The organism is Nocardia ignorata NBRC 108230 (assembly GCF_001612905.1).
GTDB lineage: Bacteria > Actinomycetota > Actinomycetes > Mycobacteriales > Mycobacteriaceae > Nocardia > Nocardia ignorata.
The window spans coordinates 1-47,692 of the sequence record NZ_BDBI01000049.1; the positions used below are offsets into that span (position 1 = coordinate 1).

46 protein-coding genes are annotated in these 47,692 nt (G+C 68.5%); 16 read left to right on the forward strand and 30 right to left on the reverse strand.

What is annotated here, in order from left to right; all coding sequences use genetic code 11:
* Positions 1-78: 78 nt before the first annotated feature.
* A complete protein-coding gene (locus tag NI2_RS31010) occupies positions 79-1,200 on the reverse strand; it encodes an FAD-dependent monooxygenase (RefSeq protein ID WP_067498430.1) in 1,122 nt (373 codons plus the stop codon).
* 159 nt (positions 1,201-1,359) lie between these two features.
* Here NI2_RS31010 and NI2_RS31015 point away from each other — a divergent pair, with 159 nt between their 5' ends.
* Complete coding sequence (locus tag NI2_RS31015) at positions 1,360-1,926, forward strand: TetR/AcrR family transcriptional regulator (RefSeq protein ID WP_067498433.1); 567 nt, start codon at positions 1,360-1,362, stop codon at positions 1,924-1,926.
* Positions 1,927-1,943: 17 nt separating this feature from the next.
* Here NI2_RS31015 and NI2_RS31020 read toward each other — a convergent pair whose 3' ends face one another.
* Positions 1,944-2,366: a MerR family transcriptional regulator gene (locus NI2_RS31020; protein WP_067498442.1), complete on the reverse strand. Its 423-nt coding sequence runs from the start codon at positions 2,364-2,366 to the stop codon at positions 1,944-1,946.
* 46 nt (positions 2,367-2,412) lie between these two features.
* On the opposite strand from NI2_RS31020, the gene NI2_RS31025 reads away from it, so the two are divergent.
* Positions 2,413-3,465: an MBL fold metallo-hydrolase gene (locus NI2_RS31025; RefSeq protein WP_084477031.1), complete on the forward strand. Its 1,053-nt coding sequence runs from the start codon at positions 2,413-2,415 to the stop codon at positions 3,463-3,465.
* Here the strand turns inward: NI2_RS31025 and NI2_RS31030 are convergent.
* From NI2_RS31030 to NI2_RS31045, 4 genes are read right to left on the reverse strand one after another with little or no spacing between them, the layout of a single operon-like run.
* On the reverse strand, positions 3,418-4,848 hold the full coding sequence (locus tag NI2_RS31030; protein WP_067498445.1) for a GntP family permease: 1,431 nt from the start codon (positions 4,846-4,848) through the stop codon (positions 3,418-3,420). The two genes, NI2_RS31025 and NI2_RS31030, sit on opposite strands and share 48 nt — an antisense overlap.
* Before the next feature lie 11 nt (positions 4,849-4,859).
* Positions 4,860-5,501 (reverse strand): bifunctional 4-hydroxy-2-oxoglutarate aldolase/2-dehydro-3-deoxy-phosphogluconate aldolase, encoded by a 642-nt coding sequence (locus NI2_RS31035; protein WP_067498448.1) that lies wholly within the window; start codon positions 5,499-5,501, stop codon positions 4,860-4,862.
* Positions 5,498-7,105 carry an N-acyl-D-amino-acid deacylase family protein gene (locus tag NI2_RS31040; protein WP_067498452.1) on the reverse strand — a complete coding sequence of 536 codons (1,608 nt, stop codon included), beginning with the start codon at positions 7,103-7,105 and terminating at the stop codon, positions 5,498-5,500. The genes NI2_RS31035 and NI2_RS31040 overlap by 4 nt, the downstream gene beginning before the upstream one ends.
* A gap of 9 nt (positions 7,106-7,114) precedes the next feature.
* Positions 7,115-8,410, reverse strand: a complete 1,296-nt coding sequence (locus NI2_RS31045) for a type III PLP-dependent enzyme domain-containing protein (protein ID WP_067498455.1) — start codon at positions 8,408-8,410, stop codon at positions 7,115-7,117.
* 145 nt (positions 8,411-8,555) lie between these two features.
* Between NI2_RS31045 and NI2_RS31050 the strand changes: the two genes are divergently transcribed.
* From NI2_RS31050 to NI2_RS34580, 4 genes are all read left to right on the forward strand, one after another.
* Entirely contained in the window at positions 8,556-9,587 is a 1,032-nt protein-coding gene (locus tag NI2_RS31050; RefSeq protein WP_067498458.1) for a sugar kinase, read from the forward strand.
* Positions 9,584-10,354: an IclR family transcriptional regulator gene (locus tag NI2_RS31055; protein WP_067498460.1), complete on the forward strand. Its 771-nt coding sequence runs from the start codon at positions 9,584-9,586 to the stop codon at positions 10,352-10,354. The genes NI2_RS31050 and NI2_RS31055 overlap by 4 nt, the downstream gene beginning before the upstream one ends.
* A gap of 3 nt (positions 10,355-10,357) precedes the next feature.
* Positions 10,358-10,765, forward strand: a complete 408-nt coding sequence (locus tag NI2_RS31060; RefSeq protein ID WP_067498463.1) for a RidA family protein — start codon at positions 10,358-10,360, stop codon at positions 10,763-10,765.
* 107 nt (positions 10,766-10,872) lie between these two features.
* Positions 10,873-11,040: a hypothetical protein gene (locus tag NI2_RS34580; RefSeq protein ID WP_166655834.1), complete on the forward strand. Its 168-nt coding sequence runs from the start codon at positions 10,873-10,875 to the stop codon at positions 11,038-11,040.
* Positions 11,041-11,108: 68 nt separating this feature from the next.
* Here NI2_RS34580 and NI2_RS31065 read toward each other — a convergent pair whose 3' ends face one another.
* Both NI2_RS31065 and NI2_RS31070 read right to left on the reverse strand, forming a co-directional pair.
* Positions 11,109-11,786, reverse strand: a complete 678-nt coding sequence (locus NI2_RS31065) for a response regulator (protein ID WP_067498466.1) — start codon at positions 11,784-11,786, stop codon at positions 11,109-11,111.
* Positions 11,787-12,971, reverse strand: a complete 1,185-nt coding sequence (locus NI2_RS31070; RefSeq protein ID WP_067498469.1) for a sensor histidine kinase — start codon at positions 12,969-12,971, stop codon at positions 11,787-11,789.
* Between the two features lie 226 nt (positions 12,972-13,197).
* On the opposite strand from NI2_RS31070, the gene NI2_RS31075 reads away from it, so the two are divergent.
* The gene (locus tag NI2_RS31075) at positions 13,198-14,697 is read left to right on the forward strand and encodes an alpha/beta hydrolase (RefSeq protein ID WP_174552256.1); all 1,500 of its coding nucleotides are present in this window, start codon (positions 13,198-13,200) and stop codon (positions 14,695-14,697) included.
* Positions 14,698-14,700: 3 nt separating this feature from the next.
* Here the strand turns inward: NI2_RS31075 and ppc are convergent, their stop codons facing one another.
* From ppc to NI2_RS31090, 3 genes are all read right to left on the reverse strand, one after another.
* On the reverse strand, positions 14,701-17,472 hold the full coding sequence (gene ppc / locus NI2_RS31080; protein ID WP_067498472.1) for a phosphoenolpyruvate carboxylase: 2,772 nt from the start codon (positions 17,470-17,472) through the stop codon (positions 14,701-14,703).
* A 58-nt stretch (positions 17,473-17,530) separates the two neighbouring features.
* The gene (locus tag NI2_RS31085) at positions 17,531-18,067 is read right to left on the reverse strand and encodes a sugar O-acetyltransferase (protein ID WP_208115422.1); all 537 of its coding nucleotides are present in this window, start codon (positions 18,065-18,067) and stop codon (positions 17,531-17,533) included.
* 61 nt (positions 18,068-18,128) lie between these two features.
* Complete coding sequence (locus NI2_RS31090) at positions 18,129-19,196, reverse strand: ABC transporter substrate-binding protein (protein ID WP_067498477.1); 1,068 nt, start codon at positions 19,194-19,196, stop codon at positions 18,129-18,131.
* Between the two features lie 83 nt (positions 19,197-19,279).
* On the opposite strand from NI2_RS31090, the gene NI2_RS31095 reads away from it, so the two are divergent.
* From NI2_RS31095 to NI2_RS31115, 5 genes are all read left to right on the forward strand, one after another.
* Positions 19,280-20,311 (forward strand): FecCD family ABC transporter permease, encoded by a 1,032-nt coding sequence (locus NI2_RS31095; protein ID WP_084477035.1) that lies wholly within the window; start codon positions 19,280-19,282, stop codon positions 20,309-20,311.
* Complete coding sequence (locus NI2_RS31100) at positions 20,308-21,390, forward strand: FecCD family ABC transporter permease (protein ID WP_067498482.1); 1,083 nt, start codon at positions 20,308-20,310, stop codon at positions 21,388-21,390. Before NI2_RS31095 ends, NI2_RS31100 begins: the two co-directional genes overlap by 4 nt.
* Entirely contained in the window at positions 21,390-22,190 is an 801-nt protein-coding gene (locus tag NI2_RS31105) for an ABC transporter ATP-binding protein (protein ID WP_067498488.1), read from the forward strand. The genes NI2_RS31100 and NI2_RS31105 overlap by 1 nt, the downstream gene beginning before the upstream one ends.
* Positions 22,191-22,199: 9 nt before the next feature.
* Positions 22,200-22,829: a TetR/AcrR family transcriptional regulator gene (locus NI2_RS31110; RefSeq protein ID WP_067498490.1), complete on the forward strand. Its 630-nt coding sequence runs from the start codon at positions 22,200-22,202 to the stop codon at positions 22,827-22,829.
* A gap of 90 nt (positions 22,830-22,919) precedes the next feature.
* Entirely contained in the window at positions 22,920-24,305 is a 1,386-nt protein-coding gene (locus NI2_RS31115; protein ID WP_067498495.1) for a lipase family protein, read from the forward strand.
* 73 nt (positions 24,306-24,378) lie between these two features.
* On the opposite strand, the gene NI2_RS31120 is transcribed toward NI2_RS31115, so the two are convergent.
* From NI2_RS31120 to NI2_RS31165, 10 genes are all read right to left on the reverse strand, one after another.
* The gene (locus NI2_RS31120; protein ID WP_067498552.1) at positions 24,379-24,945 is read right to left on the reverse strand and encodes a GTP-binding protein; all 567 of its coding nucleotides are present in this window, start codon (positions 24,943-24,945) and stop codon (positions 24,379-24,381) included.
* 19 nt (positions 24,946-24,964) lie between these two features.
* Positions 24,965-25,396: a DUF742 domain-containing protein gene (locus tag NI2_RS31125; protein ID WP_084477037.1), complete on the reverse strand. Its 432-nt coding sequence runs from the start codon at positions 25,394-25,396 to the stop codon at positions 24,965-24,967.
* Positions 25,393-25,821 (reverse strand): roadblock/LC7 domain-containing protein, encoded by a 429-nt coding sequence (locus tag NI2_RS31130; RefSeq protein WP_067498499.1) that lies wholly within the window; start codon positions 25,819-25,821, stop codon positions 25,393-25,395. The genes NI2_RS31125 and NI2_RS31130 overlap by 4 nt, the downstream gene beginning before the upstream one ends.
* A gap of 15 nt (positions 25,822-25,836) precedes the next feature.
* Positions 25,837-28,419, reverse strand: coding sequence for a sensor histidine kinase (locus NI2_RS31135; protein WP_084477041.1), 2,583 nt, complete (start codon positions 28,417-28,419; stop codon positions 25,837-25,839).
* Positions 28,420-28,761: 342 nt separating this feature from the next.
* Positions 28,762-28,977 (reverse strand): hypothetical protein, encoded by a 216-nt coding sequence (locus NI2_RS31140; protein WP_067498507.1) that lies wholly within the window; start codon positions 28,975-28,977, stop codon positions 28,762-28,764.
* A complete protein-coding gene (locus NI2_RS31145) occupies positions 28,978-30,003 on the reverse strand; it encodes a hypothetical protein (protein ID WP_067498510.1) in 1,026 nt (341 codons plus the stop codon).
* 47 nt (positions 30,004-30,050) lie between these two features.
* Complete coding sequence (locus NI2_RS31150) at positions 30,051-30,548, reverse strand: hypothetical protein (RefSeq protein WP_067498513.1); 498 nt, start codon at positions 30,546-30,548, stop codon at positions 30,051-30,053.
* 23 nt (positions 30,549-30,571) lie between these two features.
* Positions 30,572-31,336, reverse strand: coding sequence for an alpha/beta hydrolase (locus NI2_RS31155; RefSeq protein ID WP_067498516.1), 765 nt, complete (start codon positions 31,334-31,336; stop codon positions 30,572-30,574).
* The gene (locus tag NI2_RS31160) at positions 31,336-32,709 is read right to left on the reverse strand and encodes a TerD family protein (RefSeq protein ID WP_166655836.1); all 1,374 of its coding nucleotides are present in this window, start codon (positions 32,707-32,709) and stop codon (positions 31,336-31,338) included. The genes NI2_RS31155 and NI2_RS31160 overlap by 1 nt, the downstream gene beginning before the upstream one ends.
* Before the next feature lie 51 nt (positions 32,710-32,760).
* A complete protein-coding gene (locus NI2_RS31165; RefSeq protein ID WP_067498520.1) occupies positions 32,761-33,627 on the reverse strand; it encodes an NAD(P)-dependent oxidoreductase in 867 nt (288 codons plus the stop codon).
* 64 nt (positions 33,628-33,691) lie between these two features.
* Here NI2_RS31165 and NI2_RS31170 point away from each other — a divergent pair, with 64 nt between their 5' ends.
* Complete coding sequence (locus NI2_RS31170) at positions 33,692-34,078, forward strand: MerR family transcriptional regulator (protein ID WP_210740878.1); 387 nt, start codon at positions 33,692-33,694, stop codon at positions 34,076-34,078.
* A 172-nt stretch (positions 34,079-34,250) separates the two neighbouring features.
* Here the strand turns inward: NI2_RS31170 and pheT are convergent, their stop codons facing one another.
* Both pheT and pheS read right to left on the reverse strand, forming a co-directional pair.
* Positions 34,251-36,752 carry a phenylalanine--tRNA ligase subunit beta gene (gene pheT / locus NI2_RS31175; RefSeq protein WP_067498524.1) on the reverse strand — a complete coding sequence of 834 codons (2,502 nt, stop codon included), beginning with the start codon at positions 36,750-36,752 and terminating at the stop codon, positions 34,251-34,253.
* A 15-nt stretch (positions 36,753-36,767) separates the two neighbouring features.
* Positions 36,768-37,844, reverse strand: coding sequence for a phenylalanine--tRNA ligase subunit alpha (gene pheS, locus NI2_RS31180; RefSeq protein ID WP_067498526.1), 1,077 nt, complete (start codon positions 37,842-37,844; stop codon positions 36,768-36,770).
* 294 nt (positions 37,845-38,138) lie between these two features.
* On the opposite strand from pheS, the gene NI2_RS34255 reads away from it, so the two are divergent.
* Entirely contained in the window at positions 38,139-38,318 is a 180-nt protein-coding gene (locus tag NI2_RS34255) for a hypothetical protein (protein WP_133734251.1), read from the forward strand.
* 53 nt (positions 38,319-38,371) lie between these two features.
* Here the strand turns inward: NI2_RS34255 and NI2_RS31185 are convergent, their stop codons facing one another.
* Positions 38,372-38,941 carry a Uma2 family endonuclease gene (locus NI2_RS31185; RefSeq protein ID WP_067498529.1) on the reverse strand — a complete coding sequence of 190 codons (570 nt, stop codon included), beginning with the start codon at positions 38,939-38,941 and terminating at the stop codon, positions 38,372-38,374.
* Positions 38,942-38,998: 57 nt separating this feature from the next.
* Positions 38,999-40,432 (reverse strand): MFS transporter, encoded by a 1,434-nt coding sequence (locus tag NI2_RS31190; protein ID WP_067498531.1) that lies wholly within the window; start codon positions 40,430-40,432, stop codon positions 38,999-39,001.
* A 101-nt stretch (positions 40,433-40,533) separates the two neighbouring features.
* Here NI2_RS31190 and NI2_RS31195 point away from each other — a divergent pair, with 101 nt between their 5' ends.
* Complete coding sequence (locus NI2_RS31195; protein WP_067498533.1) at positions 40,534-41,109, forward strand: TetR/AcrR family transcriptional regulator; 576 nt, start codon at positions 40,534-40,536, stop codon at positions 41,107-41,109.
* Between the two features lie 46 nt (positions 41,110-41,155).
* Here the strand turns inward: NI2_RS31195 and NI2_RS31200 are convergent, their stop codons facing one another.
* The 4 genes from NI2_RS31200 to infC form a co-directional block, all read right to left on the reverse strand.
* A complete protein-coding gene (locus NI2_RS31200; RefSeq protein ID WP_067498559.1) occupies positions 41,156-41,953 on the reverse strand; it encodes a TrmH family RNA methyltransferase in 798 nt (265 codons plus the stop codon).
* Positions 41,954-41,988: 35 nt separating this feature from the next.
* On the reverse strand, positions 41,989-42,375 hold the full coding sequence (rplT, locus tag NI2_RS31205) for a 50S ribosomal protein L20 (protein ID WP_067498536.1): 387 nt from the start codon (positions 42,373-42,375) through the stop codon (positions 41,989-41,991).
* Between the two features lie 108 nt (positions 42,376-42,483).
* Entirely contained in the window at positions 42,484-42,681 is a 198-nt protein-coding gene (rpmI, locus tag NI2_RS31210) for a 50S ribosomal protein L35 (RefSeq protein WP_067498539.1), read from the reverse strand.
* A 31-nt stretch (positions 42,682-42,712) separates the two neighbouring features.
* Positions 42,713-43,423, reverse strand: coding sequence for a translation initiation factor IF-3 (infC, locus tag NI2_RS31215; protein WP_174550374.1), 711 nt, complete (start codon positions 43,421-43,423; stop codon positions 42,713-42,715).
* Positions 43,424-43,754: 331 nt separating this feature from the next.
* On the opposite strand from infC, the gene NI2_RS31220 reads away from it, so the two are divergent.
* Complete coding sequence (locus NI2_RS31220; RefSeq protein ID WP_067498543.1) at positions 43,755-44,096, forward strand: DUF1844 domain-containing protein; 342 nt, start codon at positions 43,755-43,757, stop codon at positions 44,094-44,096.
* Between the two features lie 514 nt (positions 44,097-44,610).
* On the opposite strand, the gene uvrA is transcribed toward NI2_RS31220, so the two are convergent.
* Complete coding sequence (gene uvrA, locus NI2_RS31225; protein ID WP_067498546.1) at positions 44,611-47,577, reverse strand: excinuclease ABC subunit UvrA; 2,967 nt, start codon at positions 47,575-47,577, stop codon at positions 44,611-44,613.
* Positions 47,578-47,692 lie beyond the last annotated feature (115 nt).

Genomic DNA, 47,692 nt, shown 5'->3' on the forward strand with positions numbered 1-47,692 from the left:
CAGTGGTCCCGTCCGGGCGAGAGTACGGCAGGTACACCCACCAGCACCGCCCGAAACAACGACCGCCCCCACCCATCCTCACGGCTCCCAATCCAAAACCTTTCCCAGCGAACGAAACTGAGCACCGGCCGGAGTCATCCGCAAAGCCGCGTCACGAACAGCGACCAACGGCCGCGCGGACAGTTGAGCGACAACCCCGATCGTTCCCGACCGCCGAGTGATCATCTGCGTACGAGGCCGACGCTCGGAGTCATAGCGCCGCAACCCATCAGTCGTACCGGCCAACCGCGAAAGAACCACGGCATCCTCGAGCGCCTGACACCCACCCTGCCCGAGATTCGGCGTCATAGCGTGAGCGGCATCGCCGAGCAGCGCGAGACGACCCGCGGTGAAGGTCGACAGCGCGGGAAGTTCATAGATGTCGTTGTGCAGCACCGTGTTCGGATCGGCAGCCGCGAGCAGCGCCGGAATGGGATGGTGCCACGCGGCGAAGCGGGCACGCACGTCGGCGAAACTGCCGCCGGCATCTTCCTCCGCGTCGTAGACCGCGAAGCAGTAGATGCGCCCATCGGGCAGCGGCGCCATGCCGAAACGCGCTCCGCGACCCCATGTTTCGCCGAACCCGGTCAACGGCTCGGCGATACCGACCACCGCGCGCCACACCGTGTACCCGGCATATCGCGGCGCGACCTCCCCACAGACGGCCCGCCGGACAACGCTGCGGATACCGTCTGCGCCGACGACCAGGTCGGCAGTAGAGCTGACCTGGCCAACGTCTCGCCCCGAACCGGCCGAATGAACGACCGTCCCGTCCAGGTCGACCCGATCTACCGAAACCCCGGTTTCGACAACATCTTCCGGCAGAGCACCCCGGAGGATATCCAGCAACGCAGCCCGATGAATCATCACCGGCGCCCCGAATCGACGCCGCATGGTCGCCACATCGGTCCGCGACAACCATCGCCCCCGCTCGTCCCGAATCCCCGCCGACACATCGTCCAACCCCTGCGCCCGCACCGCCGCGCCGACACCGAGTGCGTCCAGCGCCCGCAAAGCATTGGGCCACAGCGAGATGCCCGCCCCGACCTCGGTGTACCGCGCCGCTCGTTCGAGCACCCGCACCGACCAGCCGCGTTCGATCAGCCCGAGGGCGACCGCCGTTCCCCCGATTCCGCCGCCGACAACTATCGCTGTAGCCATTCCGAACCCTTCGTATCGAGTGACGATCCCTGTCCGGGTACCACCTGCGGACCGGAGAGGCTCGCGCACGAAGCCTCCCGGTGCGATGCCACCGTACTACAGCTGTAGTGAACAGCACTACGGATGTAGTGACTATCACTACGCCCGTAGTATCGATGTGTGGCAACCAAACGCGAACAGATCCTCGACGCGGCCATCGAGGTATTGGGCACGCGCGGCTCACGTGGCATTACCCACCGCGCCGTAGACCAAGCTGCCGAACTACCCGCCGGCTCCACGTCCAACTACTTCCGTACCAGAGAAGCGCTGCTGTGCGGGGTGGCCGAGCGTCTCGAGCAGCGCGATCACGCCGACTGGACCGCCCTGCACCGCGTCCTCGGGCCGCCCACCGTCGACCACCTCGTCGACGCACTCGCCCGATTCATCACCCGCGCGACGACCACCGACCGCGTCCGCACCCAGGCCCGCCTCGCCCTCTTCGGCGAATCCCAAGCGATGCCGACCGTTGCCGAATCGCTGCGGCGCGGGCACGGCCGACTACGGGAGCAGGCGGTCGAGCTCGCCGCTCAGGCGGGCATCGGTCCGATCGATGCCGGGATCCTGGTCGACTACATGGACGGCGCGGTCATCCACCGCCTGACCGGCGCGGAGCACGGCAAAGACCCCCGTGAGGCGCTCGAACGGCTGACTCGAACACTTTCGCCGCCTGCCCGAAAGGCACCCTGACCGCACCTCGCGACCGGCTACCCGAACAACGCGCCGATGCGTTCTGCCGCATCCTCTCGACTGAACCCGACACACTCCGAACATTCATCGACGATGGGGTGTGTACAGCGCAGGACGTGGGCCAGGAAATCGATGGTGCGCGTGAGATCACGCACGCGCGCTCCGAGTTCGGCCTGCTTGCCCGCGAAGAGTTCGACCCGCTCCGCACGGGACCGCGCCGCGAACAGGTCCTTGATCTCGGCCAGCGAGAGCCCGGCGCGTTGACAGAGCAGCACGAGACGCGCCCGCACCACCAGATCGTCGCTGTAGACCCGATGACCGCCCGGCGCTCGGGGCGGGACGAGTACGCCCACGTCCTCCCAATGACGCAGAACATGAGCGGCGACACCCAGTTCGACGGCGACATCACCGATTCGGCGCGGTCCGGCGGCATTGGTCACGTTCGCCTCTTTACTTCAGGTCGACCTGAAGTTCTAGCGTAGCTCCATGACAACCGAACACAACCTCGCACAGGTGGGCGAGCGAGTAGCGACGCCGGATGTGTGGCAATGCTGCCGCGCCGTGTCCACGGCGATCACCGGTGCTGTGCTGCCGCGCCGACCCGATCGCCGATTCCTTTCCGCACTGCGCGACAATGGATTACCGCGTGGCTCGACAACGGTCGAACTGGTCGCCTTGGCACAGAACGCCCGCAACGTGCCGACCGCGGCCGTCGTCGAAGGGGTGTTCACTCCGCGCCGGATCGAGTCCGCGATGACGGCCTTCGTTGTGCGGCACCCCCGGGCGACCTTCCTCGTCGACCCGGGCATCTGCGTCGACGTGCGGCGCCGGGCGGTAGCCGGACTACCGCCGATACTGCGACTCGCGGTGAACCCGCCGAGCGATGTGCTCGATATCCGAGAGTCCTTGCAGCGCAGCGGAATCGATGCCAGCGACATCGACTTCGCACTGCCCACTCACCTGCACTGGGATCATGTCGCCGGACTGCTCGATCTGCCGGACCTGCCGCTGCGGCTACATCGACCGGAACACCGGTGGGCGATGACCGGCCCGGTCGCCCCCGTCGGCGGCGTGCGGCAAGCCGTCCGGGATCGCCCGCTCGACTGCTACGAACTCGACGGCCCGCCCGTCCTCACCTTCGCCGCGAGCCACGATGTGTTAGGCGACGGCGCGGTGGTGCTGGTCGATCTGTCCGGCCACACACCGGGCAGCATCGGAATTCTGCTCCGCACCGCACGCGGACCCGTCCTGCTGGCGGGCGACGCCGTCTGGCACAACCTCCAGACCACCGAGCTACGCCAGAAGTCGGGCTACCCCGGTGCGCTGGCCGACGACGACCGCACCGGCGCCTGGCGAACGATCCATCGCCTGCACGCTGTTCGCGATGCGGTCCGCATCGTGCCCAGCCACGACCACCGGGCCGCGTGCGCATGGACCGAAGACAGCGCGACCGGGCTGCCCACGCAGGACAGCCCGGTCGCCGCCGAACCGCTACACGATCGAGAACAGCAGCGCCGCGACCGCGAAACTCACCACTGACAACACGGTTTCGAGCACCGTCCACGTCTGCAGTGTCTGTTTCACCGTCATGTTGAAGTACTTCGCGATGATCCAGAAACCGCCGTCGTTCACGTGGCTGAGGATGATCGAGCCCGCGGCGATCGCCATGGCGATCAGGGCGATCGACACCTGCGAGTAGTTCTGCTCGGCGACCAGCGGGGCGACGATGCCGCCGGTGGTGACGATGGCGACCGTGGCCGAACCCTGGGCGATGCGCAGGCCGCAGCTGATGAGGTAGGCGAGCACGATGACGGGCAGGCCGGCCGCCGACATCGTGTCGGCCAGGGCGGTGCCGATACCGGTGGCCGAGATGACCTTGCCGAAGAACGCGCCCGCGCCGACCACCAGCAGCACCATGCCGACCGGCTTGAGCGATTCGGCCGTGATGACGCTGAGTTCCTGCACGGTGGAACCACGCCGGATACCGAGCAGGTAGAACGCCACGAGCACGGTGATGAGCAGCGCCACGGCGGGCGTACCGAAGAAGGTGAGCACCTGCAGCAGGGCCGAATCCTTGTCCAGCAGTTGGTATCCGAAGGTGGCACCGAGGATCAGTACCAGCGGGATGGCGATGATGGCGCCGATCAACGCCACCGAGGGTGGTGCCTTGGTGACCACACCGGTGGCGACGATGCCGCCTTCCTCGTCGTCGGTGTCGGGTTCGAGCGGCACGAATTCCTCGGGTACCGAGACGATGACCCGCTTGCCGATGTAGGTGCCCCAGAGGATGCCGGAGGCGATGAAACCCGGTATGCCGCAGACGAATCCCATCACGATCAGCCAGCCGAGACTCACCCCGAGCAGTCCGCCGAGCGCGACCGGTCCCGGATGCGGCGGCAGGAACGCGTGCGTCATGGACAGACCGGCCAGCATGGGCATGGCGTAGAGCACCAGCGAGCGTCCACCGCGCTTGGCCGCGACGTAGATCAGGGGTGCCAGGACGAAGATACCGATGTCGAAGAACACCGGGATGCCGAAGATGAGGCCGAGGATGCCCATCGCGACTGGCGCGCCCTTCTCACCGAACACCCGCAGCAGCTTGTCGGTGAGAACATCGGCGCCACCGGATCTTTCGAGGATCGCACCGAGCACGGTGCCGAGCCCGATGATCACCGCGATGTGTCCGAGAATATTGCCGAAGCCGGTCTCGAGCAGTGACTCACCCGCCTTGAGCGGGGTGCCGACGATCTGGGAGATCGGTAGTCCGGCGGCCAGTGCCAGCAGCAGACCGGTGAGCAGCAGCGCGACGAACGGCTCCAGTTTGATCTTGATAATAGCGATGAGCAGTACGGCGATCGCGAGACCGCACAGCACCAGCAACCCGGGGGTGGTGGTGCGCAACCAGTCGACTGTGGCGCCCATGGACAAACCTCTCAATCCAGCGAATGAACGAAACGTGCGGCCCGCGAGCCGATCTCGGACCAGCGCGAGCTCGCGACGTCCAGGGGCGCGACCACCTCGGTGCCCGCGGTGACGGCGATGGCGCCCGCCTGCAGGTATTCCCGCGCGTTGTGCGCGTTGACGCCGCCGGACGGAATCAGGAACACATGCGGGAACGGACCGAGCAGGTCTTTGAGATAGGCGGGGCCGAGCGAGCGGGCGGGGAAGATCTTCACCGCTGCCGCACCCAGGTCGACCGCCGCCACTACCTCGGTGGGCGTGAAGGCACCCATGATGACCGGAATCTGGTTCGCCACAGCGACTTCCGCGACTTCCGGACGCACCGCAGGGGTGACCAGGAACTGCGCGCCGACGTCGACGGCCGCCGCCGCCTGGTCGCGGGTGGTGACGGTGCCGACGCCGATCACCGCGTCGGCGGCGCGGCGCGCCTTCGCGATCGCGTCGAGCACACCGAGGGTGGTGAAGGTGAATTCGACCGCACGCAAACCCGCCCCGGCCAGTGCCTCGGCCAGTGCGACGGGATCGGGGACGGCGGGTGCGCGGACGACGGTGAGCGCCCGGTCGGCCCGGATCACCTCCATCGCCCGTGACGACGAGCTCAGCAGTGGATTCATCGGGTCTCCTCTCGCGTGGCGTCCATGCGCAGGGCACGACCGGCGCGGACTCCGGTCGCGGTGCCGTTCTCCACGGCGAATTCGCCGTTGACCAGCACGTGCTGGATACCACGCGCCTGCTGACGTGGCTGCTCGAACGTGGCCGTGTCGTGGATCGTCGCCGGATCGAACACCACCAGGTCGGCGGCGAAACCGGGTCGGATCAGGCCGCGCTCGGCCAGCCGCAGCCGGGCGGCGGGACGGCCGGTGAGGTGATGCACGCAGTCCTCGAGACCGAGGACGCCGAGCTCACGAACATAGCGCGACAGGTAGCGTGGGAAGGTGCCCCACGCGCGCGGATGCGGGCGGGCGCCGACGAGCAAACCGTCGCTGCCGCCCATGTGCCCGGCGTCGACCATGATCGCGCGCACGTTCTCCTCGTGGCCGACGTGCTGCAGGATCGTGGTGGCCAGCTGGTCGCGTTCCAGCAGCTCGAAGAACACCTCGACGGGCGCGGTGCCGCGCTCGGCGGCGATCTCGGCGACGGTGCGGCCGACGTGCTCGGCGAGTTCGTCGTTGCCGACACCGCTGATCTGGATGGTCTCCCACTCGACGGTGACTCCGTGACACCCGTCGGACCCGTGCACGTCCACATCGGCGGCGATGCGGCTGCGCGCGGCCGGGTCACCGAGCCGGTCCAGCGCGACGTCGGGACCGCCCGACATCGCCCAGCTGGGCAGCAATGCCGACAGGGTGGTCGAACCGGGCAGGTACGGGTAGGTGTCGAGGGTGATGTCGCAGCCGTCGGCGCGGGCCCGGGCGATCATGGCGAGCAATTCCGGTGCGCGACCGCGGTTCACGCCGAAGTTCATGGTGGCGTGGGTCAGGTGCAGGGCGCAGCCGGTGGCCTTCGCCAGACCGATCATCTCGGCGTAGGCCTCCAGCGCGCCTGCGCCGTAGGAGCGGGTGTGCGGAGCGTAGAAGCCACCGTAGGAGGCGACGACGGCGCACAGGGCGGCGAGTTCACCGGTGTCGGCATACATTCCGGGCGTATAGGTGAGCCCGCTCGACATGCCGACCGCGCCCTCGTCGAGCCCCTGTGCGAGCAGCGCGCACATCCGGTCGATCTCGGAGGTGGTCGCCGCACGCTGATCGGCGCCGACGACGAGCAGACGCAGTGTCCCCTGCGGCACCAGATAGGCGGCGTTGGGAGTGATGCCCTGGTCGAGCCGGTCCAGGTACTGACCGACGGTGCGCCAGGAGAAGTCGAAGTCGGCGGGGTTGCCGTTCCATCCCGCGATCTGCTTGCGCACCAGCGCGAGTGCGGCGTCGTCGATCGGCGCGTAGGACAGCCCGTCCTGCCCGATCACCTCGGTGGTGACGCCCTGAGTGATCTTCGGGATGTGCTCGGGGTGGGTGAGCAGGTACAGATCGGAATGGGCGTGCATATCGATGAAGCCCGGCGTGAGGACCGAGCCCGGCCGCACGTCGATCACGGGGGCGTCGGTGTGGATCGAGTCGGCGATCTCGGCGATGCGGCCGTCGCGGACGAGGACGTCGCCGTGGGTGCGTGGTCCGCCGGTGCCGTCGACGATATCGATGTCGCGAAAGAGCAAGGAGGTCATGGTCGTCCGTCAGAAGTAGGTGCGGATGAGGTCGACCACGCGCGGGTGCGCCGTCTCGGCGGAGTCGATCACGGGAATCAGCCGCCATTTGTCGAAGGCGGTACAGGGGTGGGAAAGGCCCAACCGCACAACACTTCCCACGGGCAGATCCGCGAACGAGGCGCCGGGCAGACGCAGGAAGGTGTGCTGGTCGTTGAGCGCGCTCACATGCGCGCCCGACGGGAGTGCCGACCCGCCGACCACGAGTTGCGGTGTCGGCAGGCCCTCGTCGAAGGGGAAGTCGCGTTTGCCGCCGTCGAGCAGGGCGAGTTCCGGCTCCGGACGGGACATGACCCGGGCCCAGCCGTGCATCGCCGAACGCAGGCCGGGGTCGGCGGCGGGGGCGCTCAGCGGGGAGATGCCCGCGTAGAAGCCGTCGTCGTGGACGAGGTACGCGCCGCTGCGCAACACCACGGTGGTCGATCCCGGCGCGGTCGGCAGCTGATCCGAGGCGAGACCTGCCAGTTCTTCGACGACCAGTTCGGGATAGGCACTGCCGCCCGCCGAGACGATAGCGGGCCCGGAGTACAGCTCGCCGAGTTCGCGGTGCAGGGCGGCGAGTTCGCGCAGGTAGTCACGAACCGCGGTCAGCGCCGCGGGGGTGCGATCGTGGGCGAGCGCGCCTTCGTATCCGCCCACGCCCGCAAGCACGAGACGTTCGCTGCCGACCAGGGCGTGCGCGACCGCGAGCGCCTCGGCACCGGTCCGCGCCCCGGTACGACCGTGCGCGCCACCCAGTTCGACGAGCACGCGGACCCGCGGACCGGGCGCGGTGTCGCGCAGGATCTTGTCCATCAGCTCGACGGTGGCGACGCTGTCGGCCCAGCAGTAGAACTCGAAATTCTCGTCGCGCGCCGACTCCTCGGCCACCCAGGCCAGCCCGATCGGGTCGACCAGCGCGTTGGCGAGCAGGATCCGGCCGACTCCGAAGGAGCGGGCGAGCTGTGCCTGCCAGGCGGTGGCCAGGGTGATTCCCCAGGCACCTGCCCGCAGCTGTTCGCGCCACAGCTGCGGCGCCATGGTGGTCTTGCCGTGCGGGGCGAGCGCGACACCACCGGCACTGCTCCAGTCGGCCATCAGCGCCCGGTTGGCGTCGAGGGCAGCGCGGTCGAGGGTGAGCAGCGGCGTCTGCCAGTGCGTGAGTTGCGGTGTGCCCGTCAGGTATTCGCGGACCGTATGGCCCCACGCGGCGGGTGGGGCGCTCTTGATGTGCGGGCCGAGCAGCTCGGCGGCCAGCGCGTCGACGACATCGTTGTCGATGGTCACAGCATCCCTTTCCCGGCGGGTACACAGCCGGATCGGACATGTCCGGCAGCTATTGCACTATATGCAACGTGAGTTGCACTGAATGTTTCTGCTCGTTATTGTGCATGCAGACAGCAGTGACCGCAACCACGAAAGGTCCGACGGGGTGACCCACGCAACAAAGGCACAGCCCAGGGCGGTCACCGTCGGCGAGGGATTGGCGGTGCTCGTCGCCGAGCCCGGCCCGCTCGAACGCTCCGGGATGTTCGAGCGTTGCGCCGGTGGCGCCGAGGCGAACGTGGCCTCGGTGCTGGCCCAGCTCGGGATATCGGCGGCGTGGCTGTCGCGGGTCGGTGACGACGGGTTCGGGCGCTACCTGACGGCCGAGCTGGCCAGTGCGGGGGTGGACGTGGCAGCGGTCGCGGTCGACCCGATGCGGCCGACCGGCATCTACATCAAGGAACGCGGCGGCGGCTCGGACGCGCCACACGACCTACCCCGGGGCGAGAGCCGCATGCATTACTACCGGTCCGGGTCGGCCGCCAGCGCCCTCTCGCCTGCCGACCTCGACGCACCGCCACTGGTACGAGCCGACCTCGTGCACTTCACCGGCATCACCCCCGCGCTGTCCGAGTCGGCCTGCGCGCTCACCCGTGGCCTGCTCGACCGCCCGCGACACGGTTCGCTGGTCAGCTTCGACCTGAATTACCGTCCGGCCGTGTGGGGTTCGCGTATCGGTGCGGCCGCCGACGAACTCGCCGCGCACGTGCGTGGCGCCGATGTCGTGTTCCTCGGCGCCGACGAAGCCACCGAGATCTTCGGTACCGGTGATCCGGCGGCCCTGCGTGGCTTGTTCCCCGAACCCGGGCAGCTGATCGTCAAGAACGACAAGCACACCGCGATCGGCTTCGACGGTGATCACGTGGTGGAAGTTCCCGCGCTGAACCTCACCGTCACCGAACGCATCGGCGCCGGTGACGCTTTCGCCGGCGGCTATCTCGCGGCGCTGCTGCACGGCGCCGACCTGCGCACCCGCCTGCGCTACGGGCACCTGTGCGCGGCCGCGACTCTCACCGCCTCGGGCGATTCGGCGAAACTTCTACCGTCCCAAGAACTCCGGCGACTGGCCGCGCTTGCTGACGACGCGTGGACGGGGCTCACCTATCCACCGCGAGCAGATGGGACGATCGGGCCATGAGTCAAAGCGTGTCGCGAGCCCTGTCCATTCTGATCGCGCTCGGCGAGGATTCGCAGTCCCTCGACGAACTGGCGGGCCGGCTCGGGGTGCACAAGTCGACGGTGCTGCGGCTGCTACAGACCATGCAGGCCGAACGATTCGTGGTCCGCGACGCCGCGCACCGCTATTCACTGGGCAGCCGCGTGTTCGAATTGGCAAGCCACGCACTGGAAAACCGTGACGTGCGCACGGTCGCCCGGCCGCATCTGAGCGCCCTCGGCATGACCACCGGCCAGACGGTGCACCTGGCCGCCTACGAGTCCGGCGACGCGGTCTACATCGACAAGGTCGATGCCGAACAGTCGGTGCGGATGTACTCGCGCATCGGCAGGCCAGCTCCCCTGCATTGCACGGCCGTCGGCAAGGTCCTCGTCGCCGCGCTGCCTCGATCCGAATGGGCGACGGTGGCAGCACGTTTGGACTACCACCCGTTCACCCCACGCACCCTGCGTACGCCGGAGCGATATCTCGCCGAGCTGGAAAGAGTTGCCGCCCAGGGCTTCGCCGAGGACCACGAGGAACACGAGAGCTTCGTCAACTGCATCGGGGTGCCTGTGCGCGACGGCATCGGCAATGTGGTCGCCGCCGTGTCGGTCTCGGTGCCCGATGTGCTGCTCGATCACGACCAGGTGCTCGCACTGCTCCCCCAGGTGCGTGCGTGCGCCGATGCCATCTCCACCGAACTCGGCTGGGATCCCCGCCGAGCCGTCCCCGCGAGGAAAGGCTGAACCATGTCCGACAAGATCGCCGTCCGCACCTCCGACGCTCCCGCCCCCGCCCACACCTTCTCCCAGGGCGTGCGCAAGGGACCGTTTATCCAGGTCTCCGGGCAGGGGCCGGTCGATCCGGAAACCAACGAGTACCTGCACCAGGGTGACGTGGCCGCTCAGACCACCCGCACCCTGATGAACGTGAAGGCCATCATCGACGCGTCCGGCGCCACCTTCGACGACGTGGTGATGTTGCGCGTGTACCTCACCAAGCGCGAGGACTTCGCGATCATGAACGAGGCGTACGGCGAGTTCGTCACCCGGCACACCACCGACGGGGTGTTGCCGTCGCGCACCACCGTGTTCACGGGGCTGCCGCGCGCCGAGATGCTCGTGGAGATCGATGCCGTGGCGATCGTGACCGATTGAGCGACTGCGTTTCCCGCGATGCGAAAGACACCGGAGCGAGGCTCGTGTTGAGATGGGTCGGGCCCCGCCTGGGGCCTGTTCGAACCGTCCTACCCGAGGATCAGCCTATGTTCGTCAAGACCGCCCGTCCGCTCGCCGTCGCCGCACTCGCCCTGTTCGTCACCGCCACCGGTGCGGGCACCGCCTCGGCCGCCACCGCGACGCCCGTCGTCGGTTCGGTGTCGATCTGCACCGGCATCCCGGTCGGGCCGCTCACCATCAGCGTCTGCCTGTGACCTAGGCCAGTCGAAGAAGCAGGTGGGGTGGTGCCGCACAGCGGCGCCACCCCACTTTGCGTTCCGGCTCAGTGTTCCGCGTCGCGAACCAACAGCGCGATCTGTACCCGATTGGCGAGGCCGAGCTTGGTGAACAGGTTGGTGGTGTGTGCCTTGACGGTGGCGACGGTGACCTGTAACCGCGCGGCGATCTCCGGGTTGCCGAGCCCGTCCGCGATGGCTCGCGCGGTGTCGAGTTCGCGTTCCGACAGGGCGGCCAGCCGTTTCCGCGCGGCGTCGCGGGAGTCGCTGCGGGCTTCGGCGGAGCCCGGCCCGGTCGCCGCGGCGATCACCCGCGCCGTGACCGTGGGAGACAGCACGGGATCACCGGCCGCGACGGTGCGCACCGCCTCGGCGATCCGGGCGGGCGGGGTGTCCTTGAGCACGAAGCCGAGGGCCCCGGCGCGTAGGGCACGCAGTACCAGTTCGTCGGAGTCGAAGGTGGTCAGCATGAGCACCGCGGGCGCGGCCGGTTCGGCGCGCAGGCACCGGGTGGTGTCGACGCCGTCGCGGCCGGGCATCCGCACATCCATCAGCACGACGTCCGGCCGCTGTTCGCGTACCACCTCGATCGCGGTGTCCCCGTCGGCGGCTTCCGCGACGACGGTCAGATCCGGTTCGCCGTCGATGACGAGTCGTAGCGCCATCCGCACCAGCTGGTCGTCGTCGACGATGACGACCCGCACCGTCTCCTGATCACTGTGCACTCATGCTCTTTTCTCGTGATCGTGCTCCGGCCAGGGAAGTTGCGCGGTGAGAACGTACCCGTTGTCGGATGTGTGATGGTGGTCGAGTGTTCCGCCCGCGAGGGTGATGCGTTCGGCGAGGCCGAGGAGACCGAAGCCCGAGGCCGGTGGCCGGGCGACGGCGGTGGTGCCCGCCGAATTGCGGACGCTGACGCGCAATTCGCCACCGGGCGCCCCGTCGACGGTGACGCGGACCTCCGCCGCCGGCGCATGCTTCGCGGCATTGGTCAGCCCTTCCTGGATCACCCGATAGCCGGTCCGTCCCACGGTCTCGGGTGGGGTGCCGGTCACCGTGCCGGCGAGCGTGACGTCCAGGCCCGACGACCGGGCGTCGGCGACCAGTTCCGGGATCCGGTCCAGGGTGGGTTGCGGTGGTTCGGGGCGGTCTGGATCGGCACGGAGCACGCCGAGGACATCCCGGAGTTCTTCCAGCGCTTGGCGGGAGCCATCGGCGATACCGCGGATCAGCATGCGTTTCTCCTCGGCCGAGAGGTCGTCACGGTGATCGAGGACGCCGGCTTGCATGGCGACCAGTGAGATCCGGTGGGCGAGCACATCGTGCATTTCGCGGGCTATCCGGTTGCGTTCGGTGGCCCGTGCCTGGGCCGCCCGGGCACCCTGTTCGCGTTCCGCGCTGTCGGCGCGGTCGCGCAGCGATCGCACTTCGACGCGGCGGGCGTCGATGGCCACGCCGGTGGCCACGGCGATCCCCGCGGTCGAGACCGTCAGTGCGAATTGCAGCCAGACCGGGGCGGGCGGGGTGTCGACCGGGTAGAGCCCCTGAGCGAACTGCGCCGCCGTCACATACGCCGCGACGACCACGGCGATCTCGACCGGACGGCGACGGGTGGACAGCGAACACAGTGCCAGCAGCGCGGCACCGGTGGCGAGCGCCGACGCGGCCGAGGCGATCACGACCACCAGGGCGACGGCGAACGGGAACCGGCGCCGCAACGGCAGCACCGCCAGGCAGCCGAGTGCGATCAGCGGATCACCGGTCACCAGCCAGGAACATGTGTCGGCCGTACAGCCTGCGGGCAGTACGGCGGCGACGGAGAACCAGAGGGCGGCGCCGATTGCCGCGGCCGCCGTCAGCCGCCAGGTCTGCTGCCATGCCCCGAGTCGTGCCGGGCCGTCGGTGTCCACCCGGCCATTATGGCGACGACGACCGGCCTCGAGCACCCACCCAGCGGCTGAGATGTGCTCGACCCGGGGCGAATGGCCGACTCGACTTTCGTCGAACACGGTCGCCGCCGCCGGGGCGATGTGCCTGCGGCGCGGACTCGACAGACTCGATCATGTACCAGCCGGACACGAGCCCCGCTGACGGTTTGCTCGTGGTAGGCGCCATTTCGTCGGGGAGTAGCAGCGAATGAATCGACAACGGACCTGGAGCCTGCTGGCCGTGCTCGGTCTCACCGGAGCACTGGCCGGGGCGCCCGTCGTGGCCGCGCAGCCGGCCGAAGACCTCGCAGCACAGGTGCGGTGGGGCCCATGCCCGCAGGGGGTAGAAGATCCCGCGGCCGGGCCTGCCCAGTTGCAGTGCGCCACCGTGCCGGTGCCCTTGAACTACAACGAGCCCGAGGGCGTGCGGATCGAGGTCATGATCTCTCGGCTGGCGAGTAAGAACCCGGGCAAGCGTCGCGGAGTGTTGTTGCTCAACCCCGGCGGTCCGGGTGGTGCGGGCTTGGACCAGCCCAAGTTCCTGGCTGCTCATGGACTGCCGGCCGATGTGCTCGACAGCTACGACCTGATCGGGACGGACACGCGCGGGGTAGGGCATTCGACACCCGTGAGCTGCGGGTTCACCGATGATCAAACCTACTTCGGCAATATCCCGCCGTATGCGGTGAACGACGCGGCGGTCACCGAGCGGGCCGTAGTCGCCCAGGGGGTCGCCGAGCAGTGCGCGGCCAATGACACCGAGGGCCGGTTGCGCTACCTCTCAACGGCGAATATGGCCCGAGATCTGGACCGCATCCGGGCAGCACTGGGCGAGGACAAGGCCAGCTTCCTCGGTTACTCCTACGGCACCGCGTTGGGCGCCGCCTACGCCTCGATGTTCCCGCAGCGAGCCGACCGCATCGTGCTCGACAGCAATATCGGCGACACCCACCTCGACCACGACGGGATGCGCCGGTACGGCCGCGGCATGGAGGAGACGTTTCCCGACTTCGCGAAATGGGCTGCCGACCGCCACGACACGTACGGCCTGGGCCGCACACCGGAAGACGTGCGGCGCACGTACTTCACCCTCGCCGAGCGCCTCGACGCGAACCCGGTGGACGGGATGGACGGCAATCTCTTCCGGTTCGGCGCCTTCTTCACGCTCTATGGGCCGGCGATGTACGCGTCGGCGGCCGAGAGCTGGAAATCGCTGCTCGAAACCGGACGTCCAGGTCCGGCGGGCGGCCGCCCGCCGGGCACGGGCGCGCCTTCGCCGTACGACAACGCTTGGTCGGTCTTTCTAGCCGTGACCTGCAACGACGTCGAATGGCCCGAGGACATCGTGGCCTACCAGCGTGCGGTCGCCGAGGACCGGGAACGGCACCCGCTCTACGGCGCGGCCGCCGCGAACGTGATGCCCTGCGCCTACTGGAAGCTCGGGCCGTCCGAGCCGCCGGTGCGGATCGACAACACCGGCCTGGCCGATGTGCTGATCGTGCAGAACCAGCGCGACCCGGTCACCCCGCTACGCGGCGGCCAACTGCTCGACGAGAAGTTCGGTCAGCGCTCCCGGTTGGTCACCGTCGACGGGAGTGGGCACGGGGTTTACGTTCTCGGCGACAACCCCTGCGCGACCGATGCCGTCACCGGCTACCTGGTGGACGGCACCATGCCCGACCACGACATCACCTGTCACGCGGGCTAGGACCTAGCCCGAGTTGCGCAGGGCGGTGGCGAGACCGTTCATGGTGAGCAGGATTCCCCGCTTCACCAGTTCGGAATCGTCACCCCCGCGCAGCCGGCGCAGCAGGTCGACCTGGAGCTGGTTGAGCGGTTCCAGGTACGGGAAACGATTGTGGATCGACTCCGCCAGTGACGGGTTGTCGCTGAGGAGTTCGTCATGGCCGGTGACCGCCTTGTACATGCGGATCGTTCGCGCGTGTTCCTCGCGGATCATCCCGAAGATCGTGTCGCGCAGGTGTTCGTCGTCGACGAGGTCGGCGTAGCGGGCGGCGATGTCGAGGTCGCTCTTGGCCATCACCTGCGCCAGGTTCGACAGCACGGTGCGCAGGAAAGGCCAGCGCTGGTAGAGATCGGTGAGCCGGGCCAGGCGCGCCGGATCGTCACCCACCCAGTCCTCCAGTGCGGTGCCGGTGCCGTACCAACCCGGCAGCATGACGCGGGCCTGGCTCCACGCCATCACCCACGGGATCGCACGCAGGTCCGACACCGAATCGGTCGGTTTGCGCGAGGCCGGGCGGCTGCCGATATTGAGGTCGCCGACCTCGGCGACCGGGGTGGACTGCCGGAAGTACTCGACGAAGCCGGGGGTGTCGTGCACCAGGTGCGCGTAGGCGGCGCGGGCCCGGATCGCCAGGTCGTCGAGCAGTTCGTAGGCGGGTTCGGCGTCGTCGCCGAGGCCCTCCACGTCGAGCAGGGTGGATTCGAGGGTGCCCGCGATGAGTGATTCCAGGTTGCGGTGCGCCGCACCGGATTCGGAGTATTTCGCGGCGATCACTTCGCCCTGTTCGGTGAGCCGCAAGGACCCGCGCACGGCGCCGGCGGGCTGGGCGAGGATCGCGTCGTAGCTGCGACCACCACCACGTCCGACGGTTCCGCCGCGACCGTGGAAGAGCCGCAACCGGATTCCCGATTTGCGCGCCACCTCGACCAGGTCCAGCTCGGCGCGGTAGAGCGCCCAGTTCGCCGCCAGGTACCCGCCGTCCTTGTTGGAATCGGAGTACCCGAGCATCACTTCCTGCCGCATCCCGGCGGCGGCGACGAGGTCGCGGTACACCGGAACCTCCAGTACGGCAGCGAGAGTCGCCGCGCCCGCACCGAGGTCCTCGATGGTCTCGAACAGCGGGACGATACCGACCGGGCTGTGCGGTGAACCGTCGGGCGTGCCGGGATCGAGGATCCCTGCCTCCTTGAGCAGCAGGGCGGCCTCGAGCATGTCGCTCACCGAGGTGCACATGCTGATGATGTAATTCGGGACGGCGGCGGCACCGAAGGTGTCGATCACGTCCTTGGCGGCGCGCAGCACACCGAGTTCCTTGGCCGCCAGCTCGCTCAGCTGCGCATTCGGGCCGAGAAGTGGCCTGCGCGTGCGCAATTCGGTGGCCAGCAGGTCGACCCGTTCGGCTTCGCTCAGGCTCGCGTAGTCCTGGTGCGCACCCGACCAGGCGAGCAGCTCGGCGACGACCTGTTCGTGCACCTCCGAGTTCTGGCGCATGTCGAGGCCCTGCAGATGGAAACCGAAGGTCTCCACGGCATGGCGCAGGGCGGCCAGGCGGTCGTCGGCGAGCAGGGCGTCACCGCTGGCACGCAGGGAGGCATCGATCGCGTCCAGGTCGTCGAGCACGGCCTGCGGGGTGGGGTACGGCGCGGCGTCTGTGGTGAGACCGTTGTCCGGGAGGCGGTCGAGCGCGCGTCGCGCGGTGGCACTGAGACGGGCCCGGATCGCATGCAGCGCACGGCGATACGGTTCGTCGGCGAACACGGCCGGGTCGTCGTAACCGGCCTCCGCGAGCGCGGCGACCGCCGGGCTCACCCGCACCAGCCGCGCCGACTGCGACAGCGACTTCTCCAGTTCCACCAGCTCGCCCAGGTAGCGGCCGAAGGCGTAGGCGGCGGCCTGCTCGGCGGCGGTGTGCACGACTTCGGCTGTCACATAAGGGTTTCCGTCGCGGTCGCCGCCGATCCAGGACCCGGGGCGCAGGATCGGGCGCTCGAGCAGGTGGACATCGGGCCAGCGGGAACGCAGGGCCGCACGGACCTCGGCGTTGATCGCGGGGATCACGTCGTAGAGGGTCAGGTCGTAGTAGCGCAGGCCCACCGAGATCTCGTCCTGAATCCGCAAGCGCGCCAGGCGGATCAGCGCTGTACGCCACAGGGTGAGCACTTCACGGCGAATGCGCAGTTCGGTGTCGTCGTAACCGGGATCGCCGGGCTCGAGCCTGCGCCGCAACCGCATCAGGGCGGTGATCTTGGCCTGCACGTCGAAGACCGTGCGCCTGCGCGTCTCGGTGGGGTGCGCGGTGATCACCGGCGACACCAGGGCGTCGGTGAGCTGTTCGGCCACGCTCGTGCCGTCGAGGTCGGCGGCGTCGAGTTTGGCGTAGGTCGCGGCCAGCGAGGAGTCCTGCGGTGGTTCGCCCGCCGCCACGTGCGCGGCGCGGCGGCGGTCGCGCTGGATGTCCTCGGCCAGATTGGCCAGCAGCACGAAGTAGCTGAACGCCCGGATCAGTGGCAGCGCCACCTCGGTGGGAGTGCCGTCGAGCATGTCGGCGACGGCGCTGCGCTCCACTTCCTCACGACGCACCCGGAACGCCTCGATGCGGACCCGCTCGATGAGGTCGAACACCTCGGGTCCTTCGTGGTCACGGATGGTGTCACCGAGGATGCCGCCGAGGAACCGGATGTCCTCGCGCAACGGCCGGGTGGCTTCCTGCTCCTGCACGACTCGCGATTGGCCCATGAACAGACAGTATTGCCGCCGACCCACCGAACGCGACCCGGCGACGCGCGGATCACACCTACAGCGCCCGGATCACCCTGGCCGGATTGCCCGCCGCGAACACACGGTCGGGCAGGTCGCGGGTGACCACACTGCCCGCACCGACCACCACGTCGTCGCCGATGGTGACTCCGGGGCACACGATGACTCCGCCGCCGAACCACACGTTGTTCCCGATCCGGATCGGCGCCGCCGATTCCCAGCGCTGCCTGCGCTTTTCGTGATCCTGCATCGGATGAAGCGCGGTGAGCAGCTGACAGCGTGGCCCGATCGAACAGTCGTCGCCGATGGTGATCGGCGCGCAGTCGAGCAGGATCGCGTCGTAGTTGAGGAAACTGTTGGCGCCGATCTCGATCAGATAGCCGTAGTCGCACTGGAATCGCGGCATGATCCACGACCCCTCCCCCAGTCTGCCGAGGAGGTCGCCCAGCAGTTCGGTCCGCCGATCGGTTTCGTCGGGCCCGGTGCGATTGAACTCGTCGCACAGCCGTTGCGCCCGTTGCCGTTCGGCCACGAGTTCCGGATCGTTGTCCTTGTACAGGTCCCCCGCCAGCATGCGCTGCTTCTGTTCGCCCACCCCGCCGAGTGTAGGGGTGGGCGAACAGGAAACTCCGCGCCTACTTCGCCGGGTCGACGCCGAAGGTCGCGGCGATGTCGTCGAGTACCGCGTGCGCGCCGGTGAGACCGACCGAGGTCAGCCAGACCAGGTCGTCGACCGGGGTGATCTTGCCGCGCAGCTGGTTCCACAGCGGGTTGGCCTCGGCGGCCGCCTTGCGCTGGGTGGCGGCGTCCTCGCCGCTGCTGGTGAGGAAGACGTAGTCGGCGTCGGCGTCGAGCAGACGCTCCGGGCTCAGCGTGATCGCGAAGTCGTTCTTCGGGTCGGCGGACTTGTCGGGCTGGTTCAGGCCGGTGTCGGCGAAGATGTCGCCGATGAAGCTGACCCGCTGCATGAGCCGGTCCTCCTTGCCCATGAAACGCAGCAGCGAGACGGTGGGCGCGGTGCCGCCGTTCTTCGCCTTGATCGCCGCGCCGATCGCGGCGGCCCGGTCCTGGTAGGCGGTGAGTTTGGCCTTGGCGAGGTTCTCCTTGTCGACCGCCTTCGCGAGCAACAGCAAATTCTCCTTCCAGGTGGCGCCGGTGGTCTGGCTGAACACCACCGGCACCGTGCCCGAACCGAGCTTGATGCCACGGAACTGCTCGTACTGCTTCTCGTGACGCACCTTGGCCGACACGATCAGGTCCGGGCGGGCGCCGGCCAGTTTCTCGATGTCGGGGGTCTGGACGTTGCCGATGTCGACCGCGCGGCCACCGCAGGTCTGTGCCGACGCACCGAGGAACGCGGGCAGCTTCTCTCCCATGGACTGGTAGGTCGTGTACGCGACGAGTTCGGTATTGAGCACCAGGGCGGCGTCGACGAACGTCTGATCGAGCGCGGCGACGCGGACCGGGCGGGTGGCGATGGTCGCCGGGTCGACGACGGTGCCGACATCCGCACCCGCCGCGTCCTTGACCGCGCCCTTCTCGATGGTGCGCGGATAGGCGCCGCCGTCGAGGTTGCTCGCGGTGTCGCAGTCACTGCTCGCGGCGCCGGTGGTCGCGCGTTCCTGGCCGCACGCGGAAAGACTCAGTACGGCGGCGGCGGCGACCGCCGCGGCGGCGAGCCGACGGCTCAGTGGGGTATTCATCGACGTCTCCCGGGTGGTTCGGTTGTCCTCAGGGTTGCTAACGTAGCGAAGCCTTACCTAATTACCAACTACGAAGAGGGAAAGTGACCGCATCGCCGCCCGGAGCCGTGTTCGCCGACACGCGGTCTCGCCGGTTGCTACTCATCGCGGGCCTGCTGGTCGCGGTGCTCGCGGCCGTGCTGCTCAGCATGGCCGTCGGCTCGAAATTCATCGCTCCCCTGGAGGTTCTGCAAGCGCTCGGCGGCACCACCGACACCGAGACCGGTGCCATCGTCAACGGCCTTCGGCTGCCGCGCACCCTGCTGGGGATCCTCGCCGGACTCGCGCTCGGCATCGCGGGCGCGGTGATCCAGGGCCACACCAGGAACCCGCTCGCGGATCCGGCGCTGCTCGGCATCACCCAGGGTGCGGCGCTCGGCATCGTCGCGGCGGTGATGGTCGGTGGCATCTCGAGCCTGTTCGGCTATGTGTGGTTCGGTTTCGCGGGTGCGTTGATCGCCACCGTCACGGTGTTCGTCATCGGGACGACGGGACGGGGCGGGCCGACCCCGGTGACTCTCGCGCTGGCCGGCGCCGCCGTCAGCTATCTGTTGCAGGGGCTGATCTCGGCGGTGGTGCTGTTCGACACCGACGTCACCGATATCTACCGCTTCTGGAAGGCCGGGTCGCTGGCGGGAACCAGTCTCGACTTGCTCGGTAAGGCAACACCTTTCGTCGTCGCCGGGATCGTGCTCGCCCTGGCCAACACCGCCGCGCTCAACGCCCTCGGCCTGGGTGAGGACACCGCCCGCGCGCTCGGTCATCGCGTCACGCTGGCCCGCACCGTCGGCATCGGCTCGATCGTGCTGCTCACCGGCGCGGTGGTGGCGATCGCCGGGCCGCTCGGGTTCGTCGGACTCGTCGTTCCACACCTCGCACGCGGCATCACCGGACCCGACTACCGCTGGCTGGTTCCGGTCGCCGGGCTGCTCGGCGTGATCCTCGTGCTGGTCGCCGACATCGCGGGACGAGTGGTGCTGGACAAGGGCGAACTGCCCGCGGGCATCATGCTCGCCTTCGTCGGCGTGCCGTTCTTCATCGTGCTCGTCCGTCGCCGGAAGCTGGTGACCGTATGAGTACCGTGCGGGCGGTCCGGCTGGGACCGGTGTCCTGGCAGTTGCGATTGCGCACCACGGCGGTCCTGTTGCTCGGCGTGGCGGTGCTCGGTGTCACCAGTTGTGTCGCGCTCGCACTCGGCACCTACACGATGCCCGACGGCGGCCCGGTCACGCCGCTGGATGTGCTCGCGGTGCTCACCGGTGGTGGCGACGACGGGCTGGCATACGTGGTGTGGGATCTGCGGCTGCCGCGGATTCTCACCGGTGCGCTGGTCGGCGCGGCGCTCGCGTTGTCCGGCGCGATCACCCAGGGCATCGCGCGAAACCCGTTGTCCAGTCCCGATATTCTCGGTGTCACCGCGGGCGCGAGCGTCGCCGCGGTCGCGGTGATCGCGCTGTCGGGCAGCCGGGGGCAGGTCAGCGGCGCGGTGGCCGAGATCGGGGTGCCGGTGGCATCCATGCTCGGCGGATTACTCGCCGCGCTGGGAGTTTTCGTGCTGGCCTGGCGCGGCGGCATCGAAGGGTATCGACTCGTACTGGTCGGCCTCGGCGCCGGTTCGCTGCTGTCCAGCGTGACGTTCTGGCTGCTCAGTGTCGGGGAAGTCGATGTCGCGACGCGGGCGGTGACCTGGCTGACCGGCAGCCTCAACGGCAGCGGCTGGATCCAGGTGACACCGGTCGCCATCGCCCTGGCTGTCCTGGTGCCGGTGGTCCTCGCGGGCACCCACCTGCTCGGTGCCCTGCACTTCGGCGACGACACCGCCCGCTCGCTCGGCATCCGGCTCAACACCGCCCGCCTGACCCTGCTGGTGCTGGCGGTACTGCTCGCCGGGGTCGCGACCGCCTCGGCGGGGGCCGTCATCTTCATCGCCCTCGCGGTGCCACAGGTGGCGCTGCGGCTCACCGGTTCGGCCCAGCCACCGCTGCTCACCTCGGCGATGCTCGGCGCGGCCTTCACCGTCGCCGCCGATCTTGTCGCCCGCACGCTGCTGCCCTCGGGCGAGCTGCCCGTCGGGGTGGTCACCGCCGTGCTCGGCGCCCCCTATCTGATCTATCTGTTGATGCGGCGCAATCGCGCCGGGAAAGCGGGCGTGTGATGACCGTTCGGCTCCAGGCCGACGCCTTGACCCTCGGTTACGGGACGACCACCGTCGTCGACGGGCTGGATCTCGAGGTCACCGGCGGCACGATCACCGCGGTGATCGGACCCAATGGTTGCGGAAAATCCACGCTCCTGCGCGCGATGGCCCGGCTCCTGCGGCCCACCGGTGGTCATGTGCACCTCGACGGCAAACGCATCGACCGGATGTCGACCAGGGACGTGGCGCGCGTACTCGGCATCCTGCCCCAATCCCCGCTCGCCCCGGACGGCCTCACCGTCGCCGACCTCGTCGCGCGGGGCAGGCACCCGCACCAGCGGTGGTACCGCCAGTGGTCCCAGGACGACGAGTCCGCCGTCACCGAGGCGCTGACCTGGACCGATATGGTCGAGTTCGCCGACCGCTCGCTCGACGAACTGTCCGGCGGGCAACGCCAGCGCGCCTGGATCTCGATGGCGCTGGCCCAGAACACCGACCTGTTGTTACTCGACGAACCGACCACCTTCCTCGACCTCGCCCACCAGATCGAGGTGCTCGACCTGGTCCGGCGGCTGCACGCCGAGGCGAACCGCACGGTGGTGATGGTGCTGCACGACCTCAATCTCGCCGCACGCTATGCCCACCGGCTGGTCGCGATGCGGGCCGGACGCGTGGTCGCGGCGGGCACGCCTGCCGAAGTGCTCACCGAGGACGTGGTGGCGCAGGTGTTCGGGCTGCGCGCGAAGGTGATCGAGGATCCGGTCACCGGCACCCCGCTGGTGGTCCCGATCGGCCCCGTCGAGGCGGCCACCTCGTAGGGTCGTGGGGTGATATCTGGGCGCACTCGGCACAACTACACCGGCACTTCGGTCGCCGAGCGGCAGGTCGAGCGTCGTGCGCTGTTCATCGAGGCCGGGCTGACCGTCTTCGCGGAGAAGTCGTACGCCAACAGTTCGCTCACCGATGTGTGCGCCGCGGCCGGTCTGTCGCGACGGCAGTTCTACGAGCAGTTCGCCGGACGCGAGGAACTGCTGGTCGCGGTGTACGACACGGTGCAGGGTAGGGCGCGTGACGCCGTGCTCGCCGCGCTGGCGGCGGTCGGCAGCGACGACCTGCGCACCCTCATCGAAGCCGCGCTGCGGGCTTACACGACAACCATCACCGACGACATCCGGGCGGCCAAGGTGGCGTTCGTCGAGATCGTCGGGGTGAGCGCCTCGGTCGAGGAACACCGGGCTCGGGTCCGGGATCAGTGGGGCGAGGTGGTCGCCACCGTCGCGGCCGCGCGCGACGGTGTGCGCACGCCGCCGGGCGGTTGGCGGATGGCGATGGCGGCCTTCATCGGCGCCGTCAACGGCGCCGTGCACCAGTGGAGTCTCGACGACCCGCGGCCGCCCGTCGACGATCTCGTCGATGTCTTCACCACCCTGCTCAATGCCCTGACCTCGCCTGCGTAACCCGCAGCTGATTGCGATCCACACCACACTCGTGCCATAGTAGCCGCCATTGAGACGAAGGCGTCTCAATTCCTGTGAGGACTGTGCACGATGAGATCTCCCCTGATTCCGCGTTGGCTCGCCCTGGCCACGAGCGTGCTCGCGGCGGTAACGGTGGTGGCGGCCGGTCCGGTCGCGGCCGAGCCGACGGCGATCCCGCCCGCCCCGATGATTCCGCTGCCGCCCGAGCTCGATCCGGGTTTCTACCTCCCGCCCGCCGATGTGGTGGCGGCGACCGAACCCGGCGCGATCATCGCGGCCAGGCAGGTCACCATCGCCGACTTCGGCGTGCTGCCGGTCGATGTCGACGCGTGGCAGGTGTCCTACCGCTCCAACAACAGTCGCGACGAGGCGATCCCGGCCGTGGCCACGCTGATCAAGCCACGCGGACAGGCGGTCTCACCGCGCAAGCTGCTCTCGGTCCAGCTGGCCGAGGACTCCACCGCGGGCTATTGCGCGCCGTCCTATGCGCTGCAACATCTTTCGGTCGCGCCGGTCGCCGGACAGATCGTGGTGCCCGCCGAATTCCTGTTCGCGCAGGCGGCGCTGGCGCAGGGCTGGGCGGTCGTCGTGCCCGACCATCAGGGTCCGTACTCGGCCTACGCCGCCGGACCGCTGGCGGGCCGGATCACCCTCGACGGCATTCGTGCCGCGACCGGATTCGCGCCGCTCGAGGTGGGGCCCGCCGCACCGGTCGGCCTCTACGGGTACTCCGGCGGATCGATCGCGACCGGGCACGCCGCCGAGCTGCACGCGAGTTACGCACCTGAATTGAATATCGTCGGCGCGGCCGAGGGTGGCGTCGGCGCCGACCTCGGTGCCGCACTGAGCATGGCGAACAACCAGCTCACCTCGGGTCTGGTCTTCGCCGCCGTGCTGGGTCTCACTCGCGAATACCCTGATTTCGCAACCTATCTCGATCAACGACTGAACCCGCTCGGCAGGGGACTGATGGCGGTCAAGTCGCCGCTGTGCGTGCAATACCAGTCGGCGCTGCTGCCGTTCCTCGACCTCACCGGCATGATCGGTTCCGACGGCAATCCGCTCGACGATCCGCCGGTGGCGGCCATGCTCGACGACACACGCATGGGCAAGTCCGTCCCCGATATGCCGCTGTTCCTGTGGCATTCCGCGTGGGACGAGATCCTCCCCCTCGCCGCGACCGACACCCTGGTCGACTCCTACTGCCGGGACCCGAACACCTCCCTGACCTACACCCGCGACCACGCGAGCGAACACATCGTCGCCGAGGTCGTCGGCGGCCCCGCCGCCCTGCTCTGGCTGCGCGACCGGCTCGACGGGGTCCCTGCACCGCAGGGCTGCACCACCTCCGACGCAGGGACCATGGCTGCCACTCCCGGCGCCCTGACCTTCCTCGGCGACACCCTGTCCGCCAAGTTCGCCACCTTCTTCGGAGCCCCGCTGGGCAGCCGCTGAGGCATCGAATGTCGTGGCGGTGCGTGCCATACGCGCCGCGCGACGCCCGTGCCCACCGCTCCGCCGGCCCTGCTCAGCTCACTTCCCGGTGGCGGGGCGGGGCGCGGTGCAGCAGGACCTGCTCGAGGAGTGCCACGAGGATGTCGCGCACGGAGTCTCGGTCGCGGGCATCGCAGTCCAGGACGGGGATCCAGTCGTCGAGGCCGAGGGCTTCGCGGACTTCGGACAGGTCGAAGTGGGGTGTGTCCGGGAAGCGGTTGACCACGACGACGAAGGGAGTGTTGTGGTCTTCGAAGTAGTCGAGGACGGGGTAGCAGTCTTCGACGCGGGCGGTGTCGACCACGATCACCGCGCCGAGGGCGCCGTCGACGAGGTCGTCCCACAGGAAGACGAAGCGGTCCTGGCCGGGGGTGCCGAACAGGTACAGGATCAGGGAGCGGTCGAGGGTGATGCGGCCGAAGTCCAGCGCGACCGTGGTCGCGGTCTTCTCGGCATGGCGGCCGGGGTTGTCGACGCCGATCGACACCTCGGTCATCGCGGCCTCGGTGACCAGTGGCTCGATCTCGGAGATGGCGCCGATGAAGGTCGTCTTGCCGACGCCGAAACCGCCGCTGACCACGATCTTCACCGATGCCGGCATCGACGCCGCGATGCGTGTTTCAGAGTGCGCGGACAAGGTCGGTGATCCTTTCGATGGCGGCGGTCGTCAGCTCGGGCGCGTCGCGCACGGTCACCTGACCGGCTACGGCCAGATCGCTGACGATCACCTTGGCGATACCGGCCGGAATACGCAGGGCGGCACCGATTTCGGCGATGGAGTGGGGATGCCGGCACAACCGCACGACGGTGTGCTCCTCGAAACGCAACGGTGCCGACAAGGCCGAAGGTGCTGCCACGACCAGGGTTTCGAGGCGCAGGCCGTCGAGGACCGGGACCGTGCGGCCCGAGGTGACGACGAACGGGCGGACGAACCGATCGTCATCGGTGTCGTCGACTGGCCGGGCGACTGGTTGCCCGGCGCTCCAGCTCGTCGGCTGATTCAGCGGGACCATGCGCGGGTCGGGCAGCCGCGGCCGGTCGGAATCCCTCATCGGCGCAACGTCTCTCGCAGCTCGCCGATCAACATCGGATCGAGCAGGGCGCCCGCGCGTTCGGCGAGCACGGCCATCTCGTAGCCCACGAGACCGACGTCGCACCCGCCGTCGGCGATCACGCCGAGGCAGCTGCCGTCGCCCAGCGCCGAGACGAGCAGGAAGCCGCGCTTCATCTCGATCAGGATCAGCTTCAGGCCGTCGAAGTCGTAACTGCGCGAGGCACTTCGGGCCAGGCTGGACAGCCCGGACACCATGGCGGCGAGCCGGTCGGCGCCCGTACGGTCGAGACCTTCCGACATAGCGATGAGTAGGCCGTCCGACGAAACGGCGACCGTGTCGCGCACCCCATCGGTATTGCGCACGAAATTGCCCAGCAGCCAGTTGAAGGTGTGCGGGTCGGCGGTCGGGAGGTGAGCGGTCACCGTGGCTCCTTGCTGTCAGCGGATCGGATCGTCTTCGCTTGTCCCGCTACCGGTTTCGTGGCCGGTACGGAACGCGGCGAGCATGCTTCGGGTCTGGTCTGGAGTGCGTTCGGCGACCGGCGGGCGGTCGTGAAGCGGGACTTCGCGGCGGGGACGGTCCGAAGATGTGGTGCGTTTGGCGCGCTTCACCAGGCCGTTGCGGGTACGTTCGACCGACGCCTGACCAGGAACGTCGAGGTCACCGCCCACCCCGTCGCCCCGAGTGCCGCGCGGTTCCGGCGACAGGTTGAAACCGCTCCGGGCGGTCGCGTCTGTGCCGGTGAGGAATTGAATGTAGGGCGAGGGAACGACAGGGGAACCCTGGTCGGCGCCGGGCGGATCGGCGGGAAGAACGACGGGCTGCTGAGCCGAGTGGTGGCCGTTCAGCGAATCCACTCGTAGTTGTCGGCCATCATGCTGATCGAAGTTCGGCAGCGGCGTGCCATTCCGCGTCGGCGTCGGCGTCGGTCGGTTGGAGGCGTTGTGGCCGGCACCGCGTCGAGAGGATTCCGGTACGCGGCCGGCTCCGCTCGCCGCCGTCTGTCCCCGGCTGTGCCGTGCATCGGCGGGCGAGCTGTTGACGTCGCCGTCGTGGCTCCCCGTGGACTGTCGGCCCACTCGAGCACCACCGGATTCCGGTCGCCCGGAGAAACTTTCGTCGGCGATCAGGCTCGATGGCAGCAACAGCCGGGCGACGATGCCGCTCACCGGTGAGGTGTTGAGTTCCACGTCTATACCTAGACGGCCGGCGAGGCGGCCGACGACGTAGTGGCCGAGGTAGCGGGTGGAGGCGACGATGAAGTCCTGCTCGCCGCGTAGGCGGGCATTGGCTTCGGCGAGCTGTTCGGCGGACATGCCGACGCCGTGGTCGACCACCGCGAGCAGGTACCCACCGGCCACCTTGCGCCCGTAGATCTCCACCTCGAGATCGGGTGGGGAAAACGCCAAGCCGTTCTCGATGAGCTCGGCCAGAGCGTGCGCGAGATCGCTGACCACCGCACCGGTGATCGCGACCTCGTCGACGCGACGCAGCACCACCCGCCGGTAGTCGTCGACCTCCGAGAGCCCGGCCCGGATGACGTCGGTGAGCGCGATCGGTTCGGCCCACCGGCGGGGGCTCGCCTCGCCGACCAGCACCAGGAGGCTTTCGGCATTGCGCCGCATGCGGGTGGCGAGATGGTCGAGTTCGAACAGGTTGGACAGGGTTTTCGGGTCGAGTTCCTCGCGTTCGAACTCGCTGATGAGGCCGAGTTGCCTGCGCACGAGATTCTGGTTGCGCCGGGCCAGGTTCGCCATCGACTCGGTGGTGTTGCGCCGCACCAGCGCCTGTTCGGAGGCGAGGTCGAAGGCGGTGCTCTGCACGCGGTCCAAAGCGCGTGCGACAGCACCGATCTCGGCACTCGCACCCGGTGGGGTACGGACGGGCGCGGGTGGGTCGGGGCGGGTGTCGGCGGAGCCGCGCCATGCGGCGATCACCTCGGGCAATCGGGTGGAAGCCACGTCATCGGCCTCGGCGGCGAGCTCGGCCAGGGGTCGCACGATGGCCCGGACACTCGCGAACACCAGCGCGACCTCGGCGGCCATCGCGAGCAGTGCGGCAAGAGCGAAGGCGGCCAGCACGATGGCCGCGGTGCGGCGCAGGTCGGCGGCGCGGGTCCGCACATCGTCGCCGACGGCCTGCTGCACGGTGCGCTGTGCGTCGATCACCTCGGTCATCTGCGACCACCACACCGCCGGGTCGACCGGAGCGGTCAACGGTCCGGCGGTGGACGCGATGGCGACATTCTCCGATTCCGCTGCCCGCGTGGCGCTTTCACCGCCCACAACGGCGGCGAGCCGGTCGCGCTGGCCCGGAGTCGCCTCGCGGTCGAACTGAGTGAGCGCGGCGGTGCGGGCCGCGCGGATGTCGAGGAATTGCACGTACTCCCCCGCCACGAATTCCCCCGCCGCGAACACACCGTTGAGGAAGCCACGTTCGCGGGCGGTGAACTCCTTGGCGTCACCCAGGGCATAGAGCGCTTGCAGGCCGTGGCGCACGGCGGGGTCGCGGGCTTGATCCAGGCCGAGGGCGAGCCGGTTGAGCGCGTCGATGCTGTCGGAATAGAACTGGAACGCGGCCTGTCGGGAAACGGTCCTGGTGTCGATCTGCGACCGGACGCCGGGCAGACCGCCGAGATGGCCGAGTGCCGAGCGCACCTCACCCGCGCCGGGTGGGTCGGCGGTCAGCGCGGCGCTCAGGGTGCGCAGCGCCGCGTCGGTGGCAGGACGCTGGTCCCCGACCGCCTGCACCAGCCGCGCGTCACCGCCGAGCAGACCGTTGCTGAGCCCGCGTTCGCGCTGCACCTGGTGCACCAGATCCTGTGCGGCCAGGGCAACCGCGACCGCGTCCACGGTTTCTCCGCTGCGCCGGAACGCGGTGATCTGGGTCGACATCGTCACCCCGAGCAGCACGAGCACGAGCACCAGCGATACCGCGAGAATCCGGGCGAGCTGCCCGGAAATGGTGCGCGGCCGGATCAGCCCGCCACCCGCGGCCCGCCGACGGGAATGTGAACGCACCACCTGCTCCTCTGAAACACCACACGCGGTATTTCGCGGCGGCCCACCGAAAGTCAGGTGTCAACTTGCACTGCCCCGGGGGCGCGGTCAATCCGGGACGGCGTAAGAACGAGATTCGTGCATTGATCTCAACATGCCGGAAATCAACGGGGCTCTCTGTGTCGGAAAGCTCACCGCTCCCACCGTAATTCGGTGACGGATTCGTTCGATGTCCGACTTGTTCCGCACAGTTTCCGCTGTGACGCCACCCACATTTACCGAGCCATAAAGCCGAGAAGACTTGCGGTGAACCGGATACGAACGATAACCGTCCACTGCGATAATTCGGGCAATTCGCCGAAATTACCGCAACGCCGCCGCAGCCACATCCTTCTGCGTGAGCTTCGCACTCGCCCGGTGCCGGTAGTGGTCGACCGCGATCAGGACGGCACCCCACTGAACCGAGATCGAGGTGTCAGCGGTGTCCTCACCCGAGTCGACCCGCGCCAGCGCACGGAAACCCGCATGCGGCTGGAAGGAACCTTCGCCCTCCGGCCCGCTTCGAGTGGGGATCGACACTCATTCCCCGGCGAGAATACCGAGGACCTGGTCGGAGTAATAGAAGGGTTCGAGGCGTTCGCGCAGGAGTTGGGCGAGGACACCGTTGCGCTTGGCCGCTTCGATGACGGCGGGCCCGTAGCGCAGGATTTCGGTGCTGATGTCGTCGGCGTTCAGGCCGAGTTCGGGAAGCATCGAGGAGAGGGTGTGGTCTGCGTAGCGGGTGTAGAACACCTCGACGCATTCGCGGACCAGTAGGCCGAAGTATTCCTTCTCCCTGGTGGTGACCGCGATTTCGTAGCAGATCTGGACCAGTTCGTTGAGGTCCTTCTGGGTGAGGTATTCGCGCAGGCCCGCCACCGGTTCGTCGGCGTGCAGGTCCCAGAATTCCATCGCCGCCGAGTGCACGGGGGCGTCGCGCAGCATGTCGCGGATGGCGTTGTTGGTGCGCTTGAGCGCGAACAGCGCGCCCTTGCCGGCGAGGTCACCGACGAAGGTACTGTCGGCGGCGACCTTCTTGGCGCGGTTGGCCGCGGACTGGCCGAGCGACATCAGCGAGGACACACCCGGAATCTTCTCGGCGCGTTCCCGATTGGCCTGCATGAAGTCGCCGATCAGCTTGTCGACGAAACGCGACGCGACGGTCGCCACGAGCGGGCTCTCGGTGAGCCGGTCCAGAATGCGTTCCTGGGCCTGGTGCATACCGAAGATCTTCTCCAGCAGCGCTTCCACCGGTTCACGGTCGACGACATCACCGAGGGTGTAGTCGGTGTTGGTGGCGATGTGGTCGTAGATGGCGTCGGAGAACACCCCGACCGTGTCGGCGATGACCGGCGAACCGCCGATGCGGTCGAAGACCCGTGCCACCGTCTCCTCGCCGTCGGCCAGGGAGACCACATCACCGAAGCGGATGGTGTCGCCGACGGCGAGTACGGCCGCCACGTCGCGGGCGATCACCTCGGCGAACCGTTCGCCGGTCACCTCGCCGACCAGGTAGTCGACCTGCGCGTCGAGCAGTCGTTCGGCGATCTGGCGCGCCTGCGTCATGTATGTCCACCCAATCACGGTTGTCGCTCGGCTGGGAGGACGCGAGGCTAGGCGCCGGAATCGTTGTCCCGCATCGCCTTCCGGATCTGATCCAGACGCTCGCGCGCGGCCTTGCCCCGCGCCTCCCATTGTTCGTCGGCGCTGCGGCCCGCCGGGGTCTGCCGGTCGAGTTCACCCATGCCCTGGGCGGTGCCGAAACGCTGCTCGACCTTATCGCGAACCGCGTCGAATGTCGGCACTCCAGAAGTGGAATATCCGCCGGTCACAGCGTTCGCGGCGGGTCCGGAACCCCCGAACGGTACCGGCGGTACCGCATGACCATCTCCGACCTGCTCCGATGCCACAGGCTCCGCGTCGACGATCTCGGCCTCGGTGTCGAGCATCACAGGCGGGCCGACCTCGGCATGACCGGCCTCCACCTGAGCCAGCGCGGCGGCGACGGCGCCGAGCCCCGGCCTGCCCGACACCGCCGCGCGCAGCAGCGATACCAACTCGGCGTCGGGCAGCGCGGCCAGCCGGCCGAGGATCTCGCTCGTTTCGCTCATATTGCCAGGCTACGCAGCCGAGCTCACCTGTCGAGGAACTCACTCCACTGCGCGATGAGCTGTGGCCAGCGCGGTCCGAGCGTGTCGATGACATCGTTGTGGCCCGCCCCGGGAACCACGATCAACTGCTTGGGCTCGTTCGCGGCCGCATACAGGCGTTCGGCATGGCGCAGCGGCAGCAGTTCGTCGTGTTCGCCGTGCATCATCAGCACCGGCACCCGCAGCGCGGAAATGCGGCGCAGGTTCGGGTAGGCGTCGGGGACCAGCGGTGCGGGCAGGAACGGATAGACCGAGCGCGCGGCGTCACGCATACCGCTGAAGGTCGACATCAGGACCATGCCCGCGGGCGGGTGCTCGCCCGCCAGCTCGAGCAACACCCCACCGCCGAGCGATTTGCCCAGGTAGACGACCCGTGCGGGGTCGACCTCCGGCTGCTCGAGCAGGGCGGTGCGCGCCGCACGCGCGTCCAGGTAGGTGCCGTGCTCACCGGGGGCGCCGCTGCTGTGCCCGAAACCTCGGTAATCGAAGGCGAGCACGTCGAAACCGGCGGCGACCAGCAGCGCGATGATCGACACCCGGTCACCGATGGTCCCGGCGTTGCCGTGGGCATAGAGGATGTGAGCGTGCGGGCGTGCGGCACGTACGAACCAGCCGTGCAGATCGATGCCGTCGGCGGTGCGCATGTGCAGATCGCGGTAGTCCAGGCCGAGCGCGGCCGGCGTCTGCGCGAGGTGCCGCTCGGGGTGGTAGACCAGTGCGTTGAGCACCCTGGTCGCCGGATGTCGCATCACTTACCGCGTCCCGCTTGAAAACCGAAGTCCCAGTTGTAGAGTCGCGCGATCTCCATCACGCCGCCACCCGGCTGCCCGGCGGGCGGCCGGACGAAGACACCCTCGCGGCGCACCACGAGTTCACCGTTGACGTTCTCGAGCACCGCGAGCACGGCGTCGCGGGAGTTGTCGGTGCACCCGTCGAGTGTCATCTCGATCGGCGCCGAATTCACCGGGTGCAGGGTGACGGTGGCGTGGACGTTGCGAAAATCGCTTGCCCCGTCGTAGATCGAGGCGAACACGAGGATGCGGCGGAAGAACCGGGTGTAGTCGAGATTGATCGACAGGTTCTCACCGGTGATGCTCGCGCCGGTGCGGTCGTCCTGGTCGAGGTGGATGAACGGTGGTTCGTAGAGCGCGCCGAAACGCCGATCCAGCGCCCGGACGGACCCGATCGCGCCGTTGACCAATTCGAAGAAACAGCACAGGTCGAGATCGATGTTCTTGCCGCGCAGTTTGCCGAAGATGCGGCCGGTGGCGGCCATCGAGGTCCAGTTGAGATTCACCCGCATCACACCGCCAGTGGCGCCGTGCTTGGTGAGCGAGACGCTCGGGGATTCCTCGGTGAGGGAGACTTTCGCGAGGTTCACCGGAGCTTGCCCGGATGGTGTTGCAGGCGAGGGGAATTGAGCGCCCGGATGCGGTTGGTTCGGTGCGGCGAAAGGTTGTCCCGGCGGTGCATACTGCCCAGGCTGGACCGGTTGTGGTTGGCCCTGCGGCGGCGCGTAGGGCTGGGTCGGTGGCGGTGCCGGCTGCTGCGGTTGAACAGCGGGAGTCGGCCGGCTCGGGGGCGGGGTGAAGGGCTGGTCGACCGGGGCATCGTCGACGGTGATGCCGAAATCCGTTGCGAGCCCGGCCAGTCCGGTGTCGTACCCCTGGCCCACCGCGCGGAACTTCCACGCACCCTGGCGGCGGTACAACTCGCCGAGGACGAACGCGGTCTCGGTGGCGGCGCCGGTGCTGTCGAATCGGGCGACCTCCCCACCGGTCGCCGCGTCGAGCACCCGGATGCAGAGGTCGCGGAACTGGCCGAAGGTGCCGCCGTCGGCGGAGGCGGCCAGCACGATCTTCTCGATCTGCGGTTCCACCTGCGCCAACCGCACCGACAGGGTGTCGACAACCGTCGGGCCCTGGTGTTTCCCGACGTGGCGCACCGCCCCGGAGGGGTGCACCGCCTGGTTGTAGAACACGAAATCGTCGTCGGAGCGCACCTTGGTCCCGGCGAGCAGCAGGGCGGACGCATCCGCGTCGGGCACCCCCGGCCCCGCCTGCCAACTCACTTCGACCCGGACCTCGGCGGCGGGCACCACGACATTGGCGCCTTTCATCATCGACACGCTGCCAACCTATCCCGCCCCGCCACCGGCCCACCACCGATCCGGCTACGGCTTGGCGAACTCGGTGATGAGCACCGGGTACTGCTCGGCCCCGTGACCGGCGGCGATCGCCCTTTCGGCCATCGCCTTCAACAGTTTCGGCAGCTCCGCGTTCACCCCGAGCGCTTCGCACTCCTCGACGAGGTGCGCCATCGACGCGGCATCGGTCGACAGGGCCGCGACCTCGGCGGGATAGGCGCCGTTGTCGACCTGTTCGGCGTATCCGGGCAGCCAGGTGGCCACGCCGGTGGCGATCTGCGCGGCGAACGGCGTGAAGGTGCGTGCGTCGACACCGGCGGTCCGCAGCATCGCGGTGCCCTGCAACCAGGCGTTGAGCACGCTCCACATCATGGCCAGCCCGGCGCCGTCGTAGAGGGCGGCCAGACCGTGATCGGCGCCGAGATGGGTGACGGTGCCCAGTGCCGCGAGTACCGGCGCGGCCGCGTCGAAGTCGGCCTGCGCGCCGCTGTGCAGGAGGACGGCGTCGGTGGTCCCGATCACCGGCGGAACGGCCATGATCGCGCCGTCGAGATACCGGGCGCCACGCTGCTCGGTCCAGCGGGCCGCCGCCCTGGCCTGGGCGGAGTCGCCGGAGGTGAGGTTGACGACGATGGTTCCGGCCAGGTCGGCCTGCTCGAGCACCGCGTAGACGGCCGGGTAGTCGGTCAGGCAGACCACGATCAGCCGGCCGGCGTGCACGGCGTCGGCGACGGTGTCGACGCGCCGGGCGCCGCCGGCGACCAGTTCCTCGGCGGCGGAAGGGGTGCGGTTCCAGACGGTGGTCGGGTGCCCGGCGGAGAGGAAGGCACGGGCGAGTGCCCGGCCCATCAGGCCCAGGCCGAGAACGGTGACGGGAGTGGTTGTTTCGGTCATGGCACCATCGTCAACGTTGATACCGGTGTGAAGGTCAAGTGAGGATGTCGTGCGGATCGGCGAATTGAGCAGACGAACCGGCGTGCACACGCACCAGCTGCGCTACTACGAGGCCCAGGGGCTGCTCGAGGCGAACCGCCGCTCGAACAGCTATCGCGACTACGACGAGAGCGCAGTCCTGCGGGTGACCCAGATCAGGCACCTGCTCGCCGCGGGCCTCTCCTCGGCCGACATCGCCTACCTCCTGCCGTGCGCCCACGGCGAGGTACCGGACCTGCCGGGCTGCCCGGAATTGATCGGGGCGATGCGCTCACGACTCACGCGCATCGAGGAACAGATGGCCGCACTCGCCCGCTCCCGCGACGCCCTCACCACCTATATCGGCGCAGCGGAAGAGATGGGCGGTGAACACTACCCGCCCTTGACGGGAACCGAGGCGCTGCGATCCTGAACCACCCGGGTCCGGCTGCTGCGACGGCCAGCAGTTGCCGCCGTGCGACCGTCGCCGCGCGCACAGCCCCGCCCAGGGCCGGGCCAACGCGACGATCCGTCAGAGGGTTGACGCTGCCCGAAGCCGACTGAGGCCGCCCGGATACCGGACGGCCTCAGCTTCAGCTGGAATCTCAGGCGCGCAGTTCGGCGCCGACCGCTGCCGTGGCCGAGGCGACGGCAGCATCGCGCGCCGCGCTCGCCTCGTCCTCGGTGAGGGTGCGGGCGGAAGCGCGGAAGCGCAGGGCGTAGGTGAGGGACTTGCGGCCCTCCCCTGCCTGGGCGCCCTCGTAGACGTCGAACAGGGCGATGTCTTCGAGCAGGTCACCGCCGCCGGTGCGCAGGGCGGTCTCCACCTGGGCTGCGGGGACGGCCTTCTCGACGCTGATCGACACGTCTTGCAGCACGGCGGGGAACGCCGAAACCGTGGGAGCGGGACGGGATTCGGCCAGCGGAAGCGCGTCGAGGTCGAGTTCCAGCGCGCAGGTGCGCGGGGGAAGACCGGCGCGTTCCAGCACGGCGGGGTGCAGTTCGCCCGCGTGACCGACGACCACGCCGTCGACCAGCAGTTCGGCGCAGCGGCCGGGATGCCACGGCAGGTAGGCCGCGGCGCGGCGCTCGATCACCACACCTGCGGCGTCGGCTACCTCGTCGACCAGTGCGAACGCGTCGGCGGCCTCGGCCGGACGACCCGGACCCCAGGGTCCGCGCGGGTCACGCTTGCCGCTGAGCACAGCCGCCACGTGCACGGGCTGGGCGGGCAGCGAGGCGTTCAGCTCGGCGATCTGCTCATCGGTGGGCCGACGATCGACCGGCAGCGCCTCGACCGCACGGGTCTGCTCGCCCGGCTGGACCACCTGGGCAATGCCGTAGATCGTGAGGTCACGGGCGCCGCGAGAAATGTTGCGGGCGGCCACTTCCAGCAGACCGGGCAGCAGCGTTGTCGCCAGTTCCGGACGCTCGGCGTCGAGGGGATTCAGCACGCGCGTGGTGTTGCGGCGCGGATCGTCGGCATCCAGCCCCCACACGTCGAAGACGCCACCCGGCAGGAACACCGGCGCGGGCACTTCGACGGCACCTGCGAACGCCAGCGCCCGGCTCACCGCACGACGACGCTTCTGCTGCGCGGTCAGACCGCGACCGGCGGGCGCCGACGGCAGCACCGACGGAATCTGCTCCAGCCCCTCCAGCCGCAGCACCTCTTCGACCAGGTCGGCGGGCTGGGACAGATCGGGACGCCAGCTCGGCGGAGTCACCAGCAGCTGGGTTTTGCCCGCGTCGTTGACCTCGATATCGACGTGTGCGCCGATCTGGGCCAGCCTACGCACGGCGGTGCCCGCCGGGTAGGTGACGCCCGCGACGCGGTCGGGCAGGTCGATGTCCATCGCGATCGGCGCCGCCGCTTCCAGCGGCACCCGGATGTCGGTGAGCGTGGATTCGATGGTGCCACCGGTGATTTCGGCGAGCAGGGTGGCGGCGCGATCGAGGGCGACGATATTGATCTCGGGATCGACGACCCGCTCGTAGCGCTTGGCTGCCTCCGAGGACAGCTTGTGCCTGCGCGAGGTCCGGTAGACGCGCAACGGGTTCCAGGTGGCGGCCTCGAGAATCACGTCGGTGGTGTCGGCGCCGACCTCGGTGCTCGCCCCACCCATCACACCGGCCAGCGAGATGACACCGGAATCGTCGGCGATCACCACGTCCTCGGCGTCGAGGGTGCGCTCGGTGTCGTCGAGGGTGCGCAGGGTCTCGCCCTTGTGCGCGGAGCGAACGACCAAGCCGCCGTTGAGTTTCGCGGCATCGAAGGCATGCAGCGGCTGCCCCAGTTCGAGCATCACGTAGTTGGTGACGTCGACCGCCGGGGAGATCGGACGCATGCCCGCCAGCATCAGCCTGCGCTGCAACCACAGCGGGCTCACCGCGTTCGGGTTCACCCCGGTAACGCGCCGGGCGCCGAAGCGGGTGCACTCGGAGTCGGCTTCCAGCCGCACCGACCAGGCCTCGGCCTCGCCGTCGGGCAGCGTACGCACGGCGGGGTCGGCGTATTCGAGATCGAAACCGCAGGCCAGCTCGCGGGCCAGACCGCGCACCGAGAAGCAGTAACCGCGGTCCGGGGTGATGTTGAGTTCGATGATCGTGTCGTCGGTGCCGAGCAGCACGTTGGCGTCGTCACCGGGCTGCGCCGAACCCGGCTCGAGCACCAGGATGCCGTCGTGATCCTTGCCGATGCCGAGTTCGGCGACCGAACAGATCATGCCGTTGGAGGTGTGGCCGTAGGTCTTGCGGGAGGAGATCTTGAACCCACCGGGCAGCTCACCACCCGGCAGCACGACGACGACGAGATCGCCGACCGCGAAATTGCGGGCGCCACAGACGATTTCCTGCAACTCCGGGTTGCCGACATCGACCTTGCAGAAGCGGATCGGCTTCTTGAACTCGGTGAGTTCGGTGATCTCGGCGACGCGGCCGACGACCAGCGGCTTGTCGATGTCACCGCCGATCGGGGTGAGCTTGTCGACCTCTTCGACCTCGAGGCCGACCCGGACGAAGCCCGCGTCGAGTTCCTCGGCCGACACCGACCACTCGGGGGTGGTGCGCTGCAGGATCTCGGTCAGCCAGGACTGTGCTACTCGCACGTTTTCGCTCTCTCTCTACGACCGGATACCGAAGGGCAGGGTGAACCGAACGTCACCCTCGACGATGTCGCGCATGTCGGGAATCCCGTTGCGGAACTGCAGGGTTCGCTCCATGCCCATGCCGAACGCGAATCCGGAATACACCTCGGGATCGATGCCGCTGGCGATGAGGACCTTCGGGTTGACCATGCCGCAGCCGCCCCACTCGACCCAGCCCGCGCCGCCCTTCTTGTCCGGGAACCACACGTCGACCTCGGCCGAGGGCTCGGTGAAGGGGAAGTAGTTGGGGCGCATGCGGGTTCGGGTGTCGGGACCGAACAGGGCGCGCGCGAAGGCGTCGAGCGTGCCGCGCAGGTGGGCCATGGTCAGGCCCTTGTCGATGGCCAGACCCTCCACCTGGGAGAACACCGGGGTGTGGGTGGCGTCGAGTTCGTCGGTGCGGAAGGTGCGACCGGGGCACACGACGTAGATCGGCAGCTCACGTTCCAGCATCGAACGCACCTGCACCGGGGAGGTATGGGTGCGCAGCACCTGGCGCGACCCCTCGGGGGCGATGTGGAAGGTGTCCTGCATCGTGCGCGCCGGGTGGTCGGGCAGGAAGTTCAGCGCGTCGAAGTTGAAATGCTCGGTCTCGACCTCGGGACCCTCGGCGACCTCCCAGCCCATGCCGACGAACACGTCGGCGATCTGCTCGGAGATGACCGTGATGGGATGCCGGGCACCGGCCGGACGGCGACGAGCGGGCAGGGTGACGTCGATCTTCTCGGCCACCAGCACGGCCTGATCACGCTCTTCCAGCAGCGCCGCGCGGCGCGCCTCGAAGGCGTCGGAGACCCGCTTGCGCGCGATATTGACCCGCTTGCCCGCGTCGGCCTTCTCTTCCTTGGGCAGACGACCCAGCTCACGCTGCGCCAGCGCGATCGGCGACTTACCGCCGATGTAGTCGGTCTTGGCGACCGCGAGCGCGTCCAGATCGGCCGCCGCGGCGAACGCCTTCTCGGCCTCCGCCGCCGCTGCCGCGAGTGCCTCCTCGGTCAGTTCGGCGCCCAACGGGCCTGCGCCCTGCTCGACTCCACTGTTGTCGTCGGCCACGATTGTTCGACTCTCCCCTGGGGATCGGTTCACGGGTGCGTCATTGCCTACCCGTATCGGTGCTGCATAAATCCTATGGGATGGGGTTCGCTCGGTTCATCCGGATTACCGGGGGACACTTCCGGACCCCACACAAGGTCGCCACCAGGACCGACAAGTCCAGGTCAGACCGGTTTTCGGAGGGTTCTCACCAAGATCGACACCGAACCGCGATCCGAGGGAACCGAATCGTCCCCGGTTCCGTCCAACCGTTCAAACACATCCGCCGTGTTCGACGCGAGACAGGACGAATCGATGCCTGAACAGACCCGCGATTCCACCCCACCCCAGGGTCGGCGCACGCGACGCACCACGCCTGGCAGCGGCCTGGCACTGTGCGGCCTCGGCATCCGCCCCACCCGCCCCCGCCCTTTCCCGCGTGCGGGCGGACTGTGCCCCGAGGTCCACCCACAAACCCCACCCGACCAGGATTGAGCACTCACCAGCCCATCGCTCCTTCACTGCGATCGATGGTGCGCGCTGCGGCTCTATCCGTAGAGCGGCAGGCAGGCGGTGTCGACGGCTGTCGACAGCGGCTCGGGGAGGACGAGGGGGTCACCGAACGTCCCCTCGACCGGATCGGGGTACACACCGGCGTCAGGATTGCGGTAGAGCGCCCAACGGCCGAACCGCGGGTCGACGACCAGGAGAGTGCGTACCCCTGCCGCGCCGTACCAGCCGTTCTTGCCGGTGATCTGGTGCGCTTTCTCCGACTTCGAGATCACCTCGACGGCGAGTTCCACGTTGGCAGGATCGGCGAGCCATTCGTCATCGGTGTCCCAGGAATCGGGCAGAACGACGAGGTCCGGTGTGCAGTAGTCGTCTGTATCGCTTGGCATCGCGATCGATGTCACCTCGTAGGCGGCGAGCCCTTCGGGCATGACCGATTCGAGCTGGTGACGCAGTCGACGGATCGTGCCCGCGTGTTTTCCACGCGGGGTCGGTGACATCACGAGCGCCCCTCCCAGGATCTCGACCTGCAGGCCTGTTGCGCGCTCGATCTCCTCGGCGACTTCGCGCAGGTTGCCGGGTCGGGGATGCATCGACGGGACGGTCATGCGGTCGCTCCATTCGTGCGGACTGCCGACTCAACCATAACCCCCACCAGCGCCAGGTCAGGCAGTAGTTCTGGTGTGCCGGGGCAGGAAGGCGGCGATGATCGCGGCGGCGGCGACCAGGGCGGCGCCTACCCAGACCGCGGGTATCAGGCCGTCGACGTAGGACTGGGGGTCGGTGTAGGAGCCGGCGGTGGCGAAGACCGAGGCGAGGACCGCGATGCCCATGGCGACGCCGACCTCGCGGACGGTGCTGTTGATGCCCGAGGCCATGCCCTGGTCGGCGGGGGACGCGCTGGCCATGACGATGGTGGACGACGGGGCGAAGGTCAGGCCCATGCCGATGCCGCCGAGGACGAAGGGCGCGACGAAGGAGATGTAGGGGACGTCCGTGCTCGTGATCAGCGCCATCCAGGCCAGGGACACGGCCAGGCACACCTGGCCGGTGGCGATGAGGACGCGGGGGCCGACCCGGTCGACGACGAGTCCGGCCAGCGGGGCGACGACCATCGGAACCATCGTCCACGGCATCGTGCGGATACCGGATTCCAGCGGCGAATACCCCTGCACCACCTGGAAGAACTGCGCGAGCAGGAAGATGGCACCGAACACACCGGCGGAGAATCCGAACGACACGAGGTAGCTCAGGCTCAGGCCCCGGTTGGCGAACATGCGCAGCGGCAGCATCGGTTCGGCGGTGCGGTGCTCCCAGGCGACGAACGCGACCAGCAGGGCGATACCACCGACCAGGGCGGTGAGCACCTGCGAAGCGGTCCAGCCGTCCTCGGCGCCGTGGATCACGCCCCACACCAGCGCGAGCACGCCGACGGCGGACAGGACGAGACCGAGCAGGTCGAGTTTGCGTGCGGCACCGCGCGATTCGCTCAGCATGCGGGCGGCGAAGGGCAGCGCGAGCAGGCCGACGGGAACGTTGAGCCAGAAGATCCACTGCCAGTTCAGCCCCTCGACGACGGCACCGCCGACCACCGGCCCGACCGCGACTCCGAGCCCCGCCAGGCCGCCCCAGATCCCGATCGCGGCGCTGCGCATCCGCTCGGGCACGGCCGCGGCGAGCAGTGTCAGCGACAACGGCATCACCGCGGCGCCACCGGCGCCCTGAATCGCACGGGCGAGAATGAGCATCCACGGCTCGGTGGCCAGCGCGCAGGCCGCCGACGCGACGACGAACACCGCGATTCCCGCCAGGAACATCCGGCGCCGGCCGATGCGATCGCCGAGCGCCGAGGCGGTGAGCAGCAGCGCCGCGAACGACAGCGTGTAGGCGTTGACGAACCATTGCAGGTCTGAAAGTGATGCTCCCAGTTCGGTCTTGATCACCGGCAGGGCGTTGGTCACCACGAGGTTGTCCAACGTGACCATGAACATCGGGATACCGACGGCGGCGACGACCGCACCGAGCGGCTTGTCCTTCGCGCCGCCGGGTGACGGCGCGTCGGCGCGAACGGCATCGCCGGGATCGAGTGTCTGAGTCATGATCCACCCTTGTTGTAATCCACTGATAACTTGAATCCAATGGTTATGCATCCGCTGATAACATGTCAAGAGGAATCCGCGTACCGACCGGAGGCGAATGCATGAGCGAGACGACGAGAACCCGGATGACCGCGGCCGAGCGCAGCGCCCAGGTCCTCGCCGCCGCCGTCGACGCCTTCGCCGAATCCGGGTACGCCGCGACGAAGACCGATGAGGTGGCCCGCCGCGCGGGGGTCTCCCAGCCGTACGTGATTCGACTCTTCGGCAGCAAACAGCACCTGTTCGTGGCGGTACTGCAGCACGTGTGCGCACGCATCGAGGACGTGTTCCGCAGCGCGGAGATCGCGCCCGACGCCGACACCGCCGAAGCGCTGCGCAGCCTCGGGACGAACTACGACGTATTTCTCTCCGAACGTCAGCTACCGCTCGTGCTGCTGCACGGCGTCGCCGCCAGCGCCGACCCGGAGATCGGCGATCACGTGCGCGAACACTTCGGCCGCATCTACCAGCTGATCGTCGACCGCACGGGCGCCGACGCCCTGCACGCCCGCCGCTTCCTCGCCACCGGCATGCTGCTCACCATCATGACCGCGATGCAGGTGGCGGGCCCCGACGCCATCGAACTACCCTGGTCGACCGCCGTTCTCGACGACCTCCAGTGCGGCTTGGAACTCTGAGCCCCCGACGAGCGGTTCGTCAGCCGCATCGATCCCGGGGCCGCGGCTACTTCGCGTGCTGGACGCGGGCGTTGGCGTAGAGGCAGATCGCCGCTGCCGCAGCCAGATTCAGGCTTTCGGCGCGGCCGTGGATGGGGATACGGATGCGATGGTCGGCGCGGGCGGCGACGGCGGGATCGAGGCCGTGAGCCTCGTTGCCGAAGAGCCAGGCGACCGGCCCGGTGAGGATGTCGTCGGCGTCGTCGAGGACGACCTCACCGTGAGCGGTGGTCGCCAGCAGCGTGATTCCGGCCGAGGACAGCGCGTCGAGGGTGGCGTCGATACTGCGGCTGCGCGCGATCGGGACGTGGAACAGGCTGCCCGCGCTGGCACGGACGCATTTGCCGTTGTGCGGGTCGACCGCGTCACCGGCGAGCACGACGCCATCGGCACCGACGGCGTCGGCAACCCGGATGAGGGTGCCCGCGTTGCCGGGTTCGGCGATCTCCACGGGCACCGCGAGCATGCGGGGTGCACCGTCGAGGATCTGGCCGAGGGGAACATCGAGCTGCTCGCACACGGCGACCAGGCCCGGCGCGGTAACGGTTTCGCCCAGGTGCTCGGCGGCGCGATCGCTCACCAGCGTGGTGCGCACACCGTCGGCGTCGGCACCGGCGATCAACGCGACATCGCGCTTGGCCGCGGCGAGCGAGTAGAACAGCTCACGCACCCGGCCGGTCTCCAGCGCGGCGGTGACGGCATTGGCGCCTTCGGCCAGGAACAGGCCGGTCTTGCGGCGGTGCGCGGCGCGCTGGAGCTTGACAGCCGAAACGACCCGTGGGTTGCGCTCGGAGAGCGCGTCCACGGGTCGTTCCGACAGATCGTTGTGCGTCGTCAAGCTCAGGCAGCCGAGGCCGGGGCGTTGACGTCGGCGGGCAGCGCGGCCTTGGCGACAGCGACGAGACCGGCGAAGGCCTCGGCGTCGGAGACGGCGAGCTCGGCGAGGATCTTGCGGTCCACCTCGACACCAGCGGCCTTGAGGCCCTGGATGAAGCGGTTGTAGGTGATGTCGTTCAGACGCGCGGCGGCGTTGATACGAGCGATCCACAGCTTGCGGAAGTCACCCTTGCGCGCCTTGCGGTCGCGGTAGGCGTAGGTCAGCGAGTGGAGCTGCTGTTCCTTGGCCTTGCGGTACAGGCGCGAACGCTGGCCCCGGTAGCCCTTGGAGGCCTCGAGGATGGAACGGCGCTTCTTCTGAGCGTTGACAGCCCTTTTGACGCGTGCCACTTTTCAGTCCTTGATCATCTGGGGGGCGCGGCGGCGCCCGAATTCGGTAGTTGTCGGCGTCCGGTCATCCCGGCCGCGCAGTCGTCGGGGTGCGACGGTCTGCCTGGATCAGGCGAGACCGAGCAGCCGCTTCACGCGGGGGGCGTCGACGTCGGCAACGGACTCCGTGCCTTCCAGACGACGAGTCCGGCGGGAGGACTTGTGCTCCAGGAGGTGGCGACGGTTCGCCTGCTCGCGAAGCAGCTTGCCCCGGCCGGTCACCTTGAATCGCTTCTTGGCGCCGCTGTGGGTCTTGTTCTTCGGCATGGATTCCTCTATCTAGTCGGTGAAATCGGTGTTACTGCGGGTCGGCCTGCGCCTGCTCCGCGGGCGCGGCCTGCTCGGCGGCGGCCGGAGCGGTCGGCTGTGCCGGTGCCGGGGCGGTCGGCTCGGCCGGACGCGGGGCCGGTGCCGAGTCCTGCTGCGCCTTCACCCGCGTCTTCGCGCCCTTGTGGGGGGCGAGGACCATGGTCATGTTGCGGCCGTCCTGCTTGGCCGAGGTCTCGACGAAGCCGAGTTCGGCGACGTCGGAGGCCAGCCGCTGCAGCAGCCGGAAGCCGAGTTCGGGGCGCGACTGCTCACGACCGCGGAACATGATCGTGACCTTGACCTTCGACCCGGCTTCGAGGAAGCGAACGACGTTGCGCTTCTTGGTCTCGTAGTCGTGGTCGTCGATCTTCGGACGGAGCTTCTGCTCCTTGATCACGGTCTGGACCTGGTTCTTGCGGGACTCGCGCGCTTTCTGCGCGGTCTCGTACTTGAACTTGCCGTAGTCCATGATCTTGCAGACCGGCGGACGGGCATCGGGTGCCACCTCGACCAGGTCGAGATCGGCTTCGAGCGCGACGCGAAGTGCATCTTCAACACGCACGATCCCAACCTGTTCGCCGCCGGGTCCGATGAGTCGAACCTCGGGAACTCGGATGCGATCGTTGATGCGGGTCTCAGTGCTGATGGGGCCTCCTAGGTCAAGCGGTGTCGTCTTAACGACCGCACGCAATAACTGCAACCCCTGATTCAACGCGAAAGCCCCGTTGCGGTATTTCTCCGCGACGGGGCCCGAGTCGACCGATCATCGGACACCACGCCCGAGGGCACGGTGTCGACCCTCGCGCGAACAACACGCGAGGAACCCGCCACAACGAGCGGGTGACCGGGACCGTTTGTCCAGTACGATTGCTCGCCGGCAACGGTGGGAGTCGGGCTCCACTTATCTGCCCCAGGAAGTGCATGACACGACCAGGGGCGGTCGTCAGCGGAAAGTCTAGCATCGCATTCCGCTATCGCCGAATCGGCCCGGCGGCGGTGGCCCACACGGGGCTGGCGATAGCCTGATCCCCATGACTGACGAGCTCGATCCTCCCGTGCGCGACCTGGCCGACATTCCCGCGGTCGAGGTGATCAGCCGGGCCGCCGTGATGCTGATGAGTTCGGCGGCGGAGAAGCTCGGCCTTGCCGAGGAGAACCCGAACACCGGCGCCAACGTCGACCTCGACGAGGCGCGCCGGGTCATCACCGCGCTGGCCGGCCTGGTCACCTCGTCGGTGGAGTACCTCGGGCCGCACGCCGGGCCGATCCGCGAGGGCCTGCAGGCGTTGCAGCGCGCCTTCCGTGAGGCGTCGTCGGTGCCGGACGCGCCGGGTGCGGGCCCGGGCGAGAAGTACACCGGCCCGGTGCACTGAGCCCCGAAACGCGAAGATCCGCCGGCACCTGCGTGCCGGCGGATCCTTTTACGTCGTGAGCGCCGCTCAGACCGTAGGGGTCGGAGTCGGCGGCTGACCGGGGGTGACCGAGACGGCCGAGCCGGAGGAGATCATGTTGGCGAGGGCGGTGAAGATGGCCGCGCTTCCGGTATCCATTGCTGGTGATCCTTTCGAGGCTGCCGGGTCAGGCAGTCGGCGTCGGCGTCGTGGGCTCGTAGGCCAGCGAGGACCCGCCACTGAGGAAATTCAGAATCTGGCCGATGAGCGCCATCGTGGCTTCATCCATTGGGGACGTTCCTTTCGTACTGCACGACATCCGCGACCGCGCTGCCCACGCCGCGCGTGACACCACTGGATGTCGATCGACAAACCGCTACTGACCGGTCTTCCGGCGACGGCGAGGCGAATGTTACCTATGACCGTTTCACTTCGTAGGGTTTTCGGGAAGTCCCGGGCGGAACGGTAACCCGTTCCGCCCCGACACACCTGCCGGTCAGCGCAATGCGGCCGCTTTCCTGGCCAGCCGCTTGGCCGTCGCCGTCTCCGCGGGCGCCTTCTTCGCCGCCGGTGCGGTCTTCTTCTTCGCCGCGGGCTTCTTCGGAGCCGGTGCCGCGAGGACTTCCTTCAGGAACTGACCGGTGTAGCTGTCGGCGACCTGGGCCACCTCCTCGGGAGTGCCCGTGGCGACGACCGTGCCACCGCCGGAACCGCCTTCCGGGCCCATGTCGATGACCCAGTCGGAGGTCTTGATGACATCGAGGTTGTGCTCGATGACGATCACCGTGTTGCCCTTGTCGACCAGGCCGTTGATGACCTTGAGCAGCTTGCGGATGTCCTCGAAGTGCAGACCGGTCGTCGGCTCGTCGAGGATGTACACGGTGCGACCGGTCGAGCGTTTCTGCAGCTCGGCGGCCAGTTTCACGCGCTGCGCCTCACCGCCGGACAGGGTCGGGGCACTCTGGCCGAGGCGCACGTATCCGAGACCGACCTCGACGAGGGTCTTGAGGTACCGGTGGATCGAGGTGACCGGTTCGAAGAACTCGGCGGCCTCGTCGATCGGCATGTCGAGGACCTCGGCGATGGTCTTGCCCTTGTAGTGCACCTCGAGGGTCTCGCGGTTGTAGCGGGCGCCGTGGCACACCTCGCACGGGACGTACACGTCCGGCAGGAAGTTCATCTCGATCTTGAGCGTGCCGTCACCCGAGCACGCCTCGCACCGGCCGCCCTTGACGTTGAAGGAGAACCGACCCGGCTGGTAACCGCGCACCTTGGCCTCGGTGGTCGAGGCGAACAGGGTGCGGATCTTGTCGAAGACGCCGGTGTAGGTGGCCGGGTTCGAGCGTGGGGTTCGCCCGATCGGTGACTGGTCGACCTGCACCAGCTTGTCGAGCTGGTCGACGCCGTTGATCCTGGTGTGCCTGCCCGGCACCTGCCGCGCGCCGTTGAGCTTGTTCGCCAGCGTGGTGGCCAGGATGTCGTTGACCAGCGTCGACTTGCCGGACCCGGAGACGCCGGTGACGGACGTGAGCACACCGAGCGGGAAGGCCACATCGATGCCCTGCAGATTGTGCTCGGTGGCGCCGACGACGGTGAGCTTGCGCTTCTTGTCCACCGCGCGGCGCACCAGCGGCAGCTCGATCTGCTCGCGGCCGGAAAGATAAGCGCCGGTGAGGGATTCGGGCTCGGTGAGCAGTTCTTGGTAGGGACCCGAATGCACCACGCGACCGCCGTGCTCACCGGCGAGCGGACCGATATCGACCACCCAGTCCGAGGCGCGGATGGTGTCCTCGTCGTGTTCGACAACGATCAGAGTGTTGCCCAGCTTCTTGAGCCGCAGCAGGGTTTCGATGAGCCTGCGGTTGTCACGCTGATGCAGGCCGATCGACGGTTCGTCGAGCACGTAGAGCACGCCGACCAGGCCGGAACCGATCTGGGTGGCCAGCCGGATGCGCTGTGCCTCGCCGCCCGACAGCGTCGCCGCCGCGCGCGAGAGCGTGAGGTATTCCAAGCCCACGTCGAGCAGGAAGCCCAGGCGGGCCTGGATCTCCTTGAGCACCTGGCCGGCGATCGCGGCCTCGCGCTCCCCCAGCGTCAGCGAGTTGAGGAAGTGCGCGCATTCCCCGATCGACAGGTCGCTGACCTCGGCGATCGACCTGTTCTTGCCGTCGGCGGCCAGCGTGACGGCCAGGATCTCCGGTCGCAGGCGGGCACCGTTGCACACCGGGCACGGCACATCGCGCATGTACCCGTCGTAGTGCTCCTTCATCTGCTCGGACTCGGTGTTGTCCATGCGCCGCTGCAGGAACGGCATCACGCCTTCGAAATCGGCGTAATAGGAGCGTTTGCGTCCGTAGCGGTTGGTGTAGGAGACGTGCACCTGGTCGGAGCTGCCCTCGAGGACCGCCTTGCGTGCCTTCGCCGGGAGTTCACGCCAGGGGGTGTCCATGGAGAAGCCGATGGCCTCGGCCAGACCCGACAGCAGACGGTTGAAGTATTCGGCCGTCTGACCGCGCGACCACGGCGCGATCGCGCCCTCGGCCAGGCTCAGATCCGGATCGGGGACGACCAGTTCGGGGTCGACCTCCTTGCGGATACCGAGACCGGTGCAGTCGGGACAGGCGCCGTAGGGCGAGTTGAACGAGAACGAGCGCGGTTCGAGATCCTCGATATCGAGCGGGTGGCCGTTCGGGCAGGCCAGGCGCTCGGAGAAACGGCGCTCCCGGTCGTGCGCGTGTTCGTCGCGGTCGACGAAATCGAGCACGACGATGCCGTCGGCCAGCCGCAACGCGGTCTCGATCGAGTCGGTGAGGCGCTGCTTGGACGCGGCCTTCACCGACAGGCGGTCGACGACCACCTCGACATCGTGCTTCTCCTGCTTCTTGAGCTTGGGCGGATCGGTGAGCGGATACACCACACCGTCCACCCGCACACGCGAGTAACCCTGGGTCTTGAGCTGGTCGAACAGGTCGACGAACTCACCCTTGCGGGTACGCACCACCGGCGCGAGCACCTGGAACTTCAGGCCCTCGTCCATGGCGAGCACCTGGTCGACGATCTGCTGCGGGCTCTGCTTGGCGATCAGCTCGCCACAGACCGGGCAGTGCGGCGTGCCCGCGCGGGCATACAGCAGGCGCAGGTAGTCGTAGACCTCGGTGATCGTGCCGACCGTCGAACGCGGGTTGCGGTTGGTCGACTTCTGGTCGATCGACACCGCGGGCGAGAGGCCCTCGATGAAGTCCACATCCGGCTTGTCCATCTGCCCGAGGAACTGGCGCGCGTACGCCGACAGCGACTCGACATACCGGCGCTGTCCCTCGGCGAAGATCGTGTCGAACGCCAGACTCGACTTACCCGAACCGGACAGACCGGTGAACACGATCAGGCTGTCGCGCGGCAGATCGAGGTCCACACCTTTCAGGTTGTGTTCCCGAGCTCCGCGCACAGTGAGGCGTTCCGCCACCTGGTGAATCCCTTCTCCATAGTCATCCGCCGACCGGACATGAACCCCCAGGAATCAATGCTAGGTGGACCCACCGACAAGAACGGCTGAGCGCTTGCGCCCCGGGAGGTGCCGG

Coding starts and splice junctions, on each gene's coding strand:
- NI2_RS31105 (WP_067498488.1), top strand. CDS start 21,390: ATGACCGTTCGGCTCCAGGCCGACGCCTTGACCCTCGGTTACGGGACG.
- NI2_RS31165 (WP_067498520.1), bottom strand. CDS start 33,627: ATGACCGAAACAACCACTCCCGTCACCGTTCTCGGCCTGGGCCTGATG.
- NI2_RS31060 (WP_067498463.1), top strand. CDS start 10,358: ATGTCCGACAAGATCGCCGTCCGCACCTCCGACGCTCCCGCCCCCGCC.
- NI2_RS31115 (WP_067498495.1), top strand. CDS start 22,920: ATGAGATCTCCCCTGATTCCGCGTTGGCTCGCCCTGGCCACGAGCGTG.
- NI2_RS31040 (WP_067498452.1), bottom strand. CDS start 7,105: ATGACCTCCTTGCTCTTTCGCGACATCGATATCGTCGACGGCACCGGC.
- NI2_RS34255 (WP_133734251.1), top strand. CDS start 38,139: ATGCCTGAACAGACCCGCGATTCCACCCCACCCCAGGGTCGGCGCACG.
- NI2_RS31150 (WP_067498513.1), bottom strand. CDS start 30,548: ATGAGCGAAACGAGCGAGATCCTCGGCCGGCTGGCCGCGCTGCCCGAC.
- NI2_RS31125 (WP_084477037.1), bottom strand. CDS start 25,396: ATGAGGGATTCCGACCGGCCGCGGCTGCCCGACCCGCGCATGGTCCCG.
- NI2_RS31025 (WP_084477031.1), top strand. CDS start 2,413: ATGACAACCGAACACAACCTCGCACAGGTGGGCGAGCGAGTAGCGACG.
- NI2_RS31055 (WP_067498460.1), top strand. CDS start 9,584: ATGAGTCAAAGCGTGTCGCGAGCCCTGTCCATTCTGATCGCGCTCGGC.
- NI2_RS31195 (WP_067498533.1), top strand. CDS start 40,534: ATGAGCGAGACGACGAGAACCCGGATGACCGCGGCCGAGCGCAGCGCC.
- NI2_RS31075 (WP_174552256.1), top strand. CDS start 13,198: ATGAATCGACAACGGACCTGGAGCCTGCTGGCCGTGCTCGGTCTCACC.
- NI2_RS31220 (WP_067498543.1), top strand. CDS start 43,755: ATGACTGACGAGCTCGATCCTCCCGTGCGCGACCTGGCCGACATTCCC.
- NI2_RS31185 (WP_067498529.1), bottom strand. CDS start 38,941: ATGACCGTCCCGTCGATGCATCCCCGACCCGGCAACCTGCGCGAAGTC.
- NI2_RS31090 (WP_067498477.1), bottom strand. CDS start 19,196: ATGAATACCCCACTGAGCCGTCGGCTCGCCGCCGCGGCGGTCGCCGCC.
- NI2_RS34580 (WP_166655834.1), top strand. CDS start 10,873: ATGTTCGTCAAGACCGCCCGTCCGCTCGCCGTCGCCGCACTCGCCCTG.
- NI2_RS31100 (WP_067498482.1), top strand. CDS start 20,308: ATGAGTACCGTGCGGGCGGTCCGGCTGGGACCGGTGTCCTGGCAGTTG.
- NI2_RS31155 (WP_067498516.1), bottom strand. CDS start 31,336: ATGCGACATCCGGCGACCAGGGTGCTCAACGCACTGGTCTACCACCCC.
- NI2_RS31085 (WP_208115422.1), bottom strand. CDS start 18,067: ATGCTGGCGGGGGACCTGTACAAGGACAACGATCCGGAACTCGTGGCC.
- NI2_RS31035 (WP_067498448.1), bottom strand. CDS start 5,501: ATGAATCCACTGCTGAGCTCGTCGTCACGGGCGATGGAGGTGATCCGG.
- NI2_RS31010 (WP_067498430.1), bottom strand. CDS start 1,200: ATGGCTACAGCGATAGTTGTCGGCGGCGGAATCGGGGGAACGGCGGTC.
- NI2_RS31190 (WP_067498531.1), bottom strand. CDS start 40,432: ATGACTCAGACACTCGATCCCGGCGATGCCGTTCGCGCCGACGCGCCG.
- NI2_RS31030 (WP_067498445.1), bottom strand. CDS start 4,848: ATGGGCGCCACAGTCGACTGGTTGCGCACCACCACCCCCGGGTTGCTG.
- NI2_RS31160 (WP_166655836.1), bottom strand. CDS start 32,709: ATGATGAAAGGCGCCAATGTCGTGGTGCCCGCCGCCGAGGTCCGGGTC.
- ppc (WP_067498472.1), bottom strand. CDS start 17,472: ATGGGCCAATCGCGAGTCGTGCAGGAGCAGGAAGCCACCCGGCCGTTG.
- NI2_RS31120 (WP_067498552.1), bottom strand. CDS start 24,945: ATGCCGGCATCGGTGAAGATCGTGGTCAGCGGCGGTTTCGGCGTCGGC.
- rpmI (WP_067498539.1), bottom strand. CDS start 42,681: ATGCCGAAGAACAAGACCCACAGCGGCGCCAAGAAGCGATTCAAGGTG.
- NI2_RS31145 (WP_067498510.1), bottom strand. CDS start 30,003: ATGACGCAGGCGCGCCAGATCGCCGAACGACTGCTCGACGCGCAGGTC.